This window comes from Rhodanobacter sp. BL-MT-08, assembly GCF_054161255.1.
Map to the genome: position 1 here is coordinate 2,274,653 of NZ_CP167872.1, position 57,671 is coordinate 2,332,323.

A 57,671-nucleotide genomic window follows, 5' to 3' on the forward strand; every position below is an offset into this window, starting at 1 on the left:
GACGGCGTGGCTGGGCGTGGTCACGCGGCACCGCCGCGAGCGGCGCCGGCTGCGCGACAACGAAAAGAAGCCGCCGGCCGCTGCATGAATTATCCCTATGCGCTGGTTCTGCTGGTGCCGGTGGCTTTCGTGCTCGGCTGGCTGGCCTCTCGTCGACTGGGCGCGAAACGCTCGGGCGCTGAAGTCAGCGAGCTGTCTTCCGACTATTTCCGTGGCCTGAACTATCTGCTCAACGAAGAGCAGGACAAGGCGATCGAGGTGTTCCTCAAGCTCGCCGAGTACAACCGCGACACCGTCGAAACGCATCTGGCGCTCGGCAATCTGTTTCGCCGTCGCGGCGAGGTGGATCGGGCGATTCGCCTGCATCAGCATCTGGTGTCGCGCCCGGGCTTGTCCGACGCGATGAAAACGGTGGCTCTGCTGGAGCTCGGCGAAGACTATATGCGCGCCGGTCTGCTCGATCGCGCCGAGGCGCTTTTTTCCGATCTGGTGGCGATGGATGCACATGCGCCATCTGCGCTGCGTCATCTCATTGCGATCTACCAGCACGAGCGCGACTGGCACAAGGCGATCGAGCACACGCGCCGGCTGGAGGCCATGACCGGTGAAGACGAGGCGGCGATGAAGGCGCAGTTTTTCTGCGAGCTGGCCGAGCGCGCGCGCCAGCACGGTGCGCGTGCCGAGGCGCGCGACTATCTGCGCCAGGCGTTCGAATGCCAGCCCGACTGCGTGCGCGCCTTCATGCTAACGGGCAGGCTGCAGTCCGAAGACGATCATCACGCGGAAGCGGTACTGGCGTATGAGTCCGCCATCGATGCCGACATCGCGTTTGCGCCGGAAATTCTGCCGCCGCTGCTCAACAGCTATGCGCGCTCGCAGCAGATGGACCGCGCGGAGTCGTTTCTGCGCGACATGCTCAGCCGCTACCACGGCATTTCTCCGGTGCTGGCGCTGGCGCATATCTATCGCCAGCGGGACGGCGAACGTGCGGCGATCGACTTTCTCACCTCGCAGTTGCGTCAGCGCCCGTCGGTGCGTGGCCTGATGGCGTTGATCGATGCCACGATGGACCGTATCGAAGGCGAGGCGCGCGAGAATTTTCTTATCCTGCGCGATCTCACCAAGAAGTTGCTGGAGGGGCAGGCAATGTATCGCTGCAGCCGCTGCGGCTTCGGCGCGAAGGCGCATCATTGGCAGTGTCCCAGCTGCAAAAGCTGGGGTACGGTACGACCGATTCACGGCGTCGCCAGCGAATGACGACGGGCATCGTTTCCGTCGCTGCCTGGCCGTTCGCCGCCCTGATCATCACTCTGTTTCTCGTACGTGGTGCGATCGTGTATGCGCATCGGCGCGGCATGCTCGATCAGCCCGGGCAGCGCCGTTCGCACCGCATTGCCACCCCGCGCGGTGGTGGCATAGGGATGGTTCTTGCGCTGCTGGTTTGCCTGCCTTGCGCCTTGCTCAGCGCACCGTCGGCATGGGCAGTGAGTGTAGTTGTCGGCTTGGAGATCGCATTTGCGCTAGTCGCGCTGGTCGGCTGGTGGGACGATCATCGTCCGTTGCCGGTGCTGCCCCGATTCGGTGCGCAGCTGCTGGCGGTGCTGCTATTTTCCGGCGCCTTACTCGCTACCGGTTTGTCGTGGTGGTGGTTGCCGCTGCTGCTGGGTGCTGGTGCATGGAGCATCAATTTGCACAACTTCATGGATGGCATCGACGGGCTGCTGGCGCAGCAGATCATTTTCGTGGGCGCCGGATTGAGCGCAATCAGCGGGTCGATCGGGCAGACGGCTCTGGCGGTGGGCGCAGCGGCAATGGCTGCTTCGGCCTGTGGGTTCTGGATATACAACAGGCCTACGGCGCGCATTTTCATGGGCGATGTCGGCAGCGGCAGCGCCGGCCTTCTGATATTCGCCTTCGGTGCGATGCTCTGGCGGCGTGATCACGGGCTCGTCTGGGCGGTGCTGATTCTGACGTCAACGTTTGTACTTGATGCCACGTTGACATTGGTGATGCGAATGTTGCGAGGCAAGCGCTGGTACAGCCCGCATCGCGAGCACCTTTATCAGTGGATGACTCGGCAGTCTGGCAGGCACGCCGCGACGGACGTTCGTTATATGGCCTGGAATCTTTTGATCGCTGGTCCGTTTGCCTGGTTGGCGTTCAGTCATCTGAACATCGCGCTGCCGATTACCATGGCGTTTTATCTGTGCGCATCGGCCTTGTGGCTCTTGCTGAAACGTCGCTGCCTGCGACGCAACTTGTCGAAGGATCGTCATGTCGCTGCGTAAACTGGTTGGCTTCATCCACCCGCGCGTCGCCGTCCTGATCCACGATCTGGCGATGACGGCATTCGCCTGGTGGATCGCCAAGATGCTTCGCTACACCTTCAATCCCGGCGACGTCGTCAGCTTTCAACTGCTCGAGTTTCCCATCGTGCTGGTGATTCAGGGCTTGATCCTGCGCTGGACCGGCCTGTATCGCAGCGTGTGGCGTTTTGCCAGCCTGCCGGATCTGTGGAATATCGCCCGCGCCTCGGTGATCGGCACGGTAACGATAGGGTTGGCGCTGTTTTTGTACGACCGACTCGAAGGAGTTCCTCGCACGATCTTGCTGCTATACCCGCTGGTGCTCGGCGCGCTGCTGGGGTTGCCGCGGCTGGCCTATCGCTTCTGGAAAGACAGCCGGCGCGAGCTGCTCAAGGATCATGAGGTCAAGCGCGTCCTGATCGTCGGCGCAGACCGCGCCGGCGAGGTTCTCTCGCGTGATCTACGTCGCGACAGCCGCTATGCGGTCGTCGGTTTCGTCGATGACAAGCCCAGCCTGCGCGGTGCCAGCATCAATGGTCACCCTGTGCTCGGCCGGTTCGATCAGTTGCCTGAGGTCGTGCGTGAGGCCGCGGTGCAAATGCTGCTGATCGCGTTGCCCGCTGCATCGACCAGCGAAATGCGTCGGATCGTGGCGTTGTGTGATGTGACGGGACTGCCGTACCGAACGATTCCCAGACTCGAAGATGTCGTTGCCGGGCGTGCGCAGTTCAACCAGATCAAGGAAGTGGCGATCGAAGATCTGCTCGGCCGCGATGCGGTGGAACTCGATTGGACGTCCATCCGCGAAACGCTGACCGCCCGCCGCGTATTGGTGACCGGCGGCGGTGGGTCGATCGGCTCGGAGCTTTGCCGCCAGATCGCGCGGCTGGGTGCGCAGTCGCTCATCGTGGTCGAGCAGAGCGAATACAACCTCTACCGCATCATGCAGGAATTGCGCGCCGATTTTCCGGAACTGATTTTCGAGGGCATTCTGGCCAACTGCGGCGATCAGGTGGCCATGCAGAAAGCCTTCTTCGAAACCAAGCCACAGGTCATCTTCCATGCAGCGGCCTACAAGCACGTTCCCATGCTGCAGGCACAGCTGCGCTCCGCCTTTCGCAACAACGTGCTCGGCACGCGCACGGTGGCCGACCTGGCGCGTGAGGTCGGTGTCGAGTGCTTTGTGCTGATATCCACCGACAAGGCGGTCAACCCGACCAGTGTCATGGGCGCCTGCAAGCGCGTGGCTGAGATCTACTGTCAGAACCTCAACGCACATTCCGATACCCGCTTCATGACCGTACGCTTCGGCAACGTGCTGGATTCGGCGGGCTCGGTCGTTCCCCTGTTTCGCCAGCAAATCCTGGACGGTGGCCCGGTCACGGTGACGCATCCGGAAATTTCGCGGTATTTCATGACCATCCCCGAAGCCTGTCAGCTGATTTTGCAGGCGGCCAGTATCGGCAAGGGCGGCGAGATCTTTGCGCTGGACATGGGTGAACCGGTCAAGATTCGCGATCTGGCCGAACAGATGATTCGCCTCGCCGGCAAGAAGCCCGGGACGGAAATTCCCATTGTCTACACGGGTCTGCGCGCCGGCGAAAAGCTTTTCGAGGAATTGTTCCATCCGCTGGAAAACTACAGCGCCACCGGGCATTCGAAGATTTTCCTCGCGCAGCATCGCGAGGTATCGTGGGATCTGCTGCAGGCGCTGTTGAACAGGGCCGCGGACGCCTCGGATATTTTCGACGAAGAGGAACTTCGGCGCTGCGTGTCCAGCCTGCTGCCGTCGTTTCGCTGGACCGAAGTGGCGCAGCCCGATAACGTGGTATCGATACGTCGCATCCATCCGGAGAAGAGTGAGTGAGTAAGCCCCTGCGCAAGGTTGTGTTTCCCGTAGCCGGACTCGGCACGCGTTTTCTCCCGGCGACCAAGGTCGTAGCCAAGGAAATGCTGCCGGTGCTGGACAAGCCGCTGATCCAGTATGCGGTCGACGAAGCCGTGGATGCCGGTGCGGACACGCTGATTTTCGTCACCAACCGCTACAAACATGCCATCGCCGACTACTTCGACAAAGCCTACGAGCTGGAGGCGAAGCTCGAAGAAAAAGGCAAGGACGAATTGCTGGCACTCGTGCAGGGTACGTTGCCGCCCCACGTGCGCGCGATCTTCGTAACCCAGCCCGAGGCGTTCGGCCTGGGCCACGCCGTGCTTTGCGCCAAGCCGGTGGTCGGCGACGAACCGTTCGGCGTGGTTCTGCCAGACGATCTGATCTGGAATGGCAAGATCGGTACCGGCAAGGGCGCGCTGCGGCAGATGGCCGAGTTGGCCAACGCACAGGATGCGGGCGTCATTGCCGTCGAAGAAGTGCCGCACAGCGATACGGACAAATACGGCATCGTCGATGCCACGCCGGTCGACGAACGCAGCGCCTGGATCCACCATATGGTGGAGAAGCCCAAGCCTGCCGATGCCCCGTCCAATCTGGCCGTGGTCGGACGCTATGTGTTGCCCGGCCGCATCTTTCAGCTGCTGGAGCAAACGACACCAGGTGCCGGTGGCGAGATCCAGCTGACCGACGCGATCGAGGCGCTGCTGAAAGAGCAGGGCAGGGTCCTCGCCTACCGGTTCGAAGGCACACGCTTCGACTGCGGCAACAAGGCCGGCCTGGTGCGCGCCACCATGCATATGGCCATGCAGGATCCCACCCTGGCCGCGGTGGTTCGCGAGTTTGTCGGCAAGATTTAATCATCCGGTTTTAGAAGCGCTATCGAATACGCCAAAGCCCGACTCACTGTGCGGGCGACAAAGGGCCGACATCCGATGGATGTCGGCCCTTTGCTTTTGCGGGAGCATGACGAACGAGGCCTCCGCCGACTGCCAAGCGCGTCCGCGACATGTCAGAATCGGCGCCGCAGCCTGCCATTTTCGACGTGCAGAATGCCTGGGGAAATAAGGAAGAATCGCCGTCGCTGCGCCGGACAGGCTCGCCGCCGCGGGCGATCTGGATGCATCGTCGTTGCAATCATTGGATGAAAAAGGGGACGTCATGGCTTTGCTGCGGTTTCTGCTCATGCTGCCGGTGCGCTTTGTGCGTGGTTTGCTTCGTGGACTGGGGTTTATCCTGCGGCCTATCGTCGGCCACGTTTCCTGGTCCGCGCCCACCTGGGCACCGGCAACCGGCGCGGCGATCAGGCGCAAGCCGCGGCAGTTTGCCGGCGGCTTTTTCCTTGCGTTTCTTGTGGTCGTTGCCGCGTGGCTTGGCTGGCAGTGGTACCAGCATCGCCCCAAGCCGATCGAGCCAGAGCGCATAAGCTTCGAAGCGAAAACGCCGGCAGTCACTAGCTATCTCGCGCAGCCGGACGGCACGCCGAAAATCACCATCCATCCGCTCGATATCGCTTTTTCGGGATCGGCGGCGCCGATCGAGTTGGTTGGTAAACCGGTCACCAAAGGCATCAACATGCGCCCTGCGCTCAAAGGCGCATGGAGCTGGATGGACGATCACACGCTGCGCTTTGTGCCTGCCGAGGATTGGCCCGTCGGCGCCCATATCGAGGTACGATTTGATGTCGCCGATGCCTTTGCGCCGCACGTGCTGATGGCGGACGATCATCTTGCCGTCGATCTGCCGGCCTTCAGCGCGACCTTGGGCAACGGCGAGTTCTTCCAGGACCCGCAGGACCCGACGGCAAAGACCACCATCGTGCCGGTCGGCTTCAACTACCCGGTCGACACTGCGCAGTTTGAGAAACGTATCGCGATCGCGCTGGCCGACAAGGACGGCAAGCCCGGCACGCCGCTGAAATTTACCGTCACCTACGACGCGTTCAAGCTCAACGCGTGGGTGCACTCGCAACCGTTGGATCTGCCGCGCGATGACAGTGCTGTACTGCTGAAGCTGGACAGTGGGGTACGCAGTTCGCACGGTGGTGACGGTACGCCCGATGCCTTGCAGGCGCGTATCCGCGTGCCCGGCCTGTATAGCCTGACATTGCAGGACATCAGCCCGACCCTGGTCGACAACGACAAATACGAGCCGGAACAGGTACTGGTGATCAACGCCAGCGGCAAGGTACGCGGCAGCGATCTTGCCGGCCTGACCAAGGCCTGGGTGTTGCCGCGCAAGAAGGATGGTGTAGACCAGGCCGATGATGACGTACCTTACGGCTGGGACGTGTCCGAGGTCAGCGACGCGGTCCTGCGCAAATCTCAGCCGTTGCCGATCGAACTGGTGCCGACCGAAGACGATTTCGCCACGCTGCAGAGCTTCAAATATCACGCCGAACCCGGTCAGCGCATCTACGTGCATGTCGGCACGGGGCTTAAATCCTTCGGCGGTTATGTGCTCGGCAAGCCGACGGCTCAAGCCTTTACGGTGCCCGACTATCCCAAGCTGCTTCGCTTCTTGGCCGACGGCTCGCTGCTCTCGCTGAGCGGGAGCAAGCGCGTCTCGGTCGTGTCGCGCAATATGCCCGGCATGCAGCTGGAGATCGGTCGCGTGCTGCCGGACCAGCTGCAGCATCTGGTCAGTCTCAACCAGGGCACGTACAGCCATCCGGAACTCATGTATGGCTTTAGCGAAGACCACATCGTCGAACGCTTCGAACAGAAGCAGGCGTTTCCCAAGACTGACCCCGGCAAGGCCCATTACGAGGGCGTCGACCTTGGCCAATATCTGAAAGACGGCAAGCGCGGCGTCTTTCTGCTGCACCTGTCCGGCTACGACCCGGTGGCCGAAAAGAAAAAGGCCGGCGCGGCGGCCAGGGCAAAAGCGCGCGCGTTGGAGGGCACTGCGCAGGCGCCCGGCGGCGCGCCGGCGAGCGACGCCAGCGCAGCCGGCGACGATAGCAGCGCTACGGCCGACAGCGCCGATCAGGCAAGCGGCGACGCCGACGACGGTGACGAATCCGCGGACGGTAGCGCCGACAACGCGGCGATGCCGACCGACACCCGTCTGATCGTGGTGACCGATCTGGGCATGCTGGTGAAGCGCTCGCTCGACGGCAGCCAGGACGTTTTCGTGCAGTCCATCCGCACCGGCCAACCGGTGGGTCAGGCCAGCGTCTCCGTGCTCGCCGTCAACGGGCAGACGCTCTACACGCAGGCCACCAGCGGCGATGGCGTGGTGCATTTCCCCACGTTCAAGGGGCTGGATCGCGAAAAGAAGCCGGTCATGTACGTGGTCAGGAAAGGCGACGATCTGTCCTTCCTGCCGATCGGCGGCGCCGATCGCCAGCTCGATTACTCGCGCTTCGATATCGGCGGCGAACAGAATGCGCTGAACCAGGGCCAGCTTTCGGGCTATCTGTTTTCCGATCGCGGCATCTATCGTCCGGGCGACCTGTTCCACATCGGCTTGATCGTGCGCGCGGCCAGCTGGACGCGCAGCGTGGCCGGCATCCCGCTGCAGGCCGAGGTGGTCGATCCGCGCGGCGTCACCGTCAAGCAGATGCCGCTGACGATGGACGCATCCGGCTTCGGCGAGCTTGATTACACGCCCGCCGAAACCGCGCCGACCGGGACCTGGACGGTCAATCTTTATATCGTCAAGGACGGCAAGGCCGACGCGCAGATCGGCACGACGACTGTGCAGGTGAAGGAATTCCTGCCCGATCGCATGAAGGTCAACGCCAAGCTCTCCGAGCAAGTGCCGGAAGGCTGGGTCAAGCCCGATCAGCTCAAGGGCATCGTCGATGTGCAGAACCTGTTCGGCACGCCGGCGGCCGACCGCCGGGTGGAAGCCTCGCTGACGCTGCGTCCGGCGTGGCCGGCGTTCCACAGCTGGCCCGACTACCACTTCTACGACGTGCGCCGCGCCAAGGAAGGCTACGAGGAAAATCTGCAGGACGGCAAGACCGACGACAAAGGCCATGCCGAGTTCAATCTCGACCTGAAGAAATATGCCGACGCAACCTACCAGCTGTATTTCCTCAGCAAGGCCTACGAGGCCGAGGGTGGCCGGAGCGTGGCGGCGGCCGCGCAGACGCTGGTCTCGCGCAACGACTGGCTGGTTGGTTACAAGGCCGTGGACAACCTCGACTATGTCAAGCGGGACAGCCCGCGCACGGTGCATCTGGTGGCGATCAATCCGCAGGCGAAGGCCTTTGCACTCAGCGACCTGAAGGCACAGCTGATCGAGCGGCGGTTTGTGTCGGTGCTGACCAAGCAGGATTCGGGCGTCTACAAATACGACTCCAAGCTCAAGGAAATACCGATCAGCGAGCAGCCGCTGGCGATTCCGGCGGCAGGTCTCGACTACGCGCTGCCCACCGACAAGCCTGGCAACTACGCGCTGGTGATCCGTCGTTCGGCCGATCGCACCGAAGTGAATCGGGTGGAATATTCCGTCGCGGGCGACGCCAACATCTCGCGCTCGCTCGATCGCAACGCCGAACTGCAGCTCAATCTCAGCAAGCAGGATTACACCCAGGGCGAGCCGGTGGAAATCGCCATCCGCGCGCCGTACGCCGGCAGCGGTCTGATAACCATCGAGCGCGACAAGGTCTACGCCCACGCCTGGTTCCATGCCGATACCACCAGCTCGGTGCAGCACATCACGGTGCCGGCGGATTTCGAGGGCAACGGCTATATCAACGTGCAGTACATCCGTGATCCATCATCGGACGAGGTGTTCATGAGTCCGCTGAGCTACGGCGTGGTGCCGTTCTCGGTAAACCTGGACGCGCGGCGCAATCCGATCACGGTGGACTCGCCGGCGCTGGTCAAGCCCGGCCAGACGCTGACGCTCAAGCTGCATTCGACCCAGCCGACCAAGGCCGTGGTGTTTGCGGTGGACGAGGGCATTCTGCAGGTCGCGCGTTACAAGCTCGGCGATCCGCTGAAGTTCTTCTTCCGCAAGCGCATGCTGCAGGTCGGCACGTCGCAGATCCTTGACCTGATCCTGCCGGACTTCGAGAAACTGATGGCGATGGCCGCGCCGGGCGGCGATGCCGACGGCGCCATCGGTCGTCAGCTCAACCCGTTCAAGCGCAAGCGCGACAAACCGGTGGTCTACTGGTCCGGCATTGTCGACGTCGATGGCGAAAAGGACTTTACCTACACCGTGCCCGATTACTTCAACGGCAAGCTGCGCGTGATGGCGGTGTCCGTGTCGCCCGATCGCATCGGCACGTTTGAAGGCTCGACCACGGTGCGCGGTGATTTCGTGCTGTCGCCCAACGTGCCCACCACACTGGCGCCCGGCGACGAGGCCGAGGTCAGCGTCGGCGTGGCCAACAATCTCACCGGCCTCAACGGCAAACAGGTGCCTGTCGCGGTGACGCTGAAGACCGGTCCGCAGCTGCAGGTGATCGGCAATGCCACGCAGAGCCTGACGTTGGGCGAGATGCGCGAAGGCGTGGCGATTTTCCACGTCAAGGCCACCCGCACGCTGGGCTCGGGCAATCTCGCCTTCAGCGCCGGCTACGGCGACAAGTCGGCCAGGCAGAGCGTGGACCTTTCGGTGCGGCCCGCCTCGGCGTATCGCACCCAGGTCGACGTGGGCCTGGTCGATGCGCACAGCAAGGTGGAGCTGCCCGATCTGCGCAAACTCTACGATGCCTACGCCTCGCGCGACGCGGCGATCTCGACCCTGCCGGTCGTGCTGGCCGAGGGCCTGACCAGCTATCTGGTGAACTACCAGAACTACTGCAGCGAGCAGCTGATCAGCGCGGCGATGCCGCGTCTGGTGCTGGCGAAGTGGCCGGTGGTACCGGTTTTCGCCCACGTCCTGCAGCCGGCGTTCAGCGAGAAAAAAATCAGCAACGACGAGGCGCTGGCCCAGTTTCTCGACGCGCTGCATTCGCGTCAGAACGGGCAGGGTGGTTTCGGCGTGTGGTCGGCCACGCCGGACTCCGAGCCGTTCGTGTCCGCTTATGCGATGCATTTCCTGCTCGAGGCGCGCGACCGTGGCGTGACCGTGCCGGCCGACATGCTCGATGCCGGCAACAAGTACCTGCATCAGCTGGCGGCGGACGAGAGCCTCGATTCACTCGATGCCCTGCGTCAGCGCGCTTATGCGGTGTATCTGCTGACCCGGCAGGGCAATGTCACCACCAATGATCTGGCGGCGGTGCAGAAGCGTCTGCAGGAAGCGTTTCCGAATGACTGGAAGAGCGATCTGGCGGCGGCATGGCTGGCAGCGTCATACGAAATGCTCAAGCAGGACAAGGAGGCCAATCAGCTGATCGCCGGTCCGCAGAAGGCGCTGGAGCGCAAGCTGGACAAGGACGCTTACGTTTACCAGTACTACTACGATCCGCTCACCCGCGACGCCAGCGTGCTGTACCTGCTGTCGAAGTATTTCCCCGATCGGGCCAAGGCGCTGTCACGGCAGGTGATGGAAAACATTACCTGGCCGTTGGCGCATAACCGCTTCAATACGCTGTCGTCGGCGATGACGATCCTGGCCATGGACGCGTATGCCACGCAGAGCGCGGGCGAGCTCGACAAACTGGCCATCGACGAGGTGCACGGGGACGGCACGGTCAAGTCGATCGCGGCTATTCAAGGCAATCTGCTGCAGGCCGGAAGCTGGAGTGCGGCCACGGCGAAACTGCGTTTCTCCAACGGCAGCAGCCTGCCGGCGTGGCATGTCGCCAGCCAGGGCGGCTACGACACGGACGCGCCAAGCAAGGCGATCAAGGACGGCATGGAAATCGTGCGCGACTACACCGACAGCAAGGGCAAGCCGCTCGATCAGATCACTGTGGGCGAGGAGATAGACGTCCATATCAAGATCCGCGCGACCGGCAGCGATGGCGTTGGCCATGTCGCCATTGTTGATCTGCTGCCCGGTGGCTTCGAGCCGGTGATCGATCCGCCGCCGCCGGTCACCGACCAGCAGGCATCCGATACGAATAGCGAAGCCGACCAGGGCGGCGACAGCGAGGTGAAGCCGACGGCGTTCCGTTCACCGGTCGGGCTGACCAGCTCGACCTGGCGGCCGGAGTACGCGGATATACGCGAGGATCGCGTGGTGATCTACGGCACGGCCACGCCGGACGTGCGCGAGTTCGTCTATCGCATCAAGGCCAGCAATGCGGGCAAGTTCATCGTGCCGCCGGCCTACGGGGAGTCGATGTACGACCGCAGCGTGCAGGCGCGTTCGCCCGGTGGCGGCGTGCTGACCGTGGTCAGCAATTCGCCGTGAGTTCGAACGTTTCGCCCGGTTCCCGACGCTGACTGTCTTCGGGAACAGGGCGAAACGCCAACGCCATTTATGAAGAAAGCGCCTCCCATCCATATCGTCAGCCAGATCGTTCGCTGGCTGATTGGCTGGCAGAACTGGCTGGTCGGCTTCGCGCTGATTGCCCTCGTTCTGATCGGCTGCCGGCTCTGGCCACATCCGCGTCTGTGCGACTGGCTGCCGTCCTCCACGGCGGTCTACGACGATCACGATCGGTTGATGCGGCTGACCCTGGCCAGCGATGACCGCTATCGACTGTGGGTGCCGCTGCAGGCGATTTCGCCGCAGCTGAAAGACGCGGTGCTGCTGCACGAGGATCGCTGGTTCTACTGGCATGCCGGCTTTAACCCGTACGGACTGGCGCGCGGCGCATGGGTGACCTACGTGCGCCACGGTGATCCGCAGGGCGGTTCGACGGTCACCATGCAGCTGGCCCGTTTGCTCTGGAAACTCAATACGCGTTCGCCGCTGGGCAAGCTCAAGCAGATGGCGCGCGCCGTGCAGCTGGAGTTGTTCTATTCGAAGCGGCAGATTCTCGAGGCGTATCTCAACGATGCGCCGTACGGTCGCAACGTCGAAGGCGTCGGCGCGGCCAGTCTGGCCTACTTCAATAAATCGGCATCCGCGCTGAGTTTGCCGGAGGCGCTGACGCTGGCCGTCATTCCGCAGGATCCGACGCGGCGCCTGCAGGGAACGCCGGCCACGGCGGATGCCAACGGCAACGACAACGTGATCAATCCCCAGCTGGCCGCGTCGCGCAATCGACTGTATGCCCGCTGGTTGCATGGTCATCCCAATGACGCTTCGCTGAAACCGCTGTTCGCGCTGCCGCTGAATCTGCGTCCTCTCTCGCAGCTGCCGTTCGAAGCGCCACAGGCGGTCGAGCAGGTGCTGGTAGCGCGGCAGATTGCCGGCGGTAGCGAGAACTCCCGCGTCGGCACGACGATCGACCTGGATATCCAGCACAGTCTGGAGCGGCAGATCACCCAGTACGTGGCGCGCAACCAGTCGCGCGGTATCCGCAATGCGGCGGCGCTGCTGATCGATACGCGTGACATGGGCATCAAGGCGATGGTGGGATCGGCCGATTATTTCGATCGCTTGATCCAGGGTCAGGTCAACGGCACGCTGGCCAAGCGTTCACCGGGCTCGACGCTCAAGCCTTTCATCTATGCGCTGGGTTTCGATCAGGGCGTACTGCATCCGCAGACCGTGCTGCGCGATGTGCCCAGCTCGTTCGGACCGTATACGCCGGAAAATTTCGACGGCCATTTTCTCGGTCCGATCACGGCGACCGACGCCTTGATCCGCAGCCGAAATATTCCCGCCGTGTGGGTCGCCGCGCAGCTGAAGCAGCCGACCCTGTACTCGTTTCTGCACGATGCCGGCGTCAGCCGCATGGCCAGCGAAAAGCACTACGGCCTCGCCCTGGTGCTGGGCGGCGGCGAGGTCACGATGCAGGAACTGGGCGGCCTTTACGCGATGCTGGCCAATCGCGGCGAGCTGAGACCGCTGCGCTTGAACAGCAGCGATCCGCAAGTGGACGGCACGCGCCTGCTCAGCGACGAGGCGAGCTTCATGGTGATGGACATGCTGCGGCAGAATCCACGGCCGGACGAAACCAGCGGTGCGCAGCCGTCGCGGCTTCCGGTGTACTGGAAGACGGGTACCTCCTGGGCGTTTCGCGACGCGTGGACGGCAGGCAGCTTCGGTCCGTACGTGCTGGTCGTGTGGATCGGCAATTTCGACAGCACGGGCAATCCGGCGTTTGTCGGCGCGGAGGCGGCGGCGCCGCTGTTTTTTCAAATCATCGACGCGCTGCGCGCCGAGCGTCAGCAAATGGCGGAGCCGGTGCGGCACATGCCGGCCCATCTCAAGCGCGTGCAGATATGCCTGGCCAGCGGCGATCTGCCCAACCAGTGGTGCCCGCAGAAAGGGATGACATGGTTCATTCCGGGCAAGTCGCCGATCCGCGTCAGCAACGTGCATCGGCCGGTGGTCATCGACGACGCGACCGGCCAGCCCGCCTGTCCGCCCTACGACGGCAAGCGCACGCACGTCGAGGTTTACGAATTCTGGCCGTCCGACCTGCAGCAGGTATTCGCTCAGGCCGGCATCCCTCGCCGCAAGCCACCGCAGAACCCCGAATGCACCAACGCGGGTGCCACCGCTGGCGACCCGCCGCAGATAACGTCCCCTCTGCGTGGCAGCACTTACGCGATGCGCCTCAACGGTCGGGGACAGGAGCGCATCGCCTTTAGCGCCACCACGGATGCGGACGTCCATGCGCTGTACTGGTTCGTCAACGACGCCTTCGTCGGTCGCAGTGGGCCGGGCGAATCGTTGCTATGGCAGCCGCAGACAGCGGGCAGCTTCAACGTGCGCGTGGTGGATGATCGCGGCCGCAGCGATCAGCGGCCGCTGGGCGTCAGCCTGGTGGAATAGCCTCTTCGGAGGCTGCGCTATGCTCACGGTTTGACAGCGGATCTGACGACGGTGATGCAAGCCACGGCGGCCTCTTTCTACCGCGCCACAGCTACGCCCTATGACGTGTACGCGCCATTGCAAGGCACGACGCACGCGAGTGTGGCGATTGTCGGGGGCGGGTACGCGGGCTTGAACACGGCGCTGGGACTGGCCGAACGTGGCATGTCCGACATCGTGCTGCTGGAACGCGAGCAGATCGGCTTCGGCGCGTCGGGTCGCAACGGCGGTTTCGTCTTCGGCGGCTATTCGCTGGGTGAGCGGGCGCTGCTCCATCAGCTCGGCGCGACGCGCGCACGCGCCTTGTTCAACCTTACCTCCGATGCGGTGCGTTTGATTCGGCATCGTGTCGCCCACTACGCCATAGCTTGTGACCTGGTGGATGAGGGCGTCATCTGGGCCAACTGGTTTCGTGATCCCGCGGTATTGCGCCGGCGTCAGCAGCTGCTGGCCGAGCAGTACGGTTCGGCATGGCAATGGTTGCCGCAGGATCAGCTGCGCCAGCGCGTGCGCAGCGCTCGCTATCACGACGGTTTGTATGAACGCGATGCGTTGCATCTGCACCCGCTGAACTACGCGATCGGTCTGGCGGCTGCGGCCACTCGACAGGGAGTGCGCCTGCATGAACATAGCGGCGTGAGCAGCCTCACCCGTGAAGGTGCGCAGTGGCGTCTGCGAACGAAGCAGGGCGACGTGTTGGCTGATCAGGTGGTGCTGGCCTGCGGCGGCTATCTCGCCGCACTGCAGCCGACGATCGACGCGGCGATTCTGCCGATCGCCACGTACGTGATGGTGACCGAACCGCTGGGCGCACGCATGACCGATTGCCTGCGTACGCGGGCCGCCATTTACGACACCCGTTTTGCCTTCGACTATTACCGCGCGCTGCCTGACACGCGCTTGCTCTGGGGTGGCTGCATTTCGGTGCGTGATCGATCCGCGCAGGCAGTGAAGCAGCTGCTGACACGCGATCTGCTGCGCGTGTTTCCGCAGTTGCATGGTGTAAAAGTGGACTACGCCTGGTCAGGCCTGATGAGCTATGCACGCCACCAGATGCCGCAAATCGGCGGTAGTGGTGACGGCCTATGGTGGGCGCAGGCGTTCGGCGGCCATGGTCTGGCGCCCACGTGCGCCGCGGGCGAACTGCTCGCCTCGACCATTGCCACGGGTGACGATCGCTGGACCCAGTTTGCGGATTATGGTTTGCAGCGCACGTATCGACCGTTCGGCTATCTTGGCGCGCAGGCAAGCTATTGGTGGCAGCAGGGCAAAGATTGGTGGAAGGCGGCGCGAGAAACCTAAGGGACGAACATGAGCGAAGAAAACCACGTGGCGCCGGAAGAAATCAGCTGGGCCGATTTTGAGAAAGTGTGCATCGTCGCGGGAACCGTCGTCCGCGTGGAACCGTTTCCCGAGGCGCGCAAGCCGGCGTGGAAGGTATGGGTGGATTTCGGCCCGTATGGAGAGAGAAAAACCAGCGCGCAGATCGTCGCGCTGTACAAGGCCGACGACCTGGTCGGCCGTCAGATCGTGGGTGTGATCAACTTTCCTGAAAAGCAGATCGGTCCCTTCCGCTCGCAGTTTTTGCTGACGGGTTTCCACACCGATGAAGGTGTGGTGCTGACGTCGGTCGAGCGTCCGGTACCCAACGGAACGCGCCTGGCCTGAACGATCGTCAGGCCGCCTTCTTCTGGTTATCCAGCCATACCTCCAGGCCCTGCGCGTTAAGCTCGATATCCATGCCGATGATGTCTGCGAGAGCGCGCTCGTCATGCGACCAGCCGTGCGCCGCGGCGCGTCCGAGATAGAGCTCGGTCAGCAAGCCCTTCAATACCTCATGCCGGTCGGGCGCTTTGTCGGCCGATTGCGCCAGTGCGACCATGGCATCGATCTGTACGTGCAGATCGGCGGCGAGGCGATCGATGTCTTCGACGCGGCCGTAGTGAGTGAGATACATCGCGGCCGGCTTGAGTGCGATCAGCCGATCGATGGATGTGTGCAGCTCTTTTTGATCGAACTGCACGGGAGAGGTGGTCGGCACGATGAATGGACGTCCATCCTTGTCGAACTCGCGGTACGACAAACCGAACACGTCGCCGGTAAAACAGACGTTGGCGCGCGCGTCGTAGATGGTGTTGTGGTGCTTTGCGTGTCCCGGCGTATCCAGGCAGACCAGGGGCCGGCCGGCTAAATCGATAACGTATTCGTCGGTGGCCTCGATCACGCGCTCGGCCGGTATCGGACGCAAATGGCCGTAGGTTTCCTTCATCACCGCATCGCCATAGACGACGCTTGCGCCGGCCCACAATTTGGACGGGTCGATCATGTGCCGTGCGCCGCGCGGATGTACCACCAGTTTGGCGTTGGGCAGATGGGCGATCAACTCACCGGCGCCGCCGGCGTGGTCCAGATGCACGTGCGTGAGGATCAGCCAGTCGACATCGGCCGGAGTAAGCCCCGCCTGATCCAAGGCGGCAAGCATGCGAGGCACCGCATAGTTGGTGCCGCAGTCGATGAAGGCGCCGCGACCGTTTTCAACGATCAGATACGCCGCATCAAACTGCGGCCGAACGAAGCCCGTGTCGATGGTATGAATGCCATGGGTGGATGTCATGCTGGCTCTCGCGCACGTTGATGAAAAAATAAGAGTGCGGAAGCGTAGCAAAACCCTCGGCAACGAAATGTTGACGCACTTGGCTGGCGATTTACCTCGAACGCTGTGGTGCTTGAAACTTCCGAGCGTTCGGCCGCTCACCCTAGCGTTTTTCGATCAGGCCGAGGCGTCGACCAGCACCAGATCGGTATCTTCCAGTGCGCTGATGCGAAGCACGGGCTCCCGGTGAATGGCGGCGCCATCACGCGTATGCAGCGCGATGCCGTTGATTTCCACCGAGCCGCGCGACGGCACTAGGTATCCGTAGCGATCCTCTCCCAGCGCGTATTCGGTCGATTCGCCGGCCTTCAGCGTGGCGCCGAGCACGCGCGCCTTTGTGCGCAGGGGCAAGGCATCCGTATCCTGTGCAAAGCCACTGGCGAGCGCCACAAATTTGCCGGAGCGGTCACCGGCGGGGAACGGTTTGGCGCCCCACGAAGGCGGCCGGCCGCGCTGGTCGGGGATGATCCAGATCTGGAAGATGCGGGTGGTCTCCGACTCCAGGTTGTACTCGCTGTGCGTGATGCCGCTGCCGGCGCTCATCACCTGCACGTCGCCGGCTTCGGTGCGGCCGGTGTTGCCCAGGTTGTCGCGATGGGTGATCGCGCCCTCGCGCACGTAGGTGATGATCTCCATATCGCCATGAGAGTGCGGCGGAAAGCCGGTCTGCGGGGCGATGGTGTCGTCGTTCCACACGCGCAGCGCACCCCAGCCCATGCGCCTGGCATCGTTGTAGCCGGCAAACGAAAAATGATGCTTGGCATCGAGCCAGCCGTGGTTCGCACCACCCAGGCTTTCGAACGGTCTGCGTTCAATCACGACGTGTCTCCTATAAGTGATTTGCGCCGTACCGGCGCCTGCGACAAAGGTAGGGACAAAGACTTCGCACTTAAATGCGCCGTAAGGAAACAGTCTGTCACCGAATTGACGGTTTCTGATGCGGATGACCGGTCAAGGACGGCTTTCGCGCGCTCAGGGTGACTGGTCCAGAAGCGGCGTGACGATCTGCTCCAGCCGTTCGGATGTCCACACCGGATTCTTGTCCTTCCAGCCATTGTCGACCAGCAGGCCCTTCCGATCGATGGTGAAACTGACCGGCAGATGCCAGATCCGGCCGTAGCCCGGCACGTGCGGATCGCCCAACAGGCCCACCGGAAAACGCAGGCTGCGTGAAATGGCGCGCACCTGATCCAGCTCGTCGGGCGTGTCGAGACTGAAGCCAAGAATCACCAGGCCATCGCCGGCATGCTGCTGCGCATAGCGGGAAAGCAGCGGCAGCTCTTCGCGGCACGGGCCACACCAGGTGGCCCAGAAAGTCACGATCACCACCTTTCCCTTCAAGTCCTGCGTGGCAATCGACTGGCCGTCCAGCGTGATTAGCCGGATCGGCGGAGCAGGCTGACCCACGACGAGGCTTTTGCCGTTTGCGGCCGTCGAAAAGAGCAGGGCGAATACCATCGCGATCACGCCGCGCGAGATGACGGCTCTCACGCTGCTTGCTGGTCGGATGGATGGCGTGCTGTGGCTGCGCATGGCGTCTCGGAATGATAGCCGCCTGAACAATTCAGGCGGCTGCTGTGGATCAACGACCTTTACAACGCCATGCTGACTCCCACAGTACCGGTCCAGCCCGGAAACAGCTGGTAGCCGGCCAGGTGGCTGTAAACCGGCACCTGCACAAAGGCGTACATCTGCAGCTTTTTCGTAATGCTCGCGCTGATGCCGGGGCTTAGATACGCCACCGTGCCCTCGGTATCGGGCTGATCGGCGAACGCGCCCTGATCGGCGCTCTTGTGCAGCAGGTTGAGCTGCAGCTGCGGCACCCAGTCCGCGTGCGCCTCGTAGCGTACGCCCACGCCCATGGTGGCCAGATTGCCGGGCCGGTAATTGGCGCCCGCCGCGCTCATCCTTTCCGCAACCGCCGCCTGGAACTGGCCGTTGACGAAGCCATCGAAATTCTGGCTGATCGGCTGGAAGTAGTAGGCGCCCACGATCAGGTCGGTGCTGCCGGTACCCGCCTGCAGACTCGAATCCAGCGCCTGGCCGGCGCCCGGGCCATGCTTGAACAGTACCGGCGTGCCGACGAAGTTACCGTCGTCCGTTTCTCCGCCGTAGTTGCCTGTGGGCAGTTTGACGCCGAACTGCACGCCGAGATTGTGCGTGGGCAGAAAGCCCTGATAGCTCGCCAGCAGCTTGATGTCGCCCAGGCTGGACACGCTGGCGTTGCTGAGCTGGTCCGGCGCGCTTTCGGCCGGCGTGTACGGCTGCAGCTGGGTGCCGTAGGTGTCGTGATCGCGCTTCACGTAGGGCACCAGCAGGCTGATGCCCCAGTCGGCATTGAAGCGATACGCCGCAGTGAAATTGAGGTACTGGTTTTTGGTGTTGTGTTCAATCTCGCCACCGCCCAGCGACGGGTCAGACGGCCGATTGACCACCTGCTCCGGGCTGGCGTGGCTGTCGCCGCTGCGCAGTCCGTTTTGATCGATAAAGGTGTAATCCACATTGAACCGCCAGCCTGATTCGGCGGAGTAGCCGGTGGCGGCATCGGTGCTGAGCGTGCAGCCGCACGTGGCGCAGGCCTGTGCCGCGACAGGCAGCAGCGATAGCAGCAGCGCCGTGGAAAGTGACAGCGTTGCCTTGGAAGTCGATGAGAAATGCATGGGAGGAAATCCTTGCCGGCACGGCGCTGAGGCCGCGCACAAATGAGGGGTTCGGCATCTCGCACGACATCGGCGCACGGCCGTCAGCGCAATCGCGCCAGCGGCTTTATGGCCTGGATGTGTGGAGTACCGAGCATGATTAGATCAACGCTCGTTTCGTCGATCGGACAAACGAGGCGTCAAGATCAACTACCGTCAAACAAGCGACGGCGGCCCTCGGGGATGGGCGCTCAGCAGCCGCGGAAGCGGGCCGGCGGGAATGCCCTGTTCGAATAAAGTCTGGGCAGGGAGCAGCAGCGGCGGCAGCGCGAGGCTGACGTCACCCAGAGCCAGCGGACTGTGGCAGAGCAGGCTGCAATAGCCGCATTTGTCCAGCGGCGAGGTCGGCTCCGACGGGCTGTTCGGGTGATGGTCGCTGAGCCCGTGCGGTGTACACCAGCTGCCCATGTCCATCGACATGGCATGGCTCGGCAGCATCTGCGAAACCACAGGCATGCCCACCGTGAGCCACATGGCGAACAAAGCCAGCCATGCGAACCACGTTTGATGCCTCGTTTTGCGGAAAGCCGCCATCCCGAATCTCTGTTCCTTTGCACGTGTCGATGTCCCGACGGCGTGCATCATCGCACGGCTGGCTTACAGGCAGGCGTCAGTGCGGCGCGGCATACGGTCCCGGTTTCCATCGAAGGTGGATTCTGCAGCGAACGTGCGCGAGCCGGATTACTACTTCGCGACAGAAGCCTTTCGGCCGGTCATCGAGATAGCCGAAGGCTCCACGCTGATGCCCGATCGACACAGCAGATCGCTGAGGAATTCACCGGCTGGCGTCAACGGCAGATCCGGCCGACGGATCATCACGATGGCCGGCGCTGGCAGGGTCTCGCGCACGTTGATGATTTGCAGGGCGTCTTGCGTGGGCGGAAATTCGGCCCACTGCACGGGCAGCATCGCCAGCAGATCGCTGTGCGCGAGCCCCACGATCACCGACATGGCCGAGTGCGCGCGCAGCTTGACTCGCGGCGCGGGTAAATCGTGGCAGGCAAACAAACGGGTCATGTCATCTTCGGTGCTGCCGTAGTCGACGGCAGTGGTCATCCAGTCGGCATCGACCAGCTCGGCCAGCGTGGTGGCGCCGGCCATGGGGTGACCCTTACGGCACACCACGGCGCGCGTGTTCTCGAACAGCGGCTGCACCACCAGGCCGGCGGCCGGCGCCGTGCGCGGTGCGGCGCCGAGATAGAAGTCGATACTGCCCTGGCGCAGCGCACTCTCCACGTCCGGAAACAGCCCCTCGATCAATTGCAGCAGCACGTTCGGATAGCGGCGCCGGAATATCGGCAGCGCGTAAGGCAGCATGCCCACGTGCGGCATGATTGACAGCGCGACGCAGACCACGCCTTCGGCGTCACCGCTGTCCTGCGAAATTTCATCCAGCGCGCGCCGCGCTTCGTTGACCATGACGCTGGCGCGCAGATGAAAGCGCTGGCCGATGGGCGTGAGCACCATGCCGGTGGTCTCTCGCACAAACAGCGCGGCACCCACCTCGCGCTCCAGCGCCCGCACGCTGCGAGTCAACGCCGGCTGCGGCATGTTCAGTCGTCGCGCGGCGGCGCGCAGGCTGCCATGTGCCACGATGGCGACCAAGTGTCTCAATTGTTCGAGCTTCATGGTTTCTCTGCGATGGGCGACGCGTCGACAGCGTGATGGAGTAGATGACCGTGTTCCGTCAGACGAGCAGATAAACCGCTATTTTCAGCCGATGCGGAAATCGAATCACGATCGTGGTTTTGCCATCTTATCGGACTGCGAAGGGGCGCGTAGTTTCCACGCATCCGCCGGGGTGGGCGGGGAAAAACGGCGAAAATATTGCGTTGCAACAAAGGGTTGCGGCAGCTTTTGGAACTACGGCGTTGGCTGCGCAAGCTCTGGGTGCAAATCGAACATCCCTGACACTGAGTGCATCGGTCCGAGACGATTGACTGATCGGATCCATCGAAACGGCGAACATGATCGCCGGCATGCACGCAGCGTAGCGTTGTAATCGGAGAAGCGAATGACTTTGCAGGCTGCACGTAGCCCATGGCGCATTGTGCTGGGGGCGGTTCTGGGACTGGTGGTTGGCAACGGGCCGATCATGCAGTTTTCCTTTGGCGTATTCATCAAGCCGGTGTCGGCCGAACTCGGCGTGCAGCGCGGCACGCTGTCCACCGCGCTGATGATCGGCCTGGTGCTGACCGGCCTGGCTACGCCCTTCGTCGGCCGCTACGTTGACCGCCACGGCATACGACGCATTGCACTGTCCGCCATCGTGCTGTTTGCCATTGGCATGGCGATGATCGGGCAGGTCACGACATCGTTGATGACCTTCATCATGCTTTACGCGCTCACCGGTCTGGTGGCCGCGGGCCAGACGCCGTTGATCTACGCCAAGGCGGTATCGGCCGCCTTCGATCGTCGCCGCGGGCTGGCGCTGGGCGTGGCGATGGCCGGCGTCGGCGTGGGCACGGCGCTGGTGCCGCGTCTGGCGCAGTATCTGATCGATCACGTCGGCTGGCGGCATGCTTATCTAGGCCTCGGCGCGCTTACCGCCGTCGTGGCGATTCCGGCGATCATCTGGCTTGTCGATGGCGGTGCCTATGAGAAGGGCGTGCCGCCCGAACTGCCCGGCCTCACGGCGAAGGAAGTGGTGCGCACCGGTACGTTCTGGAAACTTGTGCTGGCCTTTTTCGCACTGGCCACCGCCGCCAGCGGCACCATTGCGCACCTGGTGCCGCTGATGACCGATCGCGGCATTCCGGCGGCCACCGCCGCCAACGTGCTGGCTACTGCGGGCCTCGCGCTTATCGCCGGCCGTCTGCTGGCAGGTTATCTGCTCGACCGTTTTTTTGCGCCCTACATCGCGGCGACGTTCTTCGCTATGCCGATCATCGGCATCCTGATGCTGCTTTCCACCAACAGCGTGGCGATGGCGATACCGAGCATCATGCTGGTCGGACTGGGGTTGGGAGCGGAAGTGGATTTCATCGCTTACCTGCAGTCGCGCTATTTCGGCCTGCGCGCTTTCGGCGAAGTCTACGGCTACTTTTTTGCGGTCTTCATGTTCGGCTCCGGCGTGGGCCCGTTTCTGGTCGGCATGGGCTTTCAGAAATTGCACAACTACGAAGTGCCGCTTTACGTGATCTGCGGCGGGTTGCTGATTGCCTGCCTGCTGATGTTGATCCTTGGTCCTTATCGTTATGGGCAGAACCAGGCCCTGGGTGGACAAGGCGACCGCGCTTCGCCGCTGCTGGAAACCAAGCCAGCGCATTGATCGACTGACTGGCGGAAGAGTGACTTCCGCGCTGCATGAGTTCACCAACACCACATCGGGTTGTCGTCAGACGACCACGACTCTACAGACGCGCCTGGTGCAGGCGCCACAGAAGGGGAATGACGCATGTACAAGACTCTGTCGCCTGTCTCCCGCCGCCTGCGCGTAGCCGCGCTGGCCGGTGGTTTCGTCGCCATCGGTGCGCTGGCAAGCGCTGCGCAAGCCACCGAAAACGGTGGCACGACGTATCCGATCGGCGTGTTCACGATCAATCCCGGCTTTTCGCCGCCGCCGGACCCGCTAAGTTTTTTCAGCTACAACTCTTACTACAGCGCCAATACGCTGGAGTCAACCAGCCCGAAAAAGCCGACTGATTTTTCTGTGTGGTCGGCGGTGTCGTCCGAGCGTTTCGATGTGACGTATCCGGTGGATCTGGGCGACGACATCCACATCGGTTCGCGCCTTGTGATTCCGCTGATCGATCTGCATCAGAGCGTGGTGGCTGGCGGCAAGCCGCGCAGCCAGAGCGTGTCCGGCGTGGGCGACGTGCTGATTGCGCCGCTATTGATTGGCAAGGTGTCGCAGACTTCGTTCGGCACGATTGCGCAGCAGGCGAATCTCACCATCAGCCTGCCGACGGGTTCGTACGACAAGAACAACCTCGTCAACCTCGGCCACAACTTCACCGCATGGCAGTGGAACTACGGCGTGTCGTGGCTGCCGACCAAGACGACCAATATCGGTTTTCAGGCGGTGTATGTCGTCAACCAGAAAAACAGCGCCACCAACTATCAGTCTGGCGACGAGTTCGACGTCGACTGGGTCGCCGGTGTGATGGTGGCGCCGCGCCTGTGGGTGGAAGCCAACGGCTACTACTACAAGCAGGTCAGCCGCGACATGCAGAACGGTTTGCCCTTCAACAACGGCAACTACGGCAAGGCGCTGGGTTTCGGTCCGCAGCTGCGCTACACGTTCCCGCACGGCGGCGGCATCACTGCGAAGTGGCAGCATGAGACCGACGTGGAAAACCGCGCACGCGGCAACCGTTACTGGATCCAGATCTATCTCCCGCTGTGGCGTGCCAAACACGACGCCTGACCGATGGCGATGCGTCAGGCGAATCACCCTGCGCATCGCGCCATCTTATTTGCGCCGGCATGACGAACTACCGTGATGTTCTGGCGCGACGCCACCTTACTCTTTGCAAACACACACGAGATTGCGCATGACTGATCGAAGAAAAGCCCTGGTCACCGGCGGCGGCACCGGCATCGGCCGCAGCGCGGTGCTGGCACTGGCCGACGCCGGCTACGACATTGCCATCAACTACGCCTCCAGCATCAAGGCCGCCGAGGCCGTGGCGGCCGAAGCGCAGGCACGCGGTGCAAAAACGCTGCTTCTGCAGTGCGACGTCAGTGACGATACCGCCGTGCGCGCCATGCTGCAGAAAGTGGAAGATGCGTTTGGCCATCTGGACGCCCTGGTCAATAACGCCGGCACCACCGCCACGTGGAAAGTGCGCGATCTGGAAAGCCTGGACATGGACGCATGGGACCGCACGTTTGCGGTGAACGTGCGCGGCACGTTTCAGGTGACGCGCGCCGCCGTACGCCTGCTGAAAAAGGGCAGCGATCCGGCGGTGGTGAACACCGCCAGCATCGTCGGCCTGCGCCCCGGTCCGCAGCCGCCGCCGTACTCGGCCAGCAAGGCAGCGCTGATCAACCTGACCAAAACGCTGGCCTGGAATCTCGGCCCGGAGATTCGCGTCAACGCGGTGGCGCCCGGCTGGATGGAAGGCGAGTGGATGGAGCGCATGCTGGCCGACAAGTACGACGACCTGATGGGCAAGCGCGCCCGCGCCACGCCGCTGCGTCGCTGCGTGACTGCCTATGACGTGGCGCAGACCATGCTCGACCTGCTGCGACCCAACCGCTTCGTGACCGGCGAGATCGTGGTGATCGATGGCGGTTTCAGCAGCTCAACTTGAAAGGACGCTCTCTCATGCTTGAAGGTTTTGTTCCCTTTCCCGACGACTATGCGCGTCGCTATCGCGAGCGCGGCTACTGGCTCGATCGCAGCCTCGCGCAGGAGTTTGCCGACGTGTTCGCGCGCTTCGCCGAGCGCACCGCGCTGATCGACGGCGAGCGACGTTATACCTACGTCGAGCTCGATCGCGTCACCGACAATCTGGCCTTGAATCTGCTGGAGCTGGGGCTGCGCCCGCTGGATCGCGTGGTGCCGGTTCTGCCGAACGTGGCCGAGTTCGTGATTCTGTATTTTGCGCTGCAGAAGATCGGCGCCATTCCGATTGCCGCGCTGGTCACGCACCGCTATGCCGAGATCAGCCAGTTCACCCAGCTGTCCGGCGCACGCGTTTGCGTGTATCCGGAAAGCGTCGGTGACTTCCGCTTTGCGCCGATGATCGAGCGCGTTCAGAACGAGCATCCGTCGATGCAGCTGCGCATCGTGCTGGGCCAGGCAGGGGAGGGCGAGCATTCGCTTACCGAACTCATAACGCGACCAGCCAGCCTGCCGATGAGTGCGCTGCGCGAGCTGGTGATCGAGCCGGGTGATCCGTGCATCTTTCAATTGTCCGGCGGTACCACCGGTATCCCCAAGCTCATTCCGCGCACCAACAACGATTACGCCTATAACTCGAAAATCACGGCCGAGGTCGCCGGCGTGGAGGCCGACTCGGTGCTGCTGCTGGTGCTGCCGATCGCGCACAATCTGCCGCTGGCGTGCCCGGGCATTCAGGGCTTCATGTTCAAGGGAGCCACCGTGGTGCTGCATGCCAACACGCGCCCGGCGGAAATGTTCGCGCTGATCCAGCAGCATGGTGTGACACATCTCAAGGTGGTGCCGGCGCTGCTGATCCGTCTGATCAACGATCCGGCTGTGCACGACTACGCGCTCGATTCGGTGCGGCAGATTCAGAGCGGCGGTCAGCGTATGCAGCCGGAGGTTCGGCTGCGCACGCGCGAACTTTTCCGCAACGCGTTCGTGCAGGAAAACTTCGGCATGTCCGAAGGCCTGCTGATGTTCGTGCGCAAGGGTGATCCGGAAGAGGTGCTGCTGGAAACCTGCGGTCGCCCGGTGTGTGTGGACGACGAAGTCAAGCTGATCGACGACGACGGCGCCGAAGTGGCCGACGGCGAGATCGGCGAGCTGGCCTGCCGCGGTCCTTACACCTTGCGTGGGTACTTCGGCGTGCCGGAGTACAACGCCAAGCAGTTTACGCCGGACGGTTTCTATCGCTCCGGCGACCTGATGCGCAAGCATCCGTCGGGTAACTACATTGTCGAAGGTCGCAAGAAGGATCTGATCAACCGCGGCGGTGAAAAGATCAGCGCCGAAGAAATCGAGAACCTCATCCTCACCCATCCGGCCGTGCAGAACGTGGCCTGTGTGCCGATGCCTGACCCGGCCCTCGGTGAAAAGATGTGCGCCTTCGTGATCCTGAAAAACGGCCAGTCGCTGAACCTGGCGGAGCTGGTGGCCTTTCTGCAGCGCTACGAGATCGCCAAGTTCAAATTGCCCGAACGTCTCGAACTGTTGCCCGAATTTCCGCTGTCGACCTTTGGCAAGGTTTCGAAGAAGGCGCTTGCTGAAAAAGTGGCCGCCATGCTGGCGCCCGCGGCCTGAGCCTTCAAGCGCTTATCCAATAACCATTCGAATTTTCTATCACCACGGAACGTTATGCGCATTATCGATTTGCACTGCTATCCCGGCACCCAGACCTGGATCGATGCCCAGGGTCCTTACGTGGAAGCGCTGGCGACCTACTGGAAGCGCGACTGGGTCGGCAAGGCCGAGGACGATGTCGTCGCCGAGTTCACCGCCGCCGGCGTCGATGCGTGCCTGGTGGCGCTTGATCTGGAAACCACGGTTGCCACGCCGCCGTGCACCAACCAGTACGTGCACGACATCTGGAAGCGTCATCCGCAGCGCATCATTCAGTGCTGGGGTGCGGTGGAGCCGGCCAAGGGCGAGATCGCCATCCGCGAGGCGCGTGCTGCGGTAAAAGACTTCGGTTTCATGGGTTTCCACTTTCATCCGATCATGCAGCACTTCGCCGTCAACGACCGTCGCTATTACCCGCTGTTCGAAGAGATCGCTTCGCTCGGCGCGGCGGTGATGATCGACGTGGGCACTACAGGCATGGGTGCGGGCATGCCTGGCGGCATGGGCGCACGCATCAACCACGCGCACCCGTCGGCCGTCGACGACCTGGCGGCAGATTTCCCGCAGCTCAAAATCATCATGGCGCACCCGGGCTGGCCATGGGTGGAAGAAACCACGGCGGTGGCGCTGCACAAGGGCAACGTTTACTGGGAAATGTCCGGCTGGGCGCCCAAGCATTTTCCGGGCAATTTGAAAGTGGATATCCGCGGTCGTCTGCAGGACAAGATCATGTTCGGTAGCGACTACCCGAGCCTGCCGTACGACCGCATCCTGCGCGAATGGGCCGAGCTGGGCTACAAGAATGAAGTCATGGAAAAGATCATGCATGCCAACGCCGAGCGCGTGCTGGGCCTGTGATGCAGAACGCCTATATTTGCGACGGCATTCGCACGCCGATCGGCCGCTTTGGCGGTGCGCTGTCCAGCGTGCGCACCGATGACCTGGGCACGGTGCCGCTGCGGGCGCTGATGGCACGCAACCCTGGCGTCGACTGGAGCCGGCTGGAAGAAATCTACTACGGCTGCGTCAATCAGGCCGGCGAAGACAACCGCAACGTGGCGCGCATGTGCGCCCTGCTGGCCGGACTGCCGGTGACGGTAGCCGCCGCCACCGTCAACCGGCTGTGCGGCAGCGGGCTCGAAGCCATGGCGTCGGTCGCGCGTGGTATTGGCTGTGGTCAACTCGATCTGGCCATTGCTGGCGGTGTGGAGAGTATGAGCCGCGCGCCGCTGGTGATGCCCAAGGCGACCACGGCGTTTTCGCGTCATGCGGAAATCCACGACACGACCATCGGCTGGCGCTTCGTCAATCCGCGCATGGTCGATCTGCACGGCGTCGATTCGATGGGCGACACCGCGGAAAACGTGGCCGAGGAACACGGCATCTCGCGCGCCGATCAGGATGCGTTCGCCCTGCGCAGCCAGCAGCACGCAGCCCAGGCCATCGCCGACGGCGTCTTTGCCGAGGAAATCACCAGCGTGGAAGTGGCCGGTGCGCGACGTGGCGAAGTGCAAGTGGTGGACAGGGACGAACACCCGCGCCCGCAGACCACGCTCGACGATCTGGCCCGATTGAAGCCGGCCTTCCGCAAGGGCGGTACGGTCACAGCGGGCAACGCGGCCGGCATCAACGACGGCGCGGCAGCGCTACTGCTGGCCAGCGAAGCCGGTGCGAAGCATGCAGGCCTCACTCTCATAGCGCGCATTGTCGGCATTGCCACCGCAGGCGTGCCACCGCGCGTGATGGGCGCCGGCCCCATTCCCGCGATTCAAAAGCTGCTTGTACAGACGAATCTGGCAATCACCGATTTCGACGTGATCGAACTCAACGAGGCCTTTGCGGCACAGGCGCTCGCCGTGCTGCGCGCGTTTGGACTGCCGGACGACGGTGCGCACATCAACCCGCACGGCGGCGCGATTGCGCTGGGCCATCCGCTGGGCATGTCCGGCGCGCGCCTGGCACTGACCGCTGTGCGTCAATTGCAGCGCACCGGCGGCCGCCTGGCCTTGTGCAGCATGTGCATCGGCGTCGGCCAGGGCATTGCCGTGGCGATCGAGGCGGTTTGAGCAGACCATTTCGACTATCGATAGAAAACGGAAACCCACGCCATGACCGATGCACCGATACTTTTTGAAAAGCGCGGGCACATCGCGCTGCTGACGCTCAATCAGCCCGACACGCGCAATGCGCTCAGCGGCGAGGCAATGTTTGCCGCCTTCGAAGATCTGTTCGCCGCCATCAACGCCGATATGGAAGTGCGCGTGGTGGTGCTGACCGGCGCGGGCAGCGCGTTCTGCTCAGGCGGCAATATCGCCGAGATGCGCGACCGTACCGGCATGTTTGCCGGCGATCCCGACGCCATCGTGCAAAATTACCGTCGCGGCATTCAGCGCATTCCCCGCGCATTCCAGGCGCTGCATGTGCCGATCATCGCGGCGGTGAACGGTCCGGCGATCGGCGCCGGTAACGATCTGGCGTGCATGTGCGACATGCGCATCGCGTCGACGCGCGCGCGCTTCGCCGAAAGCTTCGTCAAGGTCGGCATCGTGCCCGGCGACGGTGGCTGCTGGTTTCTGCCGCGCGCGGTGGGCATGGCGCGCGCGGCCGAGATGCTGTTCACCGGCGATGCGGTCGAGGCCGACGAGGCGCTGCGCATCGGCCTGGTGTCGCGCGTGGTCGAACCCGAGGCGCTTATCGATGAAGCGATGAAACTGGCGGCTCGCGTGGCGGCCAATCCGCCGCAGGTTCTGCGCTGGGCCAAGCAGCTGCTGCAGCAGGCGCAGCATGCGACGGTGGATGAGGCGCTCGATGGGGCCGGCCGGTTTCAGGGTCTGGCGCATCAGACGCGCGATCACGCCGAAGCGGTGAACGCTTTCTTCGACAAGCGTGCGCCGCAGTTCACCGGCGAATAGGAAGCGACATGACCGAGGAAAACGTTCCATCGCCGATGCTGCTGGAGCATCGGCCCGCACCGGGCGTGGTGCATCTTTGCCTGAATCGTCCACAGGTGCTCAATGCGCTCAATCTCTCGCTTCGCCGCCTGCTGGCCGAGACGTTCATGCGGCTGGACCAGGACGACAGCGTGCGCGCCATCATCCTCGGCGGCAGCGAGCGCGCGTTCTGCGCCGGAGCCGACCTGAAGGAATACGTCGACGCGGCGCCCATGGAAATCGTTTCGCGCGATATGGACCGGCTGTGGGGCGCGATTGCACAGTGCCGCAAGCCGGTTATAGCTGCCGTGTGCGGCCATGCTCTTGGCGGCGGCTGCGAGCTGGCCATGCACGCCGATCTGATCATTGCCGGCGCGTCCGCGCGCTTCGGACAACCCGAAGTGCTGATCGGGCTGATGCCCGGCGGTGGCGCCACGCAGCGTCTGACGCGCGCTGTTGGCAAATTCTGCGCGATGAAGCTGCTGCTGACCGGCGAGGCCATCAGTGCGCAAGAGGCGCTGGCGATCGGACTGATAAGCGAGCAGGTCGACGACGATAAGGTCGAACCGCGCGCGCTGGCGCTGGCGACCACCATTGCCGCGTTGCCGGTGATGGCCGTGCGCTTCATCAAGGAGGCCGTGCTCAACAGTATGAGCACCACGCTTGATCAGGGCCTGCAGATGGAGCGCAAGTCCTTCCAGCTGCTGTTCGACTCACCGGACAAGACCGAGGGCATTCGAGCGCGGCTGGAAAAGCGGCCGGCTCAGTTTGCCAGCACGCCCCGGTCGTAATCGACAGCGCGCATTCGAAAGCGTGTCGGCGTGGCCTAAGCGAACCTCACCACGTCAGCATGATCTTGCCGATATGCGAACTGCTCTCCATCAGCTGATGCGCCTTGGCGGCATCGGCGGCGGGAAAGACCTCGTGGATGATGGGTTGTACTTTGCGCGATCCCAGCAGCGGCCAGACATGCTCGTGCAGGGCTTTGGCGATGGCCGCCTTGAACGCGACGGAGCGCACGCGCAGCGTGGAACCGGTAATGGTGAGGCGGCGGCGCATGATTACGCCGGCGTCGATGGTGGCCTTGGCGCCACCCAGCGTGGCGATGACCACCAGTCGGCCGTCTTCGGCCAGCAGCTCGATCTCTCGCGGCAGATAATCGCCGGCGACCATATCGAGAATCACGTCGACGCCCGCATCGTCGGTATGACGTTTCACTTCTTCAACGAAATCCTGCTCGCGGTAGTTGATCGCGACGGCGCCCAGCTTTTCGCAGGCCGCGCATTTGTCGGCGCTGCCGGCGGTAGCGAAGACGCGATAACCGAAGGCGTGCGCGAGCTGGATCGCCGTGACGCCGATGCCGCTGGAGCCGCCTTGTACCAGCAGTGATTCATCCTTGCCGCGGCTGCCCTGGCCGAGCTTGCCGCGATCGAAGACGTTGCTCCAGACGGTGAAGAAATTCTCCGGCAGCGCCGCCGCTTCGACCATCGAGAAACCTTTCGGCACGGGCAGGCATTGCAGTAGCGGCGCCACCGCATACTCGGCATAACCACCGCCGCCGATCAGCGCGCACACCGCGTCGCCACGCTTCAGGCCGAAGGGATTGTCGCCGTCCAGGTCACCCTCGACCAGTTCGCCCGCCATTTCCATGCCGGGAATGTCGGAGACGCCCGGCGGCGGCGGGTAATGGCCCTGGCGCTGAAATACGTCGGGCCGATTGACGCCCGACGCGGCGACCTTGATCAGCACCTCCCCCTTGCCGGGCCTGGGCACGTCGCGCGATCCCAGGGTGAGAACGTCCGGCTCACCCGGATGCGTGATGTCGATGACTTGCATGGTGGACATGTTGTTCCTCTGACAACGAATGAAAGTAGCGGCGACTACATGCGTACGCCGCTGAAAGGCAAACTCAGGCCGAAGCTTTTTTACCGGCCTCGTCGAGCGACTTGAACTCCTCGTCCGACAGCTTGATGCCGACCGCTGCCACGTTTTCTTCCAGATGCGACACCTTCGACGTGCCGGGGATCGGCAGCATCACCGGGCTGCGCTGCAGCACCCAGGCCAGCGCGATCTGGCTGGGCGCGGCGTTGTGTTTCTTGGCGATGGCGTCGAGTACGGAGCCGGGTTTGGCCAGATCACCTGCGGCCAGCGGAAACCACGGGATAAAGCCGATGTTGTGCTTGGCACAGTAGTCCAGCACCTTTTCGCTGGCGCGGTCGACCAGGTTGTACTTGTTCTGGACGGTGGCAACTTCGAAGTGTTTGCCCGCCGCTTCGATGTCGTCGATCGACACCTCGCTCAGTCCGGCGTGCGCAATGATGCCGTCGTCGATCAGCGATTTGATCGCGGAAAACTGCTCGTCGCGCGGTACCTTGGGGTCGACGCGATGCAGCTGCCACAGGTCGATGCGCTCCACGCCGAGATTCCGCAGGCTCTTGTGTGCCTGCTGGATCAGGTATTCCGGGCGGCCGACCGGTATCCACTTGTCCGGACCCGTGCGCGTGAGGCCACCCTTGGTCGCAATGACCAGACCCATGTACGGATGCAGCGCTTCGCGAATCAGCGGTTCGGAGACATCGGGCCCGTACGAATCGGCGGTATCGATGAAGTTGACGCCGAGCTCGGGCAGGCGTTTGAGCGTACGCAGGCATTCGGCGCGATCGGCCGGATCGCCCCACACGCCCTTGCCGGTGATGCGCATGGCGCCGTAGCCGAGGCGATGAACCTCAAGCTCGCCACCGATCTTGAATGAGCCCGACTGCGATGCGTTGATGGTCGACATGGGAAAGCCCTCATATAGGAAATAAAGCGGGAGTTAGCGGCCTGAATAGGGCGCAGGTATGACTGACTATCTGTGGGCGCATCGACGTTCGACAACCGCCCTGGCGACGCCAGTGCCGGCGACTGTCCGGGGCGACGTCACGGAGACGTGGGAGCGGCTGCCGCCGTTTTGCCAGCAACCGGCGTCACGCGCCACACGATATTGCCCACGTCATCGGCAACCAGCAACGCGCCCTTGCCATCGGTGATCACACCAACCGGTCGGCCCTGCGCTTCACCCTTGGCATTGAGGAAGCCGCTCAGCACGTCTTCGGGCGGCCCGGACGGCTGGCCGTTCTGAAACGGCACAAAAACAACCTTGTAGCCGCTGCGCGGATTGCGGTTCCACGAGCCGTGCTGGCCGATGAAGGCGCCGTTGTCGTAATGCGTGGGCAACAGGTGCGCGGTGTAGAAGGTGAGACCCAGCGACGCCGTATGCGGGCCCAGCGCGTAGTCGGGGTTGATGGCTTTGGCGACCAGAGCGGGATTCTGCGGCTGCGCACGCTTGTCCACGTGCTGGCCGTAATAGCTGAAGGGCCAGCCGTAGAAACCGCCGTCCTTCACCGCGGTCATGTAATCGGGGACCAGATCGCTGCCGATCTCATCACGTTCGTTGACGGCGGTCCACAGCGCGCCGCTTTGCGGTTGCCAAGCCATGCCGTTTGGGTTGCGCAGGCCCGTCGCAAAAACGCGCGAGGTGCCGCTGGCGATATCGAATTCGAGAATGCGTGCGCGATCGTGTTCCACCGCCAGACCGTTCTCGCCCGCGTTGCTGTTGGAACCGACGGTGATATACAGCTTGGTCCCGTCGGGACTGGCGATGACATTCTTGGTCCAGTGATGATTGATCGTGCCGGCGGGCAGGTCCATGACCTTGGTCGGCGCGGCCGTAATGGCCGTTTCGCCCGGCACGTAGGGAAAGCTCAGCAAGGCATCGCTGTCCGCGACGTACAGCGTGTGGCCAACCAGCGCCATGCCGAACGGCGAGCTGAGGTTTTTCAGAAACACCGTCTGCGTATCGGCAATGCCGCTGTCGTGCGTGTCGCGCAGCAAAGTAATGCGGTTGGCGCTGGGTACGCCTGCGCCCGCGCCAGCCATCACCTTCTTGGTGATCCAGCCCCTGATGCCGCGGGTGTCGTCGGGCTTCGGCGGTGCGTTGGTTTCGGCAACCAGCACATCGCCGTTGGGCAAGGTGTAAAGCCAGCGCGGATGATCCAGGCCCTTGGCGAACGCGTTCACTGCAAGACCCGGCGCAACGACGGGCGTCCCGCCGGCCGGCCAGCCCACCGCTTTGGCCGTTTTCATCGTGGGAAACAAAGTCTTGTTCGGTGCAGGCAGTTCGGGGTGGGCGCCCGTACCCTCGCGCACCGGCAGTGTGGCGGTATCGCCGCAGCCGACCAGCGCAAGCGTCATCGAGAGGACGATGGCCGACGAGACGGCGGTTCGAAAGAAAACACGCATGACCTTACTCCGGTGTGTAAGCCGCTAGTGCATACCTTTACCGGGGAACGCTGTGTGAAAACTTAGCGCGTCATGGACGCACGCATCACGTGCGACGTGGAGAAATGCTGAACGGCTAGCGCCACTGGCGCCGCCGGATTCTCGTTTTTATCGACCGCGTTGGAGCAACTCATGGCTGATCAGAAAAAACTGTTTCTTACCGAACTTCGTCTCCGCGGTGAGTCTAATCACTGGCGCGTCGATGCGCGCTACACCGGCGCAGTAGAGCAAGAGGAGGGCGGCGACGACTCCGCCAATCAGCAGGGCGACGGAGAGGAGAAGAAGTCGTCCCAGCCGGAGGAAATTCAGCTGTCGATTCTGGTGCCGGCGGGCGACCGCTCGGTGGTCGATCTGCAGATCGATGCGATGGATAGAGCTATCGCTTTCCTGCAGACCACGGTGAACGCGGCGCGCCAGGAGCAGATCAACCGATCGGACGCTCCCGTCGGCGAATAGGCTAGTCCGCGACCGTCGATGAATTGACCCACAAAGTATTGTCGCGAGTGATCTTTGCGGGCATGGTTGATCGCCACTACGCGTGAACAACGGATCCATCTTTGAACGGTAACGACAACCTGCTGGCGATCGATTGCGCCAGCGTGATGCAGGGTGATCGCCTCGTGCTCGACCGTCTCAGCCTGAGCATTGCCGACGGACAGCACACCGCGATACTCGGCCCCAACGGCTCGGGCAAGTCCACCCTGGTGAAGCTGATTGCACGCCAGCTCTATCCGCTGGCGCAGCGCGATGGCAGCGGCACGGTGCGTATCTTCGGCCGCGACCGCTGGAATGTGGCCGAGCTGCGCAGCCTGCTCGGCATCGTTTCGCCGGCGGTGCAGCTGGATTACACCAGCGACACGCCGGTGGAGGTGTTCGATGCGGTTGTGTCTGGTTTCTTTGCGGCGCGCGGCGTCAGCTTTCATCATCAGGTAACCGACGACATGCGCAACCGCGCGGCAGAGGCGCTGTCAAAAGCCGGCGCCGCGGATCTGGCCGGCCGCTACATGGCCAGCCTGTCTACAGGCGAGGCTCGACGCGTGCTGATTGCCCGCGCGCTCGTCCATCAACCGCGTGCGCTGCTGCTGGACGAGCCGTGCGCTGGGCTGGATATGGCCAGCCGCCGACGCTTTCTTGAAAGCCTGCGCGAGCTGGCGCGCGCCGGTACGACGTTGCTGCTGGTCACGCATCACGTCGAGGAAATTCTGCCGGAAATCGACCATGTCGTGCTGCTGCGCGACGGGTGGGTTTTTCGAGAGGGTTCGAAGGCTGAGACACTGACTGATAGGGCGCTGTCCGATACGTTCGGCATGCCGGTGCGGGTGACGCGGCACGGCGATTACTACGCCGCTGCGCTGGACTGAGTCGAGGTCCGTATCGGACGCTATGCGGGCTTACCAATCCGTCGGCTTATAGTCCTTTAGAAATTGTCCCCACACGTGTTCGCCGGTGCGTATGCCGTGGATAATCGGATCGACGATGCGCGCTGCGCCGTCGATGATGTCCAGCGGCGGATGAAAGCGTTCCTCGATGACTTTCTTCGCCGCCAGCCCAGCAGGGTCTTCGTCGGTCACCCAGCCGGTATCCACGCTGTTCATGTGGATGCCGTCGTTGTGATAGTCGGCGGCGGAGGTGCGCGTCATCATGTTGAGCGCGGCCTTGGCCATATTGGTGTGCGGGTGGCGTGTGGTCTTGAAGCTGCGGTAGAACTGGCCCTCCATCGCGGAGACGTTGACGATGTGCTTGTCCCGCTCCGGCGTGCGCAGCATCAGCGGCTTCAGCCGTGCGTTGATGATAAAGGGCGCGATCGCGTTGACCAGCTGCACCTCAAGCAATTCTACCGACGGCACTTCCGCCATCAGCAGTCGCCAGGAATTGCGTTCGCGCAGATCGATCTGCTGCAGGTCCTGATCGAGCCTGCCCTCGGGGAACAGGTGCTGCTGTGCCAGCAGTTCTTCCGGCAGCAGCGGCAGCTGCGAGAGTTCGGCTGCGCGGGTGAGGCCGGCAATCTTCGACGCGCTGCCTGTCGCAGCGATGTCGCCAGCGTTGGCCTCAGGCAACAAATGCGCCCCACGCAGCCCTTCGTAATGGCCGACCAGCTGGCGCACGTGCGCGGGCAGATCGTGCAAACCGGCCGTTTCGCCGTCCATCATGTGGGCGTAGAAATCGGGCGGACGCCGTACCGTCTGGCAGGCGTTGTTGATGATGAAGTCGAGGCGCGGCCGCGTCGTCAGCAGCTCGTGACAGAACGCCTCGACGCTGGGCGTATGGCGCAGGTCGAGGCCATAAATCTGCAGCCGGTCGCTCCACTGCGCGAAGTCGGGCTCTTCGGCATAGCGCGCGGCGGAGTCGCGCGGAAAGCGTGTGGTGACGATCAGCTCGGCGCCGGCGCGCAGCAGCTTCAACCCGGCCTGATAGCCGATCTTGACCCGGCCGCCGGTCAGCAGCGCCACGCGTCCGCGCAGATCTGCCGACTCGGTGCGCTTGGCGTAGTTGAACGCGGCGCATTCCGGGCACAGCTGGTCGTAGAAGAAATGAATGGTCGAATACTTTTTCTTGCAGACGTAGCAGTGCTGCGGTTCGATGGCCTCGCGCGGCTGCGCGGCATCCGCATCGGGCGGCACGTCATGCGCCTCGAAGCCTTCAGGCGCAAACGCGCTGGGCGCGCTGAACACCGGCTTGCGGCGCAGCGCGCGAATGCCGGTCTGGTTGAGCACTTCATCGTCGGCGCGGATCTTGGACGCGTAATGCGCTTTCTGCCGGGCCTTGAGCTTGACCCGCCGCACCGCTGGATCGGGGTGATATACGTTGGCTACCGCCTGCTGCAGTCGCCCGCGCTCCTGCGCCGGCAGGGCGGCCAGCAGCAGCGGATCGGCAGCCAGCGATTCGAGCAGAGCCGTCGCTTCGCGCAGTCGTTCGAGCAGGGCCGAGTCCATGTCGTCGGAAGCGGGTGGGTTTGGCGGGATGCTGGTCAAGATATTTTCCGCGGTCGTAAGGTGACAAGTCATGCTGGGCAACAGCGCATTCCTCGCTGAGTGGCCGCGTAAACCCGCTATTTTGCCTGCATTCGCCGGCTAGCGCTCGTGCCCCATCTCGTATCCATGCGCGTAGCCGCAGCGGCATCGGTCAACGAGCCGCATACTTCAGCTCTGTTAAAACGGTGCGTGAAGATACGAATGCCGGCTCGCGTACCTTTACGCAGAGCTTCATCAACGCGAGGTAGTCATGAGCAGCGCGACAGCATTGCCCCACGTGATCATTATCGGCGGCGGCTTCGGAGGGCTGAGCGCTGCGCGTGCGCTGCGCCGGGCGCCCGTGCGCATCACGTTAATCGACCGCACCAATCATCACTTGTTTCAGCCGCTGCTGTACGAGGTAGCGACGGCGGGACTTTCCGGACCGGATATCGCGGCGCCGCTGCGGCATATCCTGCGCAAGCAGGCCAACGTCACCGTACGCATGGAAACGGTCACCTCGATCGACGTTGCGGACAAGCGCGTGTCGATGGGTGATGACGCGCTGGAGTACGACTATCTGATCGTCGCTACCGGCTCCAGCCACGCCTATTTCGGCCACGACGACTGGGCCACCGACGCACCGGGTATGAAGACGATGAACGATGCGCTGGCGATTCGCCGGCATATTCTCAACGCCTTCGAGGCGGCCGAACGCGAGCCGGATCCGTCAAGGCGCGCCAGCTGGCTCAGCTTCGTGGTGATTGGCGCCGGTCCGACCGGCGTGGAGCTGGCCGGGACGCTGGCGGAGATTGCGCATCACACCCTGGTCAACGAGTTTCGCGTGGCCGACCCGCATCAGGCGCAAATTCATCTGGTCGAGGCGGGTCCGCGCGTGTTGGGATCGATGCCGCAGGGTCTGTCCGCGAAAGCGCAGCAGCAGTTGGAGAAAATGCAGGTGCGCGTGCATCTGAATTCGGCTGTCACCGGCGTCGGCGACGACCATGTGCAGATCGGCGAGCAGCGCATTGATGCGCGTACCCTGGTGTGGGCAGCCGGCGTTGCCGCGTCATCGCTGGGCCGTCAGCTGGATACGCCGTGCGACCGCGCCGGTCGCGTGCAGGTATCGCCCGACCTGTCGCTGCCGCAGCACCCGGAGGTGTTCGTCATCGGCGATCTGGCGCATCTCGTGGATCGCGGCAAGCCGGTGCCGGCGCTGTCGCCGGCCGCCAAGCAGATGGGCGCACACGCGGCGAAGATGATCCGCGAGCGCATGGCGAGCCGACCAACGCGTGCGTTTTGCTACAAGGATTACGGCAGCTTCGCCACCATCGGTCGCGGCAAGGCGGTGGCCGATCTGCGCGGCCTCCATCTGTCCGGTCCCGTTGCGTGGTGGCTGTGGCTTGTCGTGCACATTTTCTTTCTGATCGGCTTCGGCAATCGCATGCTCATCACCACCGGCTGGGCCTGGTCGTATCTCACCTGGCAGCGCAACGCACGGATCATCGTCGGCGGCGAATCGCGAAAGTAGCGTGCTTGGCTAGTCGCCGCCGCTGCGCACCTGCGCATGGCTGATCAGCGCAAAGATAAAGCTGCCGCCGACGATATTGCCGGCCAGCGTGGGTAGCGCAAAGCGCAGCGCGTAGTCGGCAAAAGGAACGTCGCCGGCAAACACTAGATACAGCGATTCGATCGTACCGACGATGATGTGCGTGAAGCCGCCGATGGCAATGAGATAGGTCACGATCACGATGATGGCGATCTTGGCCTTCTCGGCCGAGGGCAGCAGCCACACCAGGGTGGCGATCAGCCAGCCGGCGAGAATGCCCTTGGTGAACATCTGCAGCGGCGAGTTCTTCATCAGCTCCTTGCCGATGTCCGTGAAAGCGGCTTGGGTATCGCCGTCGAACTGCTGCAGATGCAGGATGCCGTACGCAAACAGCGCCGCGCCGATGAGGTTGCCGACCAGCACAATGCCCCACATGCGCAGCAGTGAGCCGAGCTTGCGCAGGCTGGGCTCGGTCATCAGCGGCAGCACCGCGGTCATGGTGTTTTCGGTAAACAGCTGCTGCCGGGCCAGAATCACCACCAGATAGCCAAAGCAGTAGCCGAAATTTTCGACCAGAAACCGGCCGGGAAAATCGCCCAGATGCGCATGCAGCAGGCCGCGCGCCAGCAGCGAAAAGCCCATCGACATGCCGGCCGCGAGTGATGACCAGCCCAGCGCCGCGACGCCGCGCTTGAGCTCGTGCTCGCCCTCGCGACGGATGATTTCATGCAGCACCGCCGCGCGCGGTGGGCGCTTTTCCTCGACGTCACCCTGTTCATTGCCCGATAGCGCAAAGCCGTCGTGGAGACCCATGTCGTCGCTATCGGATTCGCCATCGTGTTGTCGCTGGGGCAGCTTGTCGTTCATGCGCACGCTCCGTGGGTGGCGTCATCCATGGAGCCAAAAGGGTGTCGATAGTGTACGGAGCTTTGTATCGGCGGCGTCGATGCGCGGGAAATCGTGGAAGCTTTATCCAGGCGCCGGCCGCTGTTTTGGCCGATAACCGCTGAGCTCATCGCCGGCGTCGTGCGCAAAGCCTGAGTGCCAGCGCATCGAGCTGAGCGAGATCAGCGTCACCACGATGAAGGCGATGGAAAAATCCATCAGACGCGGCTCGGTGTGATCACCCGCGGCCATGGTCAGCTTGAGAATCAGCGCGCCGCTGCACACGCCTACGGAAAGCATCAGCTGCTGCAGCGTGGTGTACAGGCTGCTGGCCGCGCTGGTGCGCGCGTTGGGTACCGCCTCGTAGGCGACGGTGTTGTAGGCGGCAAACTGAAACGACATGAAGGCGCCGCAGCAGAACAGCAGGCTGAACATCAGCCAGTCCGGCCAGCCGGGGCGGAAAAACGCGCAGACCGCGTAGCCCAGGCTGGAAAGCATGCCGTTGACCATCATGCCGCGGCGAAAGCCGGTCATTCGCAGAAGGCGCGGCGTCACGGCGCGCATGACCAGCGCTCCCAGCGAGGTGGCCAGAATCAGCTTGCCGCTGTGCACGGCCGACAGGCCAAAGCCGATCTGGAAAAGCAGCGGCAGCAGAAACGGCTGCGCGCCCTGCGTCACGCGCATCAGCGAACCGGAGATCACCGACAGGCGGAATGAGTCGATCTTCAGCAGCGACAGATCCATCAGCGGATCGGGTCGCCGCTTCGCATGCCAGACATACGCGGCGCAGGCGGCGGTGCCGATGGCGAGCAGGAGGAGGGCGCGCATCAGGTCGGCGTTCTGTCCGATGGTTTCGAAGCCGAACAGCAGGCAGCCCAGGCCCACACCGCACAGCGCAAAACCGAGAAAATCAAAGCGCGTCGGCATTGATTCGCTGGGAATCTCCGGCACAAACCGGCGTACCAGCCAGAAGCCGAGCAGGCCGATCGGCACGTTGATATAGAAGATCCAGCGCCAGCTGAGGTAGCTGACGATGAATCCCCCCAGCGGCGGCCCGATCAGCGGCCCGAGAAACGCGGGCACCAGCGTCCACGACATGGCCGAGACGAGATTGCGCCGCTCCACCGTGCGCAGCAGGATGAGCCGCCCGATCGGTGCCATCATCGCGCCCCCGGCGCCCTGAAGCAGCCGCGCGGCAACCATGGCGGGCAGGCTGGTCGTCAATGAGCAGACAATTGAACCGGCGACGAACACGCCGATCGCCACGCTGAAAACGCGCCGCGCGCCAAAACGATCGGCCATCGCGCCGCTGGCCGGAATGAAGATCGCCAGCATCAGCAGGTACGAGGTAATCGCGATGCTCATCGCCGGTGCGGTCACGACAAAATCGCGAGCCATCGCGGGCAACGCGGTCGCCAGCACGGTGGCGTCCATCTGCTCCATGAAAATGGCGCAGGCGACAATCAGCGAGGTGACGCGGTAATCGGGAAACACCGGTGCCGGGGGAGCCGGCGCCACGGTTTCCTCAATGGAGGAGCTCGCCACTGGAAATCCTTTGAGTGAGTAGTCCGTTCGGCACGGCGAGCCGGGGGAGGCCAGCAAGAGCACTCAAGAAAGCGACGCCCGTTTCGTGCGTCGGAACGCCTCAATTATTCGCCTGTGGACCGACGAGGACAAGCGCGGTCCATTTCTTTGGCTACGATTGGCCGCGCGTGAGCGTATGGTCCTGGGGCGAAGTAACGCAGCAAGCACAGGAGCCGCAGGTCGGTAACGTAAGATGCCGAAGATCAGACGACTTCGCCGATCCTTACGTTGACGGCGTGTCGAAAAACTTTCTTGGTGTGCCGGCAACAGAGCCAGCGCATTCCTTCCGCTTCAGACGACTGCCTTCCACGCTGAGTTATCTATTCCATGCTGACGGTGACATCGCTACGCAAGGCCGTGCCAGGCGGCCGGGTTCTTTTCCAGGACCTGAATCTGACGGTCGGCAAGGGACAGTTCGTCGCCATTACGGGCGAGTCCGGCGTCGGCAAATCGTCCCTGCTCAACCTGCTGGCCGGACTGGACCGCGCGGATGCCGGATCGGTGGAAATCGACGGCGCCGCGCTGGAGCCGCTGCAGGACGACGAACTGACCCGGCTTCGGCGCGACCGGATCGGTTTCGTCTTTCAGGCCTTTCATGTGCTGCCGCATCTGGACCTGGCGCACAACGTGGCGCTGCCGCTGGTGCTGCAAAAAGTCGACGCTTACGAGGCGCTGGCAAAAGCGAACGGCATGCTCGAGGCGATCGGCCTGGGCGGGAGGGGCGCGGACTATCCGCGACAGCTTTCCGGCGGCGAGCTGCAGCGCGTCGCGATCGCCCGCGCCTTGATCCATCGCCCGGGCCTGATTCTCGCCGACGAGCCGACCGGCAATCTGGATCCGGAAACGGCGGCGAAAGTCATGGCGCTGTTTGTCGATCAGGTGCGCGAGGCTGGCGCCGCCGTGGTGCTGGTCACCCACTCGCCGGCCTCGGCGGCAGTGGCCGACCGTGTGCTGCACCTCACACGTGATGGGCTGGTCGAGCATGGGTGAGCGCGCTTCGCTGCCGCTGGTCGCGATGCGCTGGATGATCTTCAGCGAGTGGCGGACTTATCCCTCGCGAACCGTGATCGCGGTGCTGGCGATAGCGCTGGGTGTCGCGCTGGGTTTTGCCGTGCATCTGATCAACGGTTCGGCGCTGAGCGAATTCGATCACGCCATCCAGACCGTCAGCGGCGATGCGGATTTGCAGGTGCATGCCACCAGCGCGGCCGGGTTTTCCGAGGCGCTGTATCCGCAGCTGGCCCGCGTGCCCGGCATCGCCAAGGTCAGCCCGGTGGTCGAGCTGCATGCGCAGGCGCAGCGGCATGTCGCGCTGACGATCCTCGGCCTGGACGTTCTGAATGCGGCCGTGGTGACACCGCGCCTGCTGGGACGCCGCAGCGACGGCCGGCGTGATCCGAGCGATTTTTTCAGCGACAGCGCGATCTTTCTGTCGGCGGCAGCCATGCAGGCCAGCGGCCGGCGCGTGGGGCAGTCGATCGACATCACGTCGATGGGGCATAGCGCCAGTTTTCGCATCATCGGCGACCTGCCGGGTGTGCCGGCTGGGCAGGACATCGGGGTGATGGATATCGCCGCGGCGCAGTGGCGTTTCGGCCAGCTCGGCAAGCTGCAGCGGCTGGACTTTCGCTTCGCGCCCAATGCGGATCGGGCGCAGCTTTCCTCGGCGCTGGCGGCGCGCCTGCCGGTGGGAGCGGAGATTGTGACGCGGCATAACGAGGAGACGCGCAGCGACAGCCTGTCGCGCGCGTATCGCGTCAACCTGGACATGCTGGCGCTGATGGCGCTGCTGACCGGCGGATTTCTCGTTTACTCGGCGCAATCGCTTTCGGTGGCGCGCCGACGCCCGCAGTTCGCACTGATCCGCGTGCTGGGGCTGGAGCGCCGCAGCCTGGTGGCGCAGATTTTTCTGGAGGCATTGGTGGTCGGTGGCGTGGGAGCGCTTGCCGGGCTGCTGCTGGGCCTCGGACTGGCCGCGGCGGCGCTGCACCTGTTGGGGAGCGATCTCGGCGGCGGCTATTTCAGCGGCGGCGTGCCGCGCCTGAGTTTTGCGCCGGGCCCTGCGGTGGCTTTCGGCGCGCTTGGCGTGACTGCTTCGCTGTTGGGTGGTCTGCTGCCGGCGCGTGATGCGGCGCGCAGTCAGCCGGCGCTGGCGCTGAAAAATCTCGGCGATGCTATCGACCCCCGTGTCCATCCACGCATCCGGCTCGCCTTGCTGTTTGTGGTGCTCGGCGCGGCGGGGAGCCTGGCGCCGGCGGTGAACGGGCTGCCGATCTTTGGCTATGCGTCGATGGCGCTGCTGCTGGCCGGCGGTATCGCCATGATGCCGTGGCTGGCAAGAACGCTGCTGTGGGTTTTCCTTCGACGACCGCTAAGCAATGTATCGCTGTCCTTGGCGATACAGCGACTGTGGGGCGCGCCGTCGCAGGCGGCGCTGGCGCTGAGCGGCATCGTTGCTTCCACCAGCCTGATGATTGCGATGGCCGTCATGGTGGTGAGCTTTCGCGGTTCCGTGGAGGCCTGGCTGTATCAGGTGCTGCCGGCCGATCTGTACCTGACCCTCGACGACAGCAGCGTCGGCGGCGGATTCGATGCGGTGACGCAAACCAAGATGCGGCACGTGGAGGGCGTGGCCTGGATGGGTTTTATGAAAGAGACGCCGCTGCGGCTCGCGCCGGACAAACCTGATGTATGGCTGATTGCGCGTACCGTCGACGGCCCCGCCGGCGGTCTGCCGCTGCTGAGCCCCGGCCTCGCTGTGCCGCCCAACGATATTCCGGTATGGGTTTCGGAACCTGCCGCGGGCATTTACGGCATCCATCCGGGTGACCATCTGGTGCTGCCGATCGCCGGGGTGACGCCGCGCGTTTTCGTGGCGGGCATCTGGCGCGACTACGGGCGTCAGCAGGGTTCCATCGTGATCGATAGCGATACCTACACGCGCCTGACCGGTGATGCCCGTCGCAGCATCGCCTCGGTCGCCTTGAAGAAAGGTGCGTCAGCAGATGCGGTAATCACCCGGCTGCGCGCAGTCCTGCCCGCCGGGGTGGCCGATCATCTGAGCGTGAGCCGATCGCAGGAGATTCGCAGCAAGGGCATCGCCGCGTTCGATCGCAGCTTCGCCATCACTTATCTGCTCGAAGCGATTCCGATTCTGGTCGGGCTTATCGGCGTGGCCGCGACCGTTTCCGCGCAGACGCTGGCCCGTATCAAGGAGTTCGGCATGCTGCGGCATATCGGCGTGCTGCGTCGTCAGATTGTGGCGATGCTGATCGCCGAGGGCGCGCTGCTTGGCGCGATCGGCGGGATAGCCGGCATTGGACTCGGTTTGGCGATGAGCCAGATCCTGATCCGCGTGGTCAATCCGCAGTCGTTTCACTGGACCATGGATACACGCATTCCCTGGCTGCTTTTTGCCATCGTGATCGTTGCGCTGATCATTGCCGCCGGCGGGACGGCGCTTTTCGCCGGACGACGTGCGCTGTCGACCGCGGCAGTGACTGCGGTGCGGGAGGACTGGTGATGATCCGGCGGCGCATGACGCGATGGATCCTGCTGGTGATCTGGCTAGTTTCGTGCGGCTTCGCACAGGCACCGGCGCGCGCAGACGGTCCGGTCTATGCCGATGTGTTGCCGGGTCATTCGCTGAGGTTTCCCGCCGACTTCGGCGCCCATCCGGACTTTCGGACCGAGTGGTGGTACGTCACCGGCTGGCTGCACACGCCCGACGGTCCAAGAGGCTTTCAAATCACGTTCTTTCGCTCGCGAACGGATGTCGATCAGAACAATCCCAGCGCGTTTTCGCCCAAACAAATCATCCTTGCGCACGTCGCCCTGTCGGACCCGAAGGTGGGCAAGCTGATGCAGGACCAGCGCATTGCCCGCCAGGGATTTGGCCTGGCAAACGCTGCCACGGGCGATACGGCGGTGGTGCTCGACGACTGGAGCCTGGTGCGCGGTGCCGACGGTATCTACACCGCCAGGGCCGGCACCGAGGCGTTCGGCCTGAATCTGCATTTGCAGCCAACGCAGGCGTTGCTGATTCAGGGCGACCGCGGATACAGCAGCAAAGGCGCGTCGGCCGGCGAGGCAAGCTACTACTACAGTGCGCCGCATCTTTCGGTTGCCGGTACGCTTCGTCAGGGTGGCCGCACGGTCGAGGTGAGCGGCGATGCGTGGCTGGATCATGAGTGGTCGTCCAGTTTTCTGGCAGCGCGTTCGGCCGGCTGGGACTGGACCGGATTGAACCTGGACGACGGCAGCTCGCTGACCGCGTTTCAAGTCCGTGACGCTGCCGGCCAGCCGGTCTGGGCGGGCGGAAGCTTCCGCGATGCGAGCGGCGCTACCGTCGTGCTTCGACGCGACGACGTGCAGTTTTCCACCCAGCGCAGCTGGCTGTCGCCGCGTACCGGCATCCGTTATCCGGTGGTGCAGACGCTGACGATCAAACTGCCGTCGGGCTCAAGACAGTTCATCCTCACGCCGCTGTTTGACGATCAGGAACTCGACACCCGTGCGACCGGTGGTCCGGTGTACTGGGAAGGTGCGGTGAAGACCGACGGTGGAAAGGGCTATCTCGAACTGGTCGGATATGCGAATGCGGTGAAGATTTAGCCGCGCGGTAGAATCTTGGGTATCGCTTCGCTATCGAGACGCGTCGGCAGCCGTTCACGGTGGTTTGCGCCGCTAAACATCATTCTTGCAATCCGCTTGGCCTGACCCGGCCAGCTTCGCTTTCAAGGAAACTCCATGCGTTTGGCTGTTGGTACGGAACTGGTTGCGCAGGCTTTGTTGTTTGATATGGACGGTACGCTGATTGATTCTCGCGTCATGGTCGAGACCTTGTGGAAGGACTGGTGCGACGCGCACGGCGTGGAGTTTGACTGGGTGCTGCCGCAGCTGCACGGCGTGCGCCTGGCCGATTCGGTGCGTCATTTCACGCCGGCCGGTTACGACGTGGAGCTGGAAATCCGCACGATGTACGACATCGAGCTGCGCAGCACCGATGGCATCGTGCCGATCAAGGGCGCGCTAGAACTGCTGGCCAGCCTGCCCGAGGATCGCTGGACCATCGTGACCTCGGCCGATCAGGAACTGGCGCGCGCGCGGCTGGCGGTTACCGGCATCGTGCCGCCGCCGAAGATGGTCGGCGGTGATGACGTGAAAGAGGGCAAGCCGCATCCGGCGGGTTATCTGGAAGGCGCGCGACGGCTGGGATGCGCGCCGGAAAAGACCCTGGTATTCGAGGATGCCGTCGCCGGCATCCTCGCCGGTCAGGCCGCGGGCGCGCGGGTGATTGCGCTGGCGACCGGTCACCCCGGTGAGATTCCTGAGGGAGTGGAGTGGATTCCCGACATGTCGGCACTTCGTTTTGTCGGCGTCGATGCGGACGGCGTGCACCTGCGCGTCGTGGCTTAAGCTGAGGACAAACTCTCTATGCGCATTCTGGTTCTCGGGGCAGGCGGTACCGGCGGCTATTTCGGCGGCCGGCTGGCGCAGGCGGGTGTGGATGTGACGTTTCTTGTTCGGCCTGCGCGCGCCGCCCAGCTCGATGCCGATGGTCTGGTGATCCGCAGTCCGCTGGGCGATGCGCAGCTGACCGTGCGTCATCTGACGGCCGAACAGCTGCCGACGGCGGCGCCGTTCGATGTGATTCTGCTCAGCTGCAAGGCCTACGACCTGGAGAGTTCGCTCGACGCGATTGCGCCGGCGATGGGCGAGCACACCACCTTGCTGCCGATCCTCAACGGATTGCGTCACTACGAGACGCTGGATCAACGCTTCGGCGCGGCGCGCGTGCTCGGCGGCCTGTGTTTTATCAGCGTGACCAAGCCTGCCAACGGCGAGGTGCTGCATCTCGGTAAGCCCGCCTCGGTGACCTTCGGCGAGCGCAGCGGTGAGCCGCACAGCGAGCGCTGCCTCACCATCGCCGACGCGTTTGCGCAGGCGAACGTGGAGCACAAGCATTCGCCGACGATCACGCAGGACATCTGGATCAAGTACAGCTTTCTCACCGCGCTGGCCGCCGCCACCTGCCTGATGCGCGCGAGCGTTGGGGTGATCGTCGCCACCGACGATGGCCGCGATTTCATGCATCGGCTTTACGGCGAATGCATCGCAGTGGCGGCCGCCAGCGGCTCGCCGATACCGCCCGCTGCGCAGGAGCTGGCGATCAGGAATCTGACGCAGGAAGGCTCAACCATCACCGCCTCGATGCTGCGCGATCTGGAGTCGGGTCAGCCGATCGAAGGCGAGCACATCGTGGGCGACATGCTGGCGCGCGCACGCGCGGCTGGCATCGAGGCGCCGCTGCTCGGGGTAGCCTGGTGTCATCTGCAGGCGTATGCGGCGCAGCGCAAAAGCTGAGCGCTCGCGCGTTGCCTATCGACGCTCACGTCAGTCGATAAAAAAGCGCCGTATTTCTACGGCGCCTTGTGAGATTTGAAGCTTGCGATGACCAGTCAGAGCGCTTCGAAAATACCCGCCGCGCCCATGCCGGTGCCGATGCACATGGTGACCATGCCGTACTTCTGCTTGCGCCGGCGCATGCCGTGCACCAGCGTGGCAATGCGGATGGCGCCGGTGGCGCCGAGCGGGTGACCCAGGGCGATGGCGCCGCCCAGCGGATTGACCTTGCTCGGGTCGAGGCCGATGTCGCCGATGACGGCCAGCGCCTGCGCGGCGAAGGCTTCGTTGAGTTCGATCCAGTCCATCTGATCGAGAGTGAGGCCGGTCTGCTTGAGCACCTTGGGAATGGCTTCCTTCGGGCCGATACCCATGATTTCCGGCGGCACGCCGGCGACCGAAAAGCCGACGAAGCGCGCCAGCGGCTTGAGGCTGTAATCCTTGACCGCCTGTTCGCTGGCCAGCATCACCGCGCCGGCGCCATCGGACATCTGCGAGGAGGTGCCGGCCGTCACCGTGCCGCCGTACTGCGCATTGCGGAAGACGGTGCGCAGCTTGCTCAGCACTTCCATCGTCGTGCCGGCACGCGGGCCTTCATCCGCGTCGATCAAGCGGCTGTCGGTTTTGATGTCGCGGGTGGTCAGGTCGGGATAGTGGTCGTCCAGCTGGAACGGCGTGATCTCGTCCTTGAATTCGCCGGCGGCCTGGGCGGCAAGCGCGCGGCGGTGGCTTTCCACGCCGAACGCGTCCTGCTGCTCGCGCGTAACTTTCCACTTTTCGGCAACCTTCTCGGCGGTAATGCCCATGCCGAAGGCGATGGCGTAATCCTCGCTGTTGGCGAAGATGGCGGGGTTCATCGCGATCTTGTGGCCCATCATCGGAATCATGGTCATGCTTTCGGTACCGCCGCCGATCATCAGGTCGGCCTCGCCGAGGCGGATGCGATCGGCCGCCTGGGCCACGGCCTGCAGGCCGGAGGCGCAGAAGCGATTGACCGTCACGCCGGGCACGGTATTGGGCAGGCCGGCCAGCAGCACGCCGATGCGCGCCACGTTCATGCCTTGCTCGGCTTCGGGCATGGCGCAGCCGATGATGGCGTCGGCAATGCGGTGCGGATCGATGCCCGGCGTCTGCGCCACGACGGCGCGAATCACGTGCGCCAGCAGATCATCGGGACGAGTGTTGCGGAATACGCCGCGCGGCGCCTTGCCCACCGGGGTGCGGGTGGCGGCGACGATATAGGCGTCTTGCACTTGCTTGCTCATGAGTTTTGCTCCGTTGCGTCGCGCGGTTCGCGGCGACGTGCGTTGATTTTTTGATCGTTGTCCCAGCGTTCGCCGGGACAACGGTTTCCTTTGTGGCGGAGAGTCAGTTCCGCAGCGGTTTGCCGGTGGTCATGGTGTGGGCGATGCGCGCCTGGGTCTTTTCGGTCTTGGCCAGTTCGACGAAGTGCTTGCGCTCCAGCGTCAGCAGCCACTCTTCGTCGACCAGCGAGCCGCGCTCGATCTTGCCGCCGCACAGGGTGTCTGCAATGCGCGTGGCGATATCGATATCGTGCGGCGAGGCGAAGTAGCCTTCCTTCAGATTGGCCAGCGAGGCCTGGAAGGTGGCAGTGCCCGTATCACCGGCGACCGGGATGGCGCGCGCCGGCATCGGCGGACGGTAGCCGCTTTCGGCCAGCGACAGCGCCACCTTCTTTGCCACGTAAAGCAACTCGTGGGCGTTGAAGATGATGATGTCGCTGTCGCGCAGCAGGCCGAGCTGCTTGGCCTCGAACGCGCTGGCCGAGACCTTGGCCATGGCGATGGTTTCAAAAACCTTTTTCAGCGATTCGAACGGGTCGTCCGGATTGGCCTTGGCCGCGCGCACGGCCAGCTCATGCAGACCGCCGCCGGCCGGAAGCAGGCCGACGCCTGCCTCGACCAGGCCGATATAGCTTTCCAGCGCGGCTACGGTGCGGGCCGAGTGCATCTGAAATTCGCAGCCGCCGCCGAAGGCCATGCCACGCACGGCCGAAACGACCGGCACCAGCGACTCCTTGATGGTCATGCTGGTGCGCTGGAAGTTGGCGACCATGGTGTCGAACTCGTCGAACTTGCCTTCCTTCAACAGGCCGAGCGCGCCTTTGAGATCGGCGCCGGCAGAGAACGGCTCGCCGGTCTGCCAGATAACCACGGCCTTGAGCTTTTCCTCGGCCAGCTTGATCGCGTGCTGCACGCCGTCGAGCACATGGTCGTTGACGGTGTTCATCTTGGTCTTGAACGAGAGGATGCCGACCTGATCGTCGCCCAGCGTCCACAGACGCACGCCGTCGTTCTCCCACACGGTGACGCCCTGGTCGAACTTCTCGCCGAGGATCGGATCGGGGAACAGCTGACGCGCGTAGACCGGATGCTGCGAGCGCGGCTTGTAGGTCCCGTCGCCAGCCGACCACGAGCCTTCTTTCGAATGGACGCCTTTACGGCCATCCGTGACCCACGCCGGCAGCGGCGCGTCGCTCATCGCCTTGCCGGCCTTGATGTCCTCGTTGATCCACTCGGCCACCTGCTGCCAGCCGGCGGCCTGCCAGGTTTCGAACGGACCGAGCTTCCAGCCGTAGCCCCAGCGGATCGCGAAGTCGACGTCACGCGCGGTGTCGGCAATATCGGCCAGGTGGAAAGCAGAGTAATGAAACAGGTCGCGGAAGCTGGCCCAGAGGAACTGCGCCTGCGGATCGCTGGACGCACGCAGCTTGCCGAACTTTTCCGACGGATCCTTGATCGCGAGAATGGCCGCGACTTCGTCCGACGGCTTCTGCTCGGACGGCACGTAATCCTGCTTGGCAACATCGATCACCACGATGTCCTTGCCAGCCTTCTTGTAGAAGCCGGCGCCGGTCTTCGAGCCCAGCGCGCCCTTGTCGATCAGGCCCTGCAGCACGGCGGGCGCCTTGAAGTATTTCAGCCACGGATCGTCGGGCAGGGTGTCGGCCATGGTCTTGATGACATGGGCCATGGTGTCCAGGCCGACGACATCGGCGGTGCGATACGTCGCGCTCTTCGGACGACCGAGCGCGGGACCGGTGAGCGCGTCAACCGTGTCGAAACCCAGCTTGAACTGCTCGGTGTGGTGCATCGCGGCCAGCATGGAGAACACGCCGATGCGGTTGCCGATGAAGTTCGGGGTGTCCTTGGCGATGACCACGCCCTTGCCCAGGGTGGTGGTCAGGAAGGCTTCGAGACCATCGACCACGGCCGGGTCGGTCAGGCGGGTCGGAATGACCTCGACCAGATGCATATAGCGCGGCGGGTTGAAGAAGTGCACGCCGGTAAAGCGATGGCGCAGCTGTTCCGGCAGCGCTTCGGCCAGGCCGTTGATCGACAGGCCCGAGGTGTTGCTGGCGAGCACCGCCGTGGCGGAAACGTGCGGCGCAATCTTCTTGTACAGATCGAGCTTCCAGTCCATCCGCTCGGCAATGGCTTCGATCACCAGGTCGACATCCTTCAAATGATCCAGATGCTCGTCGTAGTTGGCCGGGATGATGGCGGCCGCGAAGTTCTTGTCGGCCAGCGGGGCGGGCGACAGCTTGGCCAGGTTGGCGATCGCCTTCAGCGCGATGCCGCTCTTCGGGCCTTCCTTGGCGGGCAGGTCGAACAGCACGGTTTCGACGCCGGCGTTGGTCAGGTGCGCAGCGATCTGCGCGCCCATAACGCCGGCGCCCAGCACGGCGGCCTTCCGGATGCGCAGGGGTGGATGTGACTCGGATGCAGCGGTCATTAGGCTTCTCCAGTAGAACGAACACAAAGCTTGGGGTGGGAAAGTGCGGCCGTTGCCGGCCGTGGTACGAAACGACGTCGCTGTGAGGGCGGACTCGGCTGAGTGTCTAGGGGTGACTGAGCCCGGCCACGGCGAAACGGATGAGGTGCTGCGCGGTCTCTTCGCGGTGTTCGATCTCGCTGACCCCGCTTTTGCGCTGGATCATGCCGAAGCCCGACATGGCGTGGGTCAGCGCGCCACTGACCAGATCGATGCGCCAATACAGCTCCTGCTTGGTCAGCTGCGGCAGCAGGCGGGCGAATTCCGCGGTGAACTGGCGCATCACGTGGCCGTAGTTGTCGGAGAGAAACCGCCGCAAGGTGTCGTCGTGCTCGGCGAAGGCGCGGGCCAGCACGCGCATGAATAGCGAGCCCGACTCGTCGTGCGACAGGTCCAGCGCAGGTCGAATAAAGGCCGACAGCACGTCTTCCAGCGTGGTCGTTTCGGCTCCCTCGACCAGCGACAGCGCCTGCAGGCGGCTGTTGTTCAAGGCGTCGAGCCGGCGCCGGAAGATCTGTTCGACCAGCTTTTCCTTCGACCCGAAGTGGTAATTCACCGCGGCCAGGTTCACGCCGGCGGCCGATGTCAGCTGCCTCAGCGAGGCGCCATCGAAGCCGCGCTGCGCGAAAAGGGACTCGGCCGCGCCCAGAATGCGTTCCTTGGTGGAGCCGGTCGTGTTCACTTGCACAATCATCCTGCGACAGCGGGTCTGTTCAAACGATCGTTTGAGGATACGCGGAGCCGTTTGCCATCGTCAAACCTCCCCCTGGATTCGTGACTCTTGTTAAGGACAGGTGATTTGCGTATCCGGTAGAATCTGTCAAACTTTCGTGTACTAAACCCATATTCCAAGTCAGGTTTAGCCTTTTTGTCGGCCCGCGTTGGCCATGACAGCCTCTTTGCAATCCTTTCGGAGCAGATCCCATGGCGCTCGAGCGCACTCTTTCCATCATCAAGCCCGACGCCGTCGCCAAGAACGTCATCGGTGAAATCTACGCGCGTTTCGAGAAGGCCGGTCTCAAGATCGTTGCCGCCAAGATGAAGCAGCTGTCGCGTCAGGAAGCCGAGGGCTTTTATGCCGTGCACAGCGAGCGTCCGTTCTTCAAGGCGCTGGTCGATTTCATGATCTCCGGTCCGGTGATGATCCAGGCGCTGGAAGGCGAGAATGCCGTGCTCAAGCATCGTGATCTGATGGGCGCCACCAATCCGAAGGAAGCTGCCGCGGGCACGATTCGCGCCGATTTCGCCGACTCTATCGATGCCAACGCCGTGCATGGTTCGGATGCTGTCGATACCGCCAAGGTCGAGATCGCGTACTTCTTCGCGTCGACCGACGTGCTGTCCAGGTAATTCGTTGTTCCGTCATTGATTTCAGGGATATGAAAGCGGCCTTCGCTGGCCGCGCACTCGAAGAGACATGAACCAGGCAGCCACAACTTCATCCGACGCAAAGATCGCAAAGGTCAATCTGCTCGATTTCGATCGGCAGGGTCTGCGCGACTTTTTCACGCAGATCGGCGAGAAGCCTTACCGCGCCGAGCAGGTGATGAAGTGGATCTATCACGACCTGGAAGACAACTTCGAGAACATGACCGATGTGGGCAAGGCGCTGCGTGCCAAGCTCAATGATTCCTGCTACATCGGTCCGCCCAAGACCATGCTCGACAAGGCCGCCACGGACGGTACGCACAAGTGGCTGCTGGGCATGGACAAGGGCAATGCGGTGGAGACGGTCTACATCCCCGAGCCAACGCGGGGAACGCTCTGTGTCTCCTCGCAGATCGGCTGCGCGCTCAACTGCCAGTTCTGCTCGACCGGCGCGCAGGGTTTCAACCGGAACCTGTCGACCGCCGAGATCATCGGGCAGGTCTGGGTAGCGGCGAAATATCTCGGTAATATCACCCACCAGAATCGGCGCATCACCAACGTGGTGATGATGGGCATGGGCGAGCCGCTGGCCAATTTCGACGCCGTGGTCAAAGCCATGAGTCTGATGCGCGACGATCTTGGGTTTGGTCTCGCAGCCAAGCGCGTGACGCTGTCGACCGCCGGCATGGTGCCGCAGATCGACCAGCTGTCCGATGCCATCGACGTCTCGCTGGCCGTGTCACTGCATGCCGCCAACGACGAGCTGCGCACCGAGCTGGTTCCGCTCAACAAGCGCTATCCCATCGCCGATCTGATCGCCGCCTGCCAGCGCTGGGTCGCGCGCAAGCCGCGCACCTCGATCACCTTCGAATACACCTTGATGAAGGGCGTGAACGATCAGCCCGAGCATGCCCGGCAGCTGATCAAGCTGATGCGCAAGCTGCCGACCTGCAAGGTCAACCTGATTCCGTTCAATCCGTTCCCGGGCACCCGGTTCGAGCGCTCCGGCGCCGCCGATATCCGGGATTTCCAGACGCTGCTGCTCAATGCGGGCGTGCTGACCATGCTTCGCCGCACCCGCGGCGACGATATCGACGCTGCCTGTGGACAGCTGGCGGGGCAGGTCACGGACCGCACGCGGCGCAGCGCCGATATCCGCAAGAAACAGGACGAGGAAAGCGTGCATGCGCATTAATCGCGCGCTGATTCTTGGGCTGCTGTTGCCGCTGGCCGGCTGTGTGACCACGCATACTGACAGCAATCCCATCGGCAAGAACATGCCGAAGACCAGCAAGGGCGACCAGGCGCGGGAAGCAGCGCGGATTCATACTGAACTTGGTCAACGTTATCTGGCCAGTGGCGATTTGCAGACCGCTCTGGCGAAGCTGACTATCGCCATTCAATTCGATCCCAACTATGCCCCTGCGCATACGGTGATCGCAGTGATTTACGAGCGCATCAACCAGCCGGCCCAGGCGGAAGTACACTATCGCAAGGCCGTTGCGCTGGAGCCAACCAAGGGCGATACAAATAATAACTTGGGCCTGTTCCTTTGCTCGACCGGCCGCTATGCCGAGTCCTACGGTTACTTTCAGAAAGCCATCGCCGATCCGTTTTACCAGACGCCTGATATTGCCCTGACCAACGAAGGCATCTGCCAATTGCGCAACCACGAAGTGGCGGCGGCGGAAGCGAGCTTTCGCAATGCCATTGCACGCAACGCAAACAACGGCGACGCACTTTTTCAGCTTGCCAAAGCGCTCTATCTGAATAACGATGCGTTCCGGGCACGCGCTTTCCTTCAGCGCTTCGATGCCCTGGGGGCGCCGACGGCGGCAGCATTGAAGCTCGGTTACGATATCGAATCTCATCTGGGCAACCAGGATGGTGCCCTCAACTATCGCACTCGGCTGCAAACCCAGTTTCCGGACTCGGAACAGGCGCGCGCCCTCAACACAACTGTCAGCCAATGACCTCCATGCAGCCTGATCCGACCGAACCCGGCAAGAACACGTCCGATCTTTTCGGCGTCAACCTGCTCGACAGGGATGCGAATCCAGCGAAAACGCAGGGCGTCAGCTTTGGTAGCCGGCTGAAGGCGGCGCGTGAGGCGCGGGGCTTGAGTATCGAAACGTGTGCCGGTTCGCTGCGACTGCCAGTGCGCGTGCTGCGCGAGCTTGAGCAGGATATGCACGAGGGTATCGACTCGAAGATTTATCTGGGCAGCTACATCACCAAATACGGTCAGTATCTGGGTATCAACGAGGGCTCTATCCAGGTCGAGCTCGATCGCATCAAGCAGGTCGAGCCTCCGCTGGTGGCTACGGGCGGCATCTCGCATTCGCGCTTTCTGCTCGATCGCTACGCCACCGCAGCGACCTACGTGGTGCTGACCGCCGTGATCGTGGTGCCCATGATCTGGCTGGGAGTCCGCGGCACGATGGATCGCAGCCTCACCCATCTGGCTCCGCTCGATGCGGCGCCGGTGGCGCAACAGGACGCTCCGGCCGTCGCTACCAGCACAATAAACGCCGTAAATGCGTCATCCGGGAGCAGCGCTGTGGCGCAGATCCCGGCGCCGCCGCCGAGCGTTGTCGCGGCGGCTCCTCAGGATCAGCCGCTGATGGCGTCGATGGCGCCGTTTCCGAGTATGGATAGCGGTAATCTGCCGCCAGCCAAGTCGGCGGCGCCTGCTACCGTGGATACGGGCACGGGCAGTCACAGCCTCAGTGTGGCGGTCGACGCCGCCAGCTGGGTCGAAGTAATCGGCAAGGACGGCAAGCGGCTCGAATATGGACTGTTGCCGGCCGGAAGCAGCAAGACCTATCACAGCGATCAGCCGCTGGACGTACGTATCGGTAATTCCAGCGGCGCACAGATCAGCATCGACGGCCAGCCAGTCGGGCTGGACGATTTCCGGCATGCCAACGTGGCGCATTTTCGCGTGCAGATGCAGGACGGCAAGGCCTCTGCGGCCAGCCTCTGATCCATAGCCGGGCCGCTTCGAGCGGCCCTTTTCGGTTATGCTTGCGCACCGTGTGTTCGCCTCACGGCGGAGACGAGCGGCTTTTACTTCCATCCCTCGCGCGGGCCTGAGCATGGGCCGTTGGTCGAGTGACTTTGAAGGATGATTCATGGCATTTGACGAATACGACAAATACGAACAAAGCGAACTCGTTCAAAAGTGGCTGCGCGAGAACGGGCTGTCGATTGTCGTGGGTATCGCCATCGGCCTTGTCGGCATTTTTGGTTGGCAGCAATGGCGTAACCACCAGGCGCGCAACGAAGCCAATGCGGCCCAGCTGTACAAGCTCGCCCAGGTATCGGTCGCCGCCAACAAGCCCGAGGCTGCCAACGCCATTGTCGATCAGCTGATGAAAGACTACGAAAAATCGCCGTACGCGGTTTTTGCCGTCAGCGACCGCGCCAAGCAGCAGGTGGAGGCCAAACAGCTGGACAAGGCGGAGGCCTCGCTGGACTGGGCTGTCGCCCATGCGACGTACCCGGCGCTGAAGTCGCTGACGCAGCTGCGCAAGGCGCAGGTGGAGCTGGCGCGCAACAACGGCGCGGGCGCCTTGACCACGCTCGATGCGATGTCGGCCAATGCCTATCAGGGCCTGGCCCAGGAACTCCGTGGTGATGTGCTGGTCAAGCTTGGGCGTGCAGACGATGCACGGAAGGCTTATCAGGCCGCGCTGTCGGCGCTGAAGGAGCAGGCACCGCAACGTGGTGCGTTACAGATGAAACTCGATGATTTGGCCGTGGCCGGGAAGCAGGGTGCATGAAAGTTGAAATGATGAAACGCGTCTTGCTGATTTCGCTGGTGGGACTTGCCGGCTGCCATTCGTTCAAAAAGGAAAACGTCCAGCCGCCGACGCCGCTGGCGAAGGATTTCAAGCCAACGGTACAGGTTACCCGGGTTTGGGAAACGCGCGTTGGCGGCGGTGCCGGCGAGACCGGCGCGCGTCTGCGTCCGTCGGTCGTGGATGGCGTGCTTTACGCGGACAGCACCGACGGCAAGCTGGCCGCGATCGACGCAGCCACCGGCAAGACGATCTGGACCAAGAGCACCCGCACCAAGGGCTGGTTCGGCTGGGGCGACAAGAAGCGCAAAGATGCGCTGTACGCCGGCGGCCCGGCCGTCGACGGTGACCTGCTCGCCGTGGGCACGCTCGACGGTCACGTCTATGCGGTAAACGCCAAAGATGGCAGCCCGCGCTGGGAAGCCGAGCTTTCGTCGGAAGTGCTGGCGTCGCCGGTGATCGTGGGCGATCTCGTCGTCGTGCGCACGCAGGACGGCCGTATTTACGGGCTGGAGTCGGCTACCGGCAAGCGCCGCTGGGTGTACGACCAGGACACCGTGCCACTGCTCAGTCTGCGCGGCAACGGCGCCATGCTGGCGGCCAACGGCGTGGTCTTCTACGGCAGCGATGACGGCCGCCTGGTCGCCCTGCGTCTGGACAACGGCTCCAAGCTGTGGGAACAGAAACTGGCCAGTGGTGACGGGCGTACCGAAATCGATCGTCTCGATGATGCCGACGGCTCGATCCTGCTGGATGGCGCGGTGCTCTACAGCGCCGCATACCACGGCAACCTTCTCGCGGTGGACGGCCCCAGCGGCCGGCCAACCTGGACGCATCCTTTCTCCACCTTCGTCTCGCTGGCGCTGGCCGGCAACGTGCTCTACGGCGTGAATGAAGATTCCCAGGTCTGGGCCTTCGACAAAACCGGCGGCGCCGACATCTGGAAGAGCGATGCGCTGAAGTATCGCTGGCTTACGGGCCCTGCCGTGCAGGGCAATTATGTGGTGGTCGGCGATATGGAAGGCTATATCCACTGGCTGCAGATCAGCGATGGTGCGCTGGCGGCACGCGAGCGCCTGTCCAAGAAAAAGGCCATTCGCGCCCAGCCGCTGGTGGTTGGCGACACCGTCTACGTTGAAGATGTAAAGGGCCATATTGGCGCTTATCGTCTGTCCGCGCATTGATCGCGGAGACTATGTACACACCATGCTGCCCGTCGTCGCTCTAGTTGGTCGTCCCAATGTCGGTAAATCGACCCTCTTCAATGTACTGACGCGCAGCCGTGACGCCCTGGTGGCCGATATGCCGGGCGTCACTCGCGATCGGCACTATGGCGTTTGCCGCACCGGCGAGCGGCCGTTCGTGGTGGTGGACACCGGCGGTTTGTCCGGCGTCGACGAAGCGATGGATGTTTTGACTGCCAAGCAGGTGCGTCTGGCCATCGATGAGGCCAACGTGCTGGTCTTTGTGGTAGATGCGCGCGACGGGCTGCTGCCGCAGGACCACGTGATCCTCAACGAGCTGCGCCGCACCGGCAAAAAGATCATCGCCGCGGTCAACAAGACCGACGGCCTGGACGAGCAGAACGCCCTGGCCGAGTTCGCCGGGTTCGGCATCAACTTCACCGTGCCGCTTTCGGCGGCGCACAACCGCGGCACCGAAGATCTCATCGATCTGATCCTGCCGCTGCTGCCGGTCGACGAAGAAAGTGCGGTCGAAGGCGACGGCGAGAGCGGCAGTATCCGCGTGGCCATCGTGGGTCGCCCCAACGCCGGCAAATCCACGCTGATCAAC

General features: G+C 63.3%; 47 protein-coding genes (2 of these 47 running past the window's edge). 32 read left to right on the forward strand and 15 right to left on the reverse strand.

All coding sequences use genetic code 11. The features are described 5' to 3' along the window. The 9 genes from ACDK93_RS10005 to ACDK93_RS10045 form a co-directional block, all read left to right on the forward strand. Positions 1-88, forward strand: partial view of a LapA family protein gene (locus tag ACDK93_RS10005; protein ID WP_458068342.1) — the end only. 170 nt of this gene lie to the left of the window's left edge; only the last 88 of its 258 coding nucleotides appear in the window; the start codon falls outside the window, past its left edge; the stop codon is at positions 86-88. Further along, on the forward strand, positions 85-1,257 hold the full coding sequence (gene lapB, locus ACDK93_RS10010) for a lipopolysaccharide assembly protein LapB (RefSeq protein ID WP_458068344.1): 1,173 nt from the start codon (positions 85-87) through the stop codon (positions 1,255-1,257). The genes ACDK93_RS10005 and lapB overlap by 4 nt, the downstream gene beginning before the upstream one ends. Continuing rightward, positions 1,254-2,288 (forward strand): MraY family glycosyltransferase, encoded by a 1,035-nt coding sequence (locus tag ACDK93_RS10015; protein WP_458068346.1) that lies wholly within the window; start codon positions 1,254-1,256, stop codon positions 2,286-2,288. Before lapB ends, ACDK93_RS10015 begins: the two co-directional genes overlap by 4 nt. Then, complete coding sequence (locus ACDK93_RS10020) at positions 2,275-4,173, forward strand: polysaccharide biosynthesis protein (RefSeq protein WP_458068348.1); 1,899 nt, start codon at positions 2,275-2,277, stop codon at positions 4,171-4,173. The genes ACDK93_RS10015 and ACDK93_RS10020 overlap by 14 nt, the downstream gene beginning before the upstream one ends. Next, on the forward strand, positions 4,170-5,054 hold the full coding sequence (gene galU / locus ACDK93_RS10025; protein ID WP_458068349.1) for a UTP--glucose-1-phosphate uridylyltransferase GalU: 885 nt from the start codon (positions 4,170-4,172) through the stop codon (positions 5,052-5,054). The genes ACDK93_RS10020 and galU overlap by 4 nt, the downstream gene beginning before the upstream one ends. Before the next feature lie 301 nt (positions 5,055-5,355). Beyond that, positions 5,356-11,460: an MG2 domain-containing protein gene (locus tag ACDK93_RS10030; protein ID WP_458068350.1), complete on the forward strand. Its 6,105-nt coding sequence runs from the start codon at positions 5,356-5,358 to the stop codon at positions 11,458-11,460. Between the two features lie 69 nt (positions 11,461-11,529). Further along, positions 11,530-13,941, forward strand: a complete 2,412-nt coding sequence (gene pbpC / locus ACDK93_RS10035) for a penicillin-binding protein 1C (RefSeq protein ID WP_458068352.1) — start codon at positions 11,530-11,532, stop codon at positions 13,939-13,941. Positions 13,942-13,995: 54 nt separating this feature from the next. Beyond that, positions 13,996-15,282 carry an NAD(P)/FAD-dependent oxidoreductase gene (locus tag ACDK93_RS10040; protein ID WP_458072416.1) on the forward strand — a complete coding sequence of 429 codons (1,287 nt, stop codon included), beginning with the start codon at positions 13,996-13,998 and terminating at the stop codon, positions 15,280-15,282. 9 nt (positions 15,283-15,291) lie between these two features. After that, positions 15,292-15,648, forward strand: a complete 357-nt coding sequence (locus ACDK93_RS10045; protein WP_458068353.1) for a tRNA-binding protein — start codon at positions 15,292-15,294, stop codon at positions 15,646-15,648. A gap of 7 nt (positions 15,649-15,655) precedes the next feature. On the opposite strand, the gene ACDK93_RS10050 is transcribed toward ACDK93_RS10045, so the two are convergent. The 6 genes from ACDK93_RS10050 to ACDK93_RS10075 all read right to left on the reverse strand — a co-directional run bounded on the left by ACDK93_RS10050 (position 15,656) and on the right by ACDK93_RS10075 (position 20,961). After that, complete coding sequence (locus ACDK93_RS10050; RefSeq protein ID WP_458068354.1) at positions 15,656-16,594, reverse strand: MBL fold metallo-hydrolase; 939 nt, start codon at positions 16,592-16,594, stop codon at positions 15,656-15,658. Between the two features lie 156 nt (positions 16,595-16,750). Next, positions 16,751-17,452 (reverse strand): pirin family protein, encoded by a 702-nt coding sequence (locus tag ACDK93_RS10055; protein WP_458068356.1) that lies wholly within the window; start codon positions 17,450-17,452, stop codon positions 16,751-16,753. Positions 17,453-17,605: 153 nt separating this feature from the next. Continuing rightward, positions 17,606-18,124: a TlpA disulfide reductase family protein gene (locus tag ACDK93_RS10060; protein WP_458068357.1), complete on the reverse strand. Its 519-nt coding sequence runs from the start codon at positions 18,122-18,124 to the stop codon at positions 17,606-17,608. Between the two features lie 101 nt (positions 18,125-18,225). Further along, positions 18,226-19,293, reverse strand: a complete 1,068-nt coding sequence (locus ACDK93_RS10065) for a transporter (RefSeq protein WP_458068358.1) — start codon at positions 19,291-19,293, stop codon at positions 18,226-18,228. 195 nt (positions 19,294-19,488) lie between these two features. Next, positions 19,489-19,917: a DUF2946 domain-containing protein gene (locus ACDK93_RS10070; RefSeq protein WP_458068360.1), complete on the reverse strand. Its 429-nt coding sequence runs from the start codon at positions 19,915-19,917 to the stop codon at positions 19,489-19,491. A 99-nt stretch (positions 19,918-20,016) separates the two neighbouring features. Then, positions 20,017-20,961 (reverse strand): LysR substrate-binding domain-containing protein, encoded by a 945-nt coding sequence (locus ACDK93_RS10075; RefSeq protein WP_458068361.1) that lies wholly within the window; start codon positions 20,959-20,961, stop codon positions 20,017-20,019. A gap of 385 nt (positions 20,962-21,346) precedes the next feature. On the opposite strand from ACDK93_RS10075, the gene ACDK93_RS10080 reads away from it, so the two are divergent. From ACDK93_RS10080 to ACDK93_RS10115, 8 genes are all read left to right on the forward strand, one after another. Next, positions 21,347-22,603, forward strand: a complete 1,257-nt coding sequence (locus tag ACDK93_RS10080; protein WP_458068363.1) for an MFS transporter — start codon at positions 21,347-21,349, stop codon at positions 22,601-22,603. A 126-nt stretch (positions 22,604-22,729) separates the two neighbouring features. Further along, positions 22,730-23,701, forward strand: a complete 972-nt coding sequence (locus tag ACDK93_RS10085; protein ID WP_458068365.1) for a SphA family protein — start codon at positions 22,730-22,732, stop codon at positions 23,699-23,701. A gap of 127 nt (positions 23,702-23,828) precedes the next feature. After that, entirely contained in the window at positions 23,829-24,590 is a 762-nt protein-coding gene (locus ACDK93_RS10090) for an SDR family NAD(P)-dependent oxidoreductase (RefSeq protein ID WP_458068366.1), read from the forward strand. Positions 24,591-24,604: 14 nt separating this feature from the next. Further along, positions 24,605-26,248, forward strand: coding sequence for a (2,3-dihydroxybenzoyl)adenylate synthase (locus tag ACDK93_RS10095; protein ID WP_458068367.1), 1,644 nt, complete (start codon positions 24,605-24,607; stop codon positions 26,246-26,248). A gap of 54 nt (positions 26,249-26,302) precedes the next feature. Beyond that, positions 26,303-27,145 (forward strand): amidohydrolase family protein, encoded by an 843-nt coding sequence (locus tag ACDK93_RS10100; protein WP_458068369.1) that lies wholly within the window; start codon positions 26,303-26,305, stop codon positions 27,143-27,145. Next, a complete protein-coding gene (gene pcaF, locus ACDK93_RS10105; protein WP_458068370.1) occupies positions 27,145-28,353 on the forward strand; it encodes a 3-oxoadipyl-CoA thiolase in 1,209 nt (402 codons plus the stop codon). Before ACDK93_RS10100 ends, pcaF begins: the two co-directional genes overlap by 1 nt. 42 nt (positions 28,354-28,395) lie before the next feature. Then, on the forward strand, positions 28,396-29,199 hold the full coding sequence (locus tag ACDK93_RS10110; protein WP_458068371.1) for a crotonase/enoyl-CoA hydratase family protein: 804 nt from the start codon (positions 28,396-28,398) through the stop codon (positions 29,197-29,199). Positions 29,200-29,207: 8 nt separating this feature from the next. Further along, complete coding sequence (locus ACDK93_RS10115; RefSeq protein WP_458068372.1) at positions 29,208-30,008, forward strand: enoyl-CoA hydratase-related protein; 801 nt, start codon at positions 29,208-29,210, stop codon at positions 30,006-30,008. A gap of 46 nt (positions 30,009-30,054) precedes the next feature. Here ACDK93_RS10115 and ACDK93_RS10120 read toward each other — a convergent pair whose 3' ends face one another. From ACDK93_RS10120 to ACDK93_RS10130, 3 genes are all read right to left on the reverse strand, one after another. Next, positions 30,055-31,053: an NAD(P)H-quinone oxidoreductase gene (locus tag ACDK93_RS10120; protein WP_458072417.1), complete on the reverse strand. Its 999-nt coding sequence runs from the start codon at positions 31,051-31,053 to the stop codon at positions 30,055-30,057. Between the two features lie 73 nt (positions 31,054-31,126). After that, the gene (locus ACDK93_RS10125; protein WP_458068373.1) at positions 31,127-31,999 is read right to left on the reverse strand and encodes an aldo/keto reductase; all 873 of its coding nucleotides are present in this window, start codon (positions 31,997-31,999) and stop codon (positions 31,127-31,129) included. A 137-nt stretch (positions 32,000-32,136) separates the two neighbouring features. Further along, on the reverse strand, positions 32,137-33,498 hold the full coding sequence (locus ACDK93_RS10130; RefSeq protein ID WP_458068375.1) for a PQQ-dependent sugar dehydrogenase: 1,362 nt from the start codon (positions 33,496-33,498) through the stop codon (positions 32,137-32,139). 171 nt (positions 33,499-33,669) lie between these two features. Here ACDK93_RS10130 and ACDK93_RS10135 point away from each other — a divergent pair, with 171 nt between their 5' ends. Both ACDK93_RS10135 and ACDK93_RS10140 read left to right on the forward strand, forming a co-directional pair. After that, on the forward strand, positions 33,670-33,993 hold the full coding sequence (locus tag ACDK93_RS10135; RefSeq protein ID WP_458068376.1) for a hypothetical protein: 324 nt from the start codon (positions 33,670-33,672) through the stop codon (positions 33,991-33,993). A gap of 146 nt (positions 33,994-34,139) precedes the next feature. After that, positions 34,140-34,898, forward strand: coding sequence for an ABC transporter ATP-binding protein (locus ACDK93_RS10140; RefSeq protein ID WP_458072418.1), 759 nt, complete (start codon positions 34,140-34,142; stop codon positions 34,896-34,898). 30 nt (positions 34,899-34,928) lie between these two features. Here the strand turns inward: ACDK93_RS10140 and ACDK93_RS10145 are convergent, their stop codons facing one another. After that, on the reverse strand, positions 34,929-36,470 hold the full coding sequence (locus ACDK93_RS10145) for an SDR family NAD(P)-dependent oxidoreductase (protein ID WP_458072419.1): 1,542 nt from the start codon (positions 36,468-36,470) through the stop codon (positions 34,929-34,931). A gap of 289 nt (positions 36,471-36,759) precedes the next feature. Between ACDK93_RS10145 and ACDK93_RS10150 the strand changes: the two genes are divergently transcribed. Continuing rightward, positions 36,760-38,019 (forward strand): NAD(P)/FAD-dependent oxidoreductase, encoded by a 1,260-nt coding sequence (locus ACDK93_RS10150; RefSeq protein ID WP_458068377.1) that lies wholly within the window; start codon positions 36,760-36,762, stop codon positions 38,017-38,019. Positions 38,020-38,028: 9 nt separating this feature from the next. On the opposite strand, the gene ACDK93_RS10155 is transcribed toward ACDK93_RS10150, so the two are convergent. Both ACDK93_RS10155 and ACDK93_RS10160 read right to left on the reverse strand, forming a co-directional pair. Then, positions 38,029-38,904, reverse strand: coding sequence for a formate/nitrite transporter family protein (locus tag ACDK93_RS10155; protein WP_458068379.1), 876 nt, complete (start codon positions 38,902-38,904; stop codon positions 38,029-38,031). Positions 38,905-39,006: 102 nt separating this feature from the next. Beyond that, positions 39,007-40,467 carry an MFS transporter gene (locus ACDK93_RS10160; RefSeq protein WP_458068381.1) on the reverse strand — a complete coding sequence of 487 codons (1,461 nt, stop codon included), beginning with the start codon at positions 40,465-40,467 and terminating at the stop codon, positions 39,007-39,009. A gap of 366 nt (positions 40,468-40,833) precedes the next feature. Between ACDK93_RS10160 and ACDK93_RS10165 the strand changes: the two genes are divergently transcribed. From ACDK93_RS10165 to panE, 5 genes are all read left to right on the forward strand, one after another. Continuing rightward, positions 40,834-41,496: an ABC transporter ATP-binding protein gene (locus ACDK93_RS10165; RefSeq protein WP_458068383.1), complete on the forward strand. Its 663-nt coding sequence runs from the start codon at positions 40,834-40,836 to the stop codon at positions 41,494-41,496. Continuing rightward, positions 41,489-44,029, forward strand: coding sequence for an FtsX-like permease family protein (locus ACDK93_RS10170; protein ID WP_458068385.1), 2,541 nt, complete (start codon positions 41,489-41,491; stop codon positions 44,027-44,029). Before ACDK93_RS10165 ends, ACDK93_RS10170 begins: the two co-directional genes overlap by 8 nt. 14 nt (positions 44,030-44,043) lie before the next feature. After that, positions 44,044-45,120 (forward strand): lipocalin-like domain-containing protein, encoded by a 1,077-nt coding sequence (locus ACDK93_RS10175; protein WP_458068387.1) that lies wholly within the window; start codon positions 44,044-44,046, stop codon positions 45,118-45,120. Positions 45,121-45,255: 135 nt separating this feature from the next. After that, positions 45,256-45,924, forward strand: coding sequence for an HAD-IA family hydrolase (locus ACDK93_RS10180; protein WP_458068388.1), 669 nt, complete (start codon positions 45,256-45,258; stop codon positions 45,922-45,924). Between the two features lie 18 nt (positions 45,925-45,942). Further along, positions 45,943-46,872: a 2-dehydropantoate 2-reductase gene (gene panE / locus ACDK93_RS10185; protein ID WP_458068390.1), complete on the forward strand. Its 930-nt coding sequence runs from the start codon at positions 45,943-45,945 to the stop codon at positions 46,870-46,872. 95 nt (positions 46,873-46,967) lie between these two features. Here panE and ACDK93_RS10190 read toward each other — a convergent pair whose 3' ends face one another. The 3 genes from ACDK93_RS10190 to ACDK93_RS10200 form a co-directional block, all read right to left on the reverse strand. Next, positions 46,968-48,176: an acetyl-CoA C-acyltransferase gene (locus ACDK93_RS10190; RefSeq protein ID WP_458068391.1), complete on the reverse strand. Its 1,209-nt coding sequence runs from the start codon at positions 48,174-48,176 to the stop codon at positions 46,968-46,970. A 103-nt stretch (positions 48,177-48,279) separates the two neighbouring features. Continuing rightward, positions 48,280-50,667 carry a 3-hydroxyacyl-CoA dehydrogenase/enoyl-CoA hydratase family protein gene (locus ACDK93_RS10195; RefSeq protein ID WP_458068392.1) on the reverse strand — a complete coding sequence of 796 codons (2,388 nt, stop codon included), beginning with the start codon at positions 50,665-50,667 and terminating at the stop codon, positions 48,280-48,282. Between the two features lie 106 nt (positions 50,668-50,773). After that, positions 50,774-51,400, reverse strand: coding sequence for a TetR/AcrR family transcriptional regulator (locus ACDK93_RS10200; protein ID WP_458068393.1), 627 nt, complete (start codon positions 51,398-51,400; stop codon positions 50,774-50,776). Between the two features lie 230 nt (positions 51,401-51,630). Here ACDK93_RS10200 and ndk point away from each other — a divergent pair, with 230 nt between their 5' ends. The 7 genes from ndk to der form a co-directional block, all read left to right on the forward strand. Further along, positions 51,631-52,056, forward strand: coding sequence for a nucleoside-diphosphate kinase (ndk, locus tag ACDK93_RS10205; protein ID WP_458068394.1), 426 nt, complete (start codon positions 51,631-51,633; stop codon positions 52,054-52,056). A gap of 67 nt (positions 52,057-52,123) precedes the next feature. Then, positions 52,124-53,269, forward strand: a complete 1,146-nt coding sequence (gene rlmN / locus ACDK93_RS10210) for a 23S rRNA (adenine(2503)-C(2))-methyltransferase RlmN (RefSeq protein ID WP_458068395.1) — start codon at positions 52,124-52,126, stop codon at positions 53,267-53,269. Further along, complete coding sequence (gene pilW / locus ACDK93_RS10215) at positions 53,259-54,047, forward strand: type IV pilus biogenesis/stability protein PilW (RefSeq protein WP_458068396.1); 789 nt, start codon at positions 53,259-53,261, stop codon at positions 54,045-54,047. Before rlmN ends, pilW begins: the two co-directional genes overlap by 11 nt. Beyond that, on the forward strand, positions 54,044-55,060 hold the full coding sequence (locus ACDK93_RS10220) for a RodZ domain-containing protein (protein WP_458068397.1): 1,017 nt from the start codon (positions 54,044-54,046) through the stop codon (positions 55,058-55,060). Before pilW ends, ACDK93_RS10220 begins: the two co-directional genes overlap by 4 nt. Before the next feature lie 148 nt (positions 55,061-55,208). Beyond that, complete coding sequence (locus ACDK93_RS10225) at positions 55,209-55,859, forward strand: YfgM family protein (RefSeq protein WP_458068398.1); 651 nt, start codon at positions 55,209-55,211, stop codon at positions 55,857-55,859. After that, positions 55,856-57,061 (forward strand): outer membrane protein assembly factor BamB, encoded by a 1,206-nt coding sequence (gene bamB, locus ACDK93_RS10230; RefSeq protein ID WP_458068399.1) that lies wholly within the window; start codon positions 55,856-55,858, stop codon positions 57,059-57,061. The genes ACDK93_RS10225 and bamB overlap by 4 nt, the downstream gene beginning before the upstream one ends. 22 nt (positions 57,062-57,083) lie before the next feature. Continuing rightward, positions 57,084-57,671 carry the 5' end (the start) of a ribosome biogenesis GTPase Der gene (gene der, locus ACDK93_RS10235; protein WP_458068401.1) on the forward strand. Its footprint extends 816 nt past the window's final position, so 588 of the gene's 1,404 nt are visible here — the first part of the coding sequence; the start codon lies at positions 57,084-57,086; its stop codon lies off the right edge, out of view.

What these genes read in the sequence shown, in the direction of transcription:
- lapB (WP_458068344.1), top strand. Translation starts at nt 85, where the DNA reads ATGAATTATCCCTATGCGCTGGTTCTGCTGGTGCCGGTGGCTTTCGTG.
- ACDK93_RS10015 (WP_458068346.1), top strand. Translation starts at nt 1,254, where the DNA reads ATGACGACGGGCATCGTTTCCGTCGCTGCCTGGCCGTTCGCCGCCCTG.
- ACDK93_RS10020 (WP_458068348.1), top strand. Translation starts at nt 2,275, where the DNA reads ATGTCGCTGCGTAAACTGGTTGGCTTCATCCACCCGCGCGTCGCCGTC.
- ACDK93_RS10030 (WP_458068350.1), top strand. Translation starts at nt 5,356, where the DNA reads ATGGCTTTGCTGCGGTTTCTGCTCATGCTGCCGGTGCGCTTTGTGCGT.
- pbpC (WP_458068352.1), top strand. Translation starts at nt 11,530, where the DNA reads ATGAAGAAAGCGCCTCCCATCCATATCGTCAGCCAGATCGTTCGCTGG.
- ACDK93_RS10040 (WP_458072416.1), top strand. Translation starts at nt 13,996, where the DNA reads ATGCAAGCCACGGCGGCCTCTTTCTACCGCGCCACAGCTACGCCCTAT.
- ACDK93_RS10045 (WP_458068353.1), top strand. Translation starts at nt 15,292, where the DNA reads ATGAGCGAAGAAAACCACGTGGCGCCGGAAGAAATCAGCTGGGCCGAT.
- ACDK93_RS10050 (WP_458068354.1), bottom strand. Translation starts at nt 16,594, where the DNA reads ATGACATCCACCCATGGCATTCATACCATCGACACGGGCTTCGTTCGG.
- ACDK93_RS10065 (WP_458068358.1), bottom strand. Translation starts at nt 19,293, where the DNA reads ATGCATTTCTCATCGACTTCCAAGGCAACGCTGTCACTTTCCACGGCG.
- ACDK93_RS10070 (WP_458068360.1), bottom strand. Translation starts at nt 19,917, where the DNA reads ATGATGCACGCCGTCGGGACATCGACACGTGCAAAGGAACAGAGATTC.
- ACDK93_RS10075 (WP_458068361.1), bottom strand. Translation starts at nt 20,961, where the DNA reads ATGAAGCTCGAACAATTGAGACACTTGGTCGCCATCGTGGCACATGGC.
- ACDK93_RS10080 (WP_458068363.1), top strand. Translation starts at nt 21,347, where the DNA reads ATGACTTTGCAGGCTGCACGTAGCCCATGGCGCATTGTGCTGGGGGCG.
- ACDK93_RS10085 (WP_458068365.1), top strand. Translation starts at nt 22,730, where the DNA reads ATGTACAAGACTCTGTCGCCTGTCTCCCGCCGCCTGCGCGTAGCCGCG.
- ACDK93_RS10090 (WP_458068366.1), top strand. Translation starts at nt 23,829, where the DNA reads ATGACTGATCGAAGAAAAGCCCTGGTCACCGGCGGCGGCACCGGCATC.
- ACDK93_RS10095 (WP_458068367.1), top strand. Translation starts at nt 24,605, where the DNA reads ATGCTTGAAGGTTTTGTTCCCTTTCCCGACGACTATGCGCGTCGCTAT.
- ACDK93_RS10100 (WP_458068369.1), top strand. Translation starts at nt 26,303, where the DNA reads ATGCGCATTATCGATTTGCACTGCTATCCCGGCACCCAGACCTGGATC.
- pcaF (WP_458068370.1), top strand. Translation starts at nt 27,145, where the DNA reads ATGCAGAACGCCTATATTTGCGACGGCATTCGCACGCCGATCGGCCGC.
- ACDK93_RS10110 (WP_458068371.1), top strand. Translation starts at nt 28,396, where the DNA reads ATGACCGATGCACCGATACTTTTTGAAAAGCGCGGGCACATCGCGCTG.
- ACDK93_RS10115 (WP_458068372.1), top strand. Translation starts at nt 29,208, where the DNA reads ATGACCGAGGAAAACGTTCCATCGCCGATGCTGCTGGAGCATCGGCCC.
- ACDK93_RS10120 (WP_458072417.1), bottom strand. Translation starts at nt 31,053, where the DNA reads ATGCAAGTCATCGACATCACGCATCCGGGTGAGCCGGACGTTCTCACC.
- ACDK93_RS10125 (WP_458068373.1), bottom strand. Translation starts at nt 31,999, where the DNA reads ATGTCGACCATCAACGCATCGCAGTCGGGCTCATTCAAGATCGGTGGC.
- ACDK93_RS10130 (WP_458068375.1), bottom strand. Translation starts at nt 33,498, where the DNA reads ATGCGTGTTTTCTTTCGAACCGCCGTCTCGTCGGCCATCGTCCTCTCG.
- ACDK93_RS10135 (WP_458068376.1), top strand. Translation starts at nt 33,670, where the DNA reads ATGGCTGATCAGAAAAAACTGTTTCTTACCGAACTTCGTCTCCGCGGT.
- ACDK93_RS10140 (WP_458072418.1), top strand. Translation starts at nt 34,140, where the DNA reads ATGCAGGGTGATCGCCTCGTGCTCGACCGTCTCAGCCTGAGCATTGCC.
- ACDK93_RS10145 (WP_458072419.1), bottom strand. Translation starts at nt 36,470, where the DNA reads ATGGACTCGGCCCTGCTCGAACGACTGCGCGAAGCGACGGCTCTGCTC.
- ACDK93_RS10150 (WP_458068377.1), top strand. Translation starts at nt 36,760, where the DNA reads ATGAGCAGCGCGACAGCATTGCCCCACGTGATCATTATCGGCGGCGGC.
- ACDK93_RS10155 (WP_458068379.1), bottom strand. Translation starts at nt 38,904, where the DNA reads ATGAACGACAAGCTGCCCCAGCGACAACACGATGGCGAATCCGATAGC.
- ACDK93_RS10165 (WP_458068383.1), top strand. Translation starts at nt 40,834, where the DNA reads ATGCTGACGGTGACATCGCTACGCAAGGCCGTGCCAGGCGGCCGGGTT.
- ACDK93_RS10170 (WP_458068385.1), top strand. Translation starts at nt 41,489, where the DNA reads ATGGGTGAGCGCGCTTCGCTGCCGCTGGTCGCGATGCGCTGGATGATC.
- ACDK93_RS10175 (WP_458068387.1), top strand. Translation starts at nt 44,044, where the DNA reads ATGACGCGATGGATCCTGCTGGTGATCTGGCTAGTTTCGTGCGGCTTC.
- ACDK93_RS10180 (WP_458068388.1), top strand. Translation starts at nt 45,256, where the DNA reads ATGCGTTTGGCTGTTGGTACGGAACTGGTTGCGCAGGCTTTGTTGTTT.
- panE (WP_458068390.1), top strand. Translation starts at nt 45,943, where the DNA reads ATGCGCATTCTGGTTCTCGGGGCAGGCGGTACCGGCGGCTATTTCGGC.
- ACDK93_RS10190 (WP_458068391.1), bottom strand. Translation starts at nt 48,176, where the DNA reads ATGAGCAAGCAAGTGCAAGACGCCTATATCGTCGCCGCCACCCGCACC.
- ACDK93_RS10195 (WP_458068392.1), bottom strand. Translation starts at nt 50,667, where the DNA reads ATGACCGCTGCATCCGAGTCACATCCACCCCTGCGCATCCGGAAGGCC.
- ACDK93_RS10200 (WP_458068393.1), bottom strand. Translation starts at nt 51,400, where the DNA reads ATGATTGTGCAAGTGAACACGACCGGCTCCACCAAGGAACGCATTCTG.
- ndk (WP_458068394.1), top strand. Translation starts at nt 51,631, where the DNA reads ATGGCGCTCGAGCGCACTCTTTCCATCATCAAGCCCGACGCCGTCGCC.
- rlmN (WP_458068395.1), top strand. Translation starts at nt 52,124, where the DNA reads ATGAACCAGGCAGCCACAACTTCATCCGACGCAAAGATCGCAAAGGTC.
- pilW (WP_458068396.1), top strand. Translation starts at nt 53,259, where the DNA reads ATGCGCATTAATCGCGCGCTGATTCTTGGGCTGCTGTTGCCGCTGGCC.
- ACDK93_RS10220 (WP_458068397.1), top strand. Translation starts at nt 54,044, where the DNA reads ATGACCTCCATGCAGCCTGATCCGACCGAACCCGGCAAGAACACGTCC.
- ACDK93_RS10225 (WP_458068398.1), top strand. Translation starts at nt 55,209, where the DNA reads ATGGCATTTGACGAATACGACAAATACGAACAAAGCGAACTCGTTCAA.
- bamB (WP_458068399.1), top strand. Translation starts at nt 55,856, where the DNA reads ATGAAAGTTGAAATGATGAAACGCGTCTTGCTGATTTCGCTGGTGGGA.